Annotated in this window: 51 protein-coding genes, 1 tRNA gene and 1 pseudogene (2 of these 53 only partly in view); 24 read left to right on the top strand and 29 right to left on the bottom strand. The window is 43.9% G+C overall.

Annotation, left to right across the window (positions count from 1 at the left end; all coding sequences use genetic code 11):
• Nucleotides 1-566 carry the start of an efflux RND transporter periplasmic adaptor subunit gene (locus tag L0U88_RS09480; RefSeq protein WP_234865808.1) on the bottom strand. Its footprint begins 685 nt before the window's first position, so only the first 566 of its 1,251 coding nucleotides appear in the window; the start codon lies at nucleotides 564-566; its stop codon lies off the left edge, out of view.
• Between the two features lie 185 nt (nucleotides 567-751).
• On the opposite strand from L0U88_RS09480, the gene L0U88_RS09485 reads away from it, so the two are divergent.
• Nucleotides 752-2,107, top strand: coding sequence for a sigma-54-dependent transcriptional regulator (locus L0U88_RS09485; RefSeq protein ID WP_234865809.1), 1,356 nt, complete (start codon nucleotides 752-754; stop codon nucleotides 2,105-2,107).
• A complete protein-coding gene (locus L0U88_RS09490) occupies nucleotides 2,097-3,440 on the top strand; it encodes a sensor histidine kinase (protein ID WP_234865810.1) in 1,344 nt (447 codons plus the stop codon). The genes L0U88_RS09485 and L0U88_RS09490 overlap by 11 nt, the downstream gene beginning before the upstream one ends.
• On the opposite strand, the gene L0U88_RS09495 is transcribed toward L0U88_RS09490, so the two are convergent.
• The 11 genes from L0U88_RS09495 to L0U88_RS09545 form a co-directional block, all read right to left on the bottom strand.
• Complete coding sequence (locus L0U88_RS09495) at nucleotides 3,441-3,953, bottom strand: hypothetical protein (RefSeq protein ID WP_234865811.1); 513 nt, start codon at nucleotides 3,951-3,953, stop codon at nucleotides 3,441-3,443.
• Between the two features lie 58 nt (nucleotides 3,954-4,011).
• Nucleotides 4,012-4,698, bottom strand: coding sequence for a LytR/AlgR family response regulator transcription factor (locus L0U88_RS09500; RefSeq protein ID WP_234865812.1), 687 nt, complete (start codon nucleotides 4,696-4,698; stop codon nucleotides 4,012-4,014).
• A complete protein-coding gene (locus L0U88_RS09505) occupies nucleotides 4,667-5,737 on the bottom strand; it encodes a sensor histidine kinase (protein WP_234865813.1) in 1,071 nt (356 codons plus the stop codon). The genes L0U88_RS09500 and L0U88_RS09505 overlap by 32 nt, the downstream gene beginning before the upstream one ends.
• A gap of 7 nt (nucleotides 5,738-5,744) precedes the next feature.
• Nucleotides 5,745-6,518 carry an ABC transporter permease gene (locus L0U88_RS09510; RefSeq protein ID WP_234865814.1) on the bottom strand — a complete coding sequence of 258 codons (774 nt, stop codon included), beginning with the start codon at nucleotides 6,516-6,518 and terminating at the stop codon, nucleotides 5,745-5,747.
• A 1-nt stretch (nucleotide 6,519) separates the two neighbouring features.
• Nucleotides 6,520-7,428: an ABC transporter ATP-binding protein gene (locus L0U88_RS09515; protein ID WP_234865815.1), complete on the bottom strand. Its 909-nt coding sequence runs from the start codon at nucleotides 7,426-7,428 to the stop codon at nucleotides 6,520-6,522.
• Nucleotides 7,429-7,549: 121 nt separating this feature from the next.
• Complete coding sequence (locus tag L0U88_RS09520; protein WP_234865816.1) at nucleotides 7,550-8,419, bottom strand: pirin family protein; 870 nt, start codon at nucleotides 8,417-8,419, stop codon at nucleotides 7,550-7,552.
• Nucleotides 8,420-8,496: 77 nt separating this feature from the next.
• Nucleotides 8,497-9,642 carry an acetyltransferase domain-containing protein gene (locus L0U88_RS09525; protein ID WP_234865817.1) on the bottom strand — a complete coding sequence of 382 codons (1,146 nt, stop codon included), beginning with the start codon at nucleotides 9,640-9,642 and terminating at the stop codon, nucleotides 8,497-8,499.
• Between the two features lie 15 nt (nucleotides 9,643-9,657).
• On the bottom strand, nucleotides 9,658-11,172 hold the full coding sequence (locus L0U88_RS09530; protein ID WP_234865818.1) for an ATP-binding cassette domain-containing protein: 1,515 nt from the start codon (nucleotides 11,170-11,172) through the stop codon (nucleotides 9,658-9,660).
• Between the two features lie 6 nt (nucleotides 11,173-11,178).
• Nucleotides 11,179-15,243, bottom strand: coding sequence for a PAS domain-containing protein (locus tag L0U88_RS09535; protein WP_234865819.1), 4,065 nt, complete (start codon nucleotides 15,241-15,243; stop codon nucleotides 11,179-11,181).
• Between the two features lie 69 nt (nucleotides 15,244-15,312).
• Nucleotides 15,313-17,013 carry a hypothetical protein gene (locus tag L0U88_RS09540; protein ID WP_234865820.1) on the bottom strand — a complete coding sequence of 567 codons (1,701 nt, stop codon included), beginning with the start codon at nucleotides 17,011-17,013 and terminating at the stop codon, nucleotides 15,313-15,315.
• Nucleotides 17,014-17,159: 146 nt separating this feature from the next.
• Entirely contained in the window at nucleotides 17,160-19,529 is a 2,370-nt protein-coding gene (locus L0U88_RS09545) for a PDZ domain-containing protein (RefSeq protein WP_234865821.1), read from the bottom strand.
• 72 nt (nucleotides 19,530-19,601) lie between these two features.
• Here L0U88_RS09545 and L0U88_RS09550 point away from each other — a divergent pair, with 72 nt between their 5' ends.
• Together L0U88_RS09550 and L0U88_RS09555 are read left to right on the top strand one after the other, a co-directional pair.
• On the top strand, nucleotides 19,602-20,348 hold the full coding sequence (locus L0U88_RS09550; RefSeq protein WP_234865822.1) for an MBL fold metallo-hydrolase: 747 nt from the start codon (nucleotides 19,602-19,604) through the stop codon (nucleotides 20,346-20,348).
• Between the two features lie 137 nt (nucleotides 20,349-20,485).
• Nucleotides 20,486-21,127 (top strand): DUF6565 domain-containing protein, encoded by a 642-nt coding sequence (locus L0U88_RS09555; RefSeq protein ID WP_234865823.1) that lies wholly within the window; start codon nucleotides 20,486-20,488, stop codon nucleotides 21,125-21,127.
• Nucleotides 21,128-21,194: 67 nt separating this feature from the next.
• Here L0U88_RS09555 and L0U88_RS09560 read toward each other — a convergent pair whose 3' ends face one another.
• Entirely contained in the window at nucleotides 21,195-21,971 is a 777-nt protein-coding gene (locus L0U88_RS09560; RefSeq protein WP_234865824.1) for a (Fe-S)-binding protein, read from the bottom strand.
• Between the two features lie 97 nt (nucleotides 21,972-22,068).
• Between L0U88_RS09560 and L0U88_RS09565 the strand changes: the two genes are divergently transcribed.
• From L0U88_RS09565 to L0U88_RS09610, 10 genes are all read left to right on the top strand, one after another.
• Entirely contained in the window at nucleotides 22,069-22,764 is a 696-nt protein-coding gene (locus L0U88_RS09565) for a Crp/Fnr family transcriptional regulator (RefSeq protein ID WP_234865825.1), read from the top strand.
• A 51-nt stretch (nucleotides 22,765-22,815) separates the two neighbouring features.
• The gene (locus tag L0U88_RS09570) at nucleotides 22,816-23,268 is read left to right on the top strand and encodes a YHS domain-containing (seleno)protein (RefSeq protein WP_234865826.1); all 453 of its coding nucleotides are present in this window, start codon (nucleotides 22,816-22,818) and stop codon (nucleotides 23,266-23,268) included.
• An 18-nt stretch (nucleotides 23,269-23,286) separates the two neighbouring features.
• On the top strand, nucleotides 23,287-23,679 hold the full coding sequence (locus L0U88_RS09575) for a DoxX family membrane protein (RefSeq protein ID WP_234865827.1): 393 nt from the start codon (nucleotides 23,287-23,289) through the stop codon (nucleotides 23,677-23,679).
• Nucleotides 23,676-24,092 (top strand): DM13 domain-containing protein, encoded by a 417-nt coding sequence (locus L0U88_RS09580; RefSeq protein ID WP_234865828.1) that lies wholly within the window; start codon nucleotides 23,676-23,678, stop codon nucleotides 24,090-24,092. Before L0U88_RS09575 ends, L0U88_RS09580 begins: the two co-directional genes overlap by 4 nt.
• Nucleotides 24,093-24,121: 29 nt before the next feature.
• Nucleotides 24,122-24,832, top strand: a complete 711-nt coding sequence (locus tag L0U88_RS09585; RefSeq protein ID WP_234865829.1) for a hypothetical protein — start codon at nucleotides 24,122-24,124, stop codon at nucleotides 24,830-24,832.
• Nucleotides 24,833-24,837: 5 nt separating this feature from the next.
• Nucleotides 24,838-25,371, top strand: a complete 534-nt coding sequence (locus L0U88_RS09590) for a YceI family protein (RefSeq protein ID WP_234865830.1) — start codon at nucleotides 24,838-24,840, stop codon at nucleotides 25,369-25,371.
• Between the two features lie 64 nt (nucleotides 25,372-25,435).
• Nucleotides 25,436-25,936 (top strand): DinB family protein, encoded by a 501-nt coding sequence (locus L0U88_RS09595; protein WP_234865831.1) that lies wholly within the window; start codon nucleotides 25,436-25,438, stop codon nucleotides 25,934-25,936.
• Entirely contained in the window at nucleotides 25,933-26,655 is a 723-nt protein-coding gene (locus tag L0U88_RS09600; protein WP_234865832.1) for an NRDE family protein, read from the top strand. Before L0U88_RS09595 ends, L0U88_RS09600 begins: the two co-directional genes overlap by 4 nt.
• Entirely contained in the window at nucleotides 26,652-27,716 is a 1,065-nt protein-coding gene (locus tag L0U88_RS09605) for an ATP-grasp domain-containing protein (protein ID WP_234865833.1), read from the top strand. The genes L0U88_RS09600 and L0U88_RS09605 overlap by 4 nt, the downstream gene beginning before the upstream one ends.
• An 11-nt stretch (nucleotides 27,717-27,727) precedes the next feature.
• Entirely contained in the window at nucleotides 27,728-28,483 is a 756-nt protein-coding gene (locus L0U88_RS09610) for a LysE family translocator (RefSeq protein ID WP_234865834.1), read from the top strand.
• A 4-nt stretch (nucleotides 28,484-28,487) separates the two neighbouring features.
• Here L0U88_RS09610 and L0U88_RS09615 read toward each other — a convergent pair.
• The 4 genes and pseudogenes from L0U88_RS09615 to L0U88_RS09630 all read right to left on the bottom strand — a co-directional run.
• Nucleotides 28,488-28,892, bottom strand: a pseudogene (locus tag L0U88_RS09615) (GNAT family N-acetyltransferase); the annotation flags it as partial.
• Between the two features lie 3 nt (nucleotides 28,893-28,895).
• A complete protein-coding gene (locus tag L0U88_RS09620) occupies nucleotides 28,896-31,538 on the bottom strand; it encodes a TonB-dependent receptor (RefSeq protein ID WP_234865835.1) in 2,643 nt (880 codons plus the stop codon).
• 156 nt (nucleotides 31,539-31,694) lie between these two features.
• Complete coding sequence (locus tag L0U88_RS09625; protein WP_234865836.1) at nucleotides 31,695-32,303, bottom strand: DUF445 domain-containing protein; 609 nt, start codon at nucleotides 32,301-32,303, stop codon at nucleotides 31,695-31,697.
• A 43-nt stretch (nucleotides 32,304-32,346) separates the two neighbouring features.
• Nucleotides 32,347-32,420: transfer RNA gene (locus tag L0U88_RS09630), tRNA-His, on the bottom strand.
• Nucleotides 32,421-32,607: 187 nt separating this feature from the next.
• Between L0U88_RS09630 and L0U88_RS09635 the strand changes: the two genes are divergently transcribed.
• The gene (locus L0U88_RS09635; protein WP_234865837.1) at nucleotides 32,608-34,773 is read left to right on the top strand and encodes a carboxy terminal-processing peptidase; all 2,166 of its coding nucleotides are present in this window, start codon (nucleotides 32,608-32,610) and stop codon (nucleotides 34,771-34,773) included.
• Nucleotides 34,774-34,873: 100 nt separating this feature from the next.
• Here the strand turns inward: L0U88_RS09635 and L0U88_RS09640 are convergent, their stop codons facing one another.
• The 6 genes from L0U88_RS09640 to ppk1 form a co-directional block, all read right to left on the bottom strand.
• On the bottom strand, nucleotides 34,874-35,374 hold the full coding sequence (locus L0U88_RS09640; protein WP_234865838.1) for a DinB family protein: 501 nt from the start codon (nucleotides 35,372-35,374) through the stop codon (nucleotides 34,874-34,876).
• A 57-nt stretch (nucleotides 35,375-35,431) separates the two neighbouring features.
• The gene (locus L0U88_RS09645) at nucleotides 35,432-37,141 is read right to left on the bottom strand and encodes a S8 family peptidase (RefSeq protein WP_234865839.1); all 1,710 of its coding nucleotides are present in this window, start codon (nucleotides 37,139-37,141) and stop codon (nucleotides 35,432-35,434) included.
• 95 nt (nucleotides 37,142-37,236) lie between these two features.
• Nucleotides 37,237-38,760 (bottom strand): L-piperidine-6-carboxylate dehydrogenase, encoded by a 1,524-nt coding sequence (gene amaB / locus L0U88_RS09650; RefSeq protein WP_234865840.1) that lies wholly within the window; start codon nucleotides 38,758-38,760, stop codon nucleotides 37,237-37,239.
• Nucleotides 38,761-38,815: 55 nt separating this feature from the next.
• Complete coding sequence (gene panB, locus L0U88_RS09655; protein ID WP_234865841.1) at nucleotides 38,816-39,631, bottom strand: 3-methyl-2-oxobutanoate hydroxymethyltransferase; 816 nt, start codon at nucleotides 39,629-39,631, stop codon at nucleotides 38,816-38,818.
• Nucleotides 39,632-39,710: 79 nt separating this feature from the next.
• The gene (locus L0U88_RS09660; RefSeq protein WP_234865842.1) at nucleotides 39,711-40,598 is read right to left on the bottom strand and encodes a Ppx/GppA phosphatase family protein; all 888 of its coding nucleotides are present in this window, start codon (nucleotides 40,596-40,598) and stop codon (nucleotides 39,711-39,713) included.
• Between the two features lie 22 nt (nucleotides 40,599-40,620).
• Nucleotides 40,621-42,759, bottom strand: a complete 2,139-nt coding sequence (gene ppk1 / locus L0U88_RS09665; protein ID WP_234865843.1) for a polyphosphate kinase 1 — start codon at nucleotides 42,757-42,759, stop codon at nucleotides 40,621-40,623.
• Between the two features lie 204 nt (nucleotides 42,760-42,963).
• Here ppk1 and rpmB point away from each other — a divergent pair, with 204 nt between their 5' ends.
• The 6 genes from rpmB to L0U88_RS09695 all read left to right on the top strand — a co-directional run bounded on the left by rpmB (nucleotide 42,964) and on the right by L0U88_RS09695 (nucleotide 46,640).
• The gene (rpmB, locus tag L0U88_RS09670) at nucleotides 42,964-43,200 is read left to right on the top strand and encodes a 50S ribosomal protein L28 (RefSeq protein ID WP_234865844.1); all 237 of its coding nucleotides are present in this window, start codon (nucleotides 42,964-42,966) and stop codon (nucleotides 43,198-43,200) included.
• Between the two features lie 48 nt (nucleotides 43,201-43,248).
• Nucleotides 43,249-43,431, top strand: coding sequence for a 50S ribosomal protein L33 (gene rpmG, locus L0U88_RS09675; protein ID WP_039132552.1), 183 nt, complete (start codon nucleotides 43,249-43,251; stop codon nucleotides 43,429-43,431).
• A 42-nt stretch (nucleotides 43,432-43,473) separates the two neighbouring features.
• A complete protein-coding gene (locus tag L0U88_RS09680; protein ID WP_234865845.1) occupies nucleotides 43,474-43,647 on the top strand; it encodes a DUF4295 family protein in 174 nt (57 codons plus the stop codon).
• Between the two features lie 176 nt (nucleotides 43,648-43,823).
• The gene (ftsY, locus tag L0U88_RS09685) at nucleotides 43,824-44,786 is read left to right on the top strand and encodes a signal recognition particle-docking protein FtsY (protein WP_234865846.1); all 963 of its coding nucleotides are present in this window, start codon (nucleotides 43,824-43,826) and stop codon (nucleotides 44,784-44,786) included.
• A gap of 117 nt (nucleotides 44,787-44,903) precedes the next feature.
• Nucleotides 44,904-46,220 carry a 30S ribosomal protein S12 methylthiotransferase RimO gene (rimO, locus tag L0U88_RS09690; RefSeq protein WP_234865847.1) on the top strand — a complete coding sequence of 439 codons (1,317 nt, stop codon included), beginning with the start codon at nucleotides 44,904-44,906 and terminating at the stop codon, nucleotides 46,218-46,220.
• 15 nt (nucleotides 46,221-46,235) lie between these two features.
• Complete coding sequence (locus L0U88_RS09695; protein WP_234865848.1) at nucleotides 46,236-46,640, top strand: c-type cytochrome; 405 nt, start codon at nucleotides 46,236-46,238, stop codon at nucleotides 46,638-46,640.
• A gap of 16 nt (nucleotides 46,641-46,656) precedes the next feature.
• Here L0U88_RS09695 and L0U88_RS09700 read toward each other — a convergent pair whose 3' ends face one another.
• Nucleotides 46,657-48,837 (bottom strand): molybdopterin cofactor-binding domain-containing protein, encoded by a 2,181-nt coding sequence (locus L0U88_RS09700; protein WP_234865849.1) that lies wholly within the window; start codon nucleotides 48,835-48,837, stop codon nucleotides 46,657-46,659.
• Between the two features lie 61 nt (nucleotides 48,838-48,898).
• Complete coding sequence (locus tag L0U88_RS09705; protein WP_234865850.1) at nucleotides 48,899-49,567, bottom strand: DNA alkylation repair protein; 669 nt, start codon at nucleotides 49,565-49,567, stop codon at nucleotides 48,899-48,901.
• Nucleotides 49,568-49,646: 79 nt separating this feature from the next.
• Between L0U88_RS09705 and L0U88_RS09710 the strand changes: the two genes are divergently transcribed.
• Nucleotides 49,647-51,059, top strand: coding sequence for a glycoside hydrolase family 140 protein (locus L0U88_RS09710; protein WP_234865851.1), 1,413 nt, complete (start codon nucleotides 49,647-49,649; stop codon nucleotides 51,057-51,059).
• Here the strand turns inward: L0U88_RS09710 and L0U88_RS09715 are convergent.
• A complete protein-coding gene (locus L0U88_RS09715) occupies nucleotides 51,049-52,308 on the bottom strand; it encodes a sterol desaturase family protein (protein WP_234865852.1) in 1,260 nt (419 codons plus the stop codon). The two genes, L0U88_RS09710 and L0U88_RS09715, sit on opposite strands and share 11 nt — an antisense overlap.
• 60 nt (nucleotides 52,309-52,368) lie before the next feature.
• Here L0U88_RS09715 and L0U88_RS09720 point away from each other — a divergent pair, with 60 nt between their 5' ends.
• Together L0U88_RS09720 and bshC are read left to right on the top strand one after the other, a co-directional pair.
• The gene (locus L0U88_RS09720; RefSeq protein ID WP_234865853.1) at nucleotides 52,369-53,616 is read left to right on the top strand and encodes an NAD(P)/FAD-dependent oxidoreductase; all 1,248 of its coding nucleotides are present in this window, start codon (nucleotides 52,369-52,371) and stop codon (nucleotides 53,614-53,616) included.
• Between the two features lie 63 nt (nucleotides 53,617-53,679).
• Nucleotides 53,680-55,338, top strand: coding sequence for a bacillithiol biosynthesis cysteine-adding enzyme BshC (gene bshC, locus L0U88_RS09725; protein WP_234865854.1), 1,659 nt, complete (start codon nucleotides 53,680-53,682; stop codon nucleotides 55,336-55,338).
• A 68-nt stretch (nucleotides 55,339-55,406) separates the two neighbouring features.
• Here bshC and purE read toward each other — a convergent pair whose 3' ends face one another.
• The 3 genes in view from purE to L0U88_RS09740 are tightly spaced (at most 41 nt apart) and all read right to left on the bottom strand, a layout consistent with a single transcriptional unit that may run on beyond the window.
• The gene (gene purE, locus L0U88_RS09730; protein WP_234865855.1) at nucleotides 55,407-55,934 is read right to left on the bottom strand and encodes a 5-(carboxyamino)imidazole ribonucleotide mutase; all 528 of its coding nucleotides are present in this window, start codon (nucleotides 55,932-55,934) and stop codon (nucleotides 55,407-55,409) included.
• A 41-nt stretch (nucleotides 55,935-55,975) separates the two neighbouring features.
• Nucleotides 55,976-57,292, bottom strand: coding sequence for a TolC family protein (locus L0U88_RS09735; RefSeq protein ID WP_234865856.1), 1,317 nt, complete (start codon nucleotides 57,290-57,292; stop codon nucleotides 55,976-55,978).
• Nucleotides 57,293-57,308: 16 nt separating this feature from the next.
• On the bottom strand, nucleotides 57,309-57,671 hold the final stretch of the coding sequence (locus tag L0U88_RS09740) for an efflux RND transporter permease subunit (protein ID WP_234865857.1). 2,730 nt of this gene lie beyond the right edge of the window; the window shows 363 of its 3,093 coding nt (coding positions 2,731-3,093); the start codon falls outside the window, past its right edge; its stop codon occupies nucleotides 57,309-57,311.

Genomic DNA, 57,671 nt, shown 5'->3' on the forward strand with positions numbered 1-57,671 from the left:
CTGCGCACCTGGTATTCATAGAGATTTTTGCTCGACTGGTATTCTTGTTTACCGATGGCTTTCTGATTAAAGAGGCGCTCATTAACTCTGTATAAACGCTCCGCCTCTTTCAGTGCATTGTCAACTTCTGCCATCTGATTGAGACGAGTAATGGTATTTTGATCGGCATTGTTTTTTGAAATCTGCATTTGCGTTAATACATTGAATACCTGGGTCTCCTGGTTGGATAAACTCAATTCAAGATCCGTATTGCTCAGCCGGAGAATGGGTTGCCCCTTCGTCATCATCGCACCATCTTCCACATATTTTTCTTCGACCCGGCCACCTTCAGTAGCATCCAGATAGATAGTTGTTACGGGTAATACAATACCATTTACGGGAATATTTTCCTGGAAAACACCTTTGGTGATTTCACTGATGGTAATACGTGCCGGGTCCACATTCAGGCGACTTGCACCCTGGGTGAAATAATAGCTGCCAGCAAGCAGGGCTACCAACGCAACCACACCGCCGATTGTTACCAGCTTTTGGGATGACCATTTCTTTTTTTCGATGACTCTGTCCACGTTCTGAAATTTTTCTTGTTAGGCTCATACAGGTAGTCTAAACCCTGTGCCAAAATGTAAATCATTGATTATCAAAAAATAGTAAACCTATCCTGATCAGGTGGTGTTCGCTTTTGATACAATTACTGTCCGCAATTGAGATATACGTACAGCAGAAATAAATCCTATACTTGTGTCTCTGAATTATGACACTGAAAAACGCATCCATACTGGTAATCGACGATGATACGGATGTACTCACAGCAGTACGTCTGTTACTAAAATCTGAAGTCAAAGAGGTAGTAACGGAGAAAAATCCGCAGGAAATCAATCACCTGGTGCCTGGCAACCGCTTTGATGTCATTTTGTTGGATATGAATTTCAACAGTTCCCTGCATACTGGAAATGAGGGACTCTTCTGGTTGCGTCGTATCAAGGAATTGAAAAGTGATGCAGGAGTAATCATGATAACAGCTTATGGTGATGTAGATCTCGCGGTGCGGTCACTTAAGGAAGGTGCATCCGATTTTGTAGTGAAACCCTGGCACAACGACCGGCTGATCGCTACAATAAAAGAAGTATTAAAAAAGCGGGCGGGAAAAAATGCAGGAGAGCCTGCAGAAGCAAAAACGCTTATTGGATCTGAGCTGTTGGGAGAATCGGAGCAGATGGAAGCGATATTCTACAAAATTGAAAAGATTGCACCCACAGATGCGAATATCCTGGTGCTCGGTGAAAACGGCACCGGAAAGGACCTGATAGCAAGAGCCATTCACCAACATTCCTTACGTGCAGCCGGACCCTTTGTTAAAGTGGATGTTGGAGCGCTCACTGAATCCCTGTTTGAAAGTGAATTATTCGGGCATGTAAAAGGAGCGTTTACAGATGCCCGTGAGGACCGGATGGGGCGATTTGAAGCAGCCAACGGAGGTACAATTTTCCTTGATGAAATTGGAAATATCAGTTTACAGCAACAGGCCAAGTTACTCTCTGTTTTGCAGAACCGAACCGTGACCCGCCTTGGATCCAATAAGGCAACACCAATAGATGTAAGATTGGTTTGTGCCACCAATCTTCCGATTCAGGAACTCGCCAATGAAAACCGGTTCCGGAAGGATCTGATCTACCGCATCAACACCGTCGAAATTATTGTACCACCCCTTCGTAAAAGAGGCAAGGATATTTTATTGCTGGCTGATCATTTTAATGAATTATATAGTCAGAAATACATGAAGCCGCAATTGCCCTTTGATAAATCAGCCCGTGAAAAACTGCTGAGTTATCCGTTTCCGGGTAATGTGCGGGAATTGCAGTATACGATTGAGAGAGCAGTGATCATGGCCGAGGGGGATGAACTGAAGGCAGCAGATCTGTTGTTCTCACCGATTGAATTTGCTGCGGAAGAGGGGGAAGAACCCAAAGAAACCAATTTAAGTACGGTGGAGAAAAATACCATTTTGAAAGTAATCGAAAAACACAACGGAAATATAACCAAGGCTGCTAAAGAATTGGGCTTAACCAGGACCGCATTATACCGTCGACTCAGTAAATATGATATCTGAATTCTGGGAAAATAATAAACTCTTTATCAAGATAGCACTGCTATTTGCTGTGTTGTGCCTGCTTTCCTGGTTGCTGGTGGCTGGGCATTTTCGTTTTCTAATACTGGTAATTCCTGTGGCTGCCTACCTGGTGTATGATTTATACCGCTACCAGAAAAAAGCGGAAGTAGAATTGAAGCAGTTTGTAGAAAGTGTGCATTACCGTGACTTTACACGGTATTTTGACGTGAAACATGCTCCAACTGAATTGCAACCCTTGCGGCAGGGATTTAATGAAATCAACACTGCTTTTAAGGTAATCAGTAAAGAAAAGGAAACCCAATACCAGTATTTGCAGCGAATCCTTGAATTGGTGGATACCGGTATACTTTCTTACGAATTGGCGACCGGTAATGTAGTATGGATGAATGAAGCATTGAAACGAATGTTGCAAATCCCTTACCTGAAATCACTTGATTCGCTTAGCAGGAGAGACTCCGAGTTGGGAGAAGTGGTAAAAAATATCAAACCCGGAGAGGGGAAAATTGCGACCGCGCACAGGGAAAAAGATGCGTTTAAAATCCTGGTCAGCTGTTCGGCTTTTCAAACGGAATCACAAACGTACAAACTGATTGCTTTTCAGAATGTCAGTGAAGCGTTGGATGAAACGGAGAGCAAAGCCTGGCAACGCTTGCTGAGTGTAATGACTCATGAGATCATGAATTCGGTTGCACCGATTTCCTCTCTTGCAGATACATTGAAAAAAAGTTTGCAGAAAGCATCAACTGAGAAATCCGGTAATGGCGGGTATGAGGATCTTGAGTTGGGTATTGAAACCATCAAGCGCAGAAGTGAGGGCCTCTTGCGCTTTGCTGAAACCTATCGTAACCTGAATAAGATCACTAAACTGAACCTTCAGAAAGTACAGGTGCTGGATCTCTTTGTAAACCTCCAACAGCTGATGCAGCCAAAGCTGGAGCAGTTGCACATTGAGCTGGAGATCATATTAAAAGAACCGGGTATCACCATTGAAGCAGATACTAACCTGGTGGATCAGGTCCTCATCAATCTGCTGGTAAATGCAATGGATGCCGTTCGCGATCGTGAGCAACCTAGAATTATCCTATCAGCCAGTAAGGGCCCCAATAACCGGACCCTGCTCAAAGTGGCAGATAATGGCACAGGTATGCCAGCTGAAATCATGGATAAAATATTCATCCCCTTTTTTAGCACGAAAAAAAGTGGTAGCGGGATCGGCCTGAGTTTATGCAAGCAGATCATGATGTTGCACAAAGGCAATATCAGCGTACAAAGTGTGGAAGGCGAAGGAACAGCCTTTATCCTTCAGTTTTGATCAGGCAGATTGCAGAGGCAGTTTAGACTTCAGCCAGCTTTCTTTCACCGGAATAATCCAGTTGTTTTCCAGCTCAGCTTTGGTACCTGCCAGATTATTGAAATAAAGGGTATCCCCGGTTACAAAACCGCCTTGGATCGCTGGAGCCAGTTGTGCCATTGGAATCAGTTGAACTTTATCCTTTACGACAAAAGCAAGCAACTGCCGGTCGAACAGGCTTACGCCAAAGCGTTCTTCAATTGCCTTGATCAGGCGAACCGAGCTGTCAGTTGAACAGCCACTCACTCCAGTTTGGGTTTCATCTGCCATTAACACAATGAACTGACCGAAGAAGAGGGTGGCAAACCCCTTAACTGGCGCGCCATGAGCTTGCCACTGATCGGTGAATGCGGTTAATATCTTTTCAACTTCAAGGGCTTCCATCATACCGAAAAGGCGGTTACTCTGATATATCCACACTCGGGAGCCGGAGTCAAAATTGGCCGGCAGTAAATTTTTGTATTCAAGGTTCATACTGCAAAGTTAGGGACTTGGCCAGAAACAGCAGGGCGGTTCGGTGCTGGTTCGAATATTATCCTTTCAATAATTTGAAAAAAGCTGCACGGTAGGTATCCGATACAGGGATGGAAACAGTTCCAATGCGGATACCATCTTTATCAATGGACTCAATTTTGCTAAGGGAAACCATGTAGGATTTATGTACTCTGCAGATAGAGGTGCCGGCAAGATCTTCTTCCAGTTCACGGAAGGTTTGGAGTGTCATGATTTTGCGGTTGTTGGCCAAATGTAGTTTCCGGTAGTCGCGCATACCTTCGATATACAGGAGTTCATCCAGGTTGATTTTTTCAATCTGATGAGCCGATTTTATAAACAGCCATTTTTTTTCCTGAACAGAAGGTTTGTGCAGATTATTCTTTGCTTTTTCCACTGCCTGGGAAAAGCGCTCAAAGCTATACGGTTTCAGGAGGTAATCAGTAACCTGGAGATCATAACCTTTAAGCGCATAATCTGAGTAGGCGGTAATCAGGATCACTTCAAATCTTTTGCCCGTAGTTTCAAGTAGCTGGATGCCTGAAAGTTCTCCCAGGTTGATATCCAGAAAAACAATATCAATGGAATTTGTTTGCAGGTAAACCAATGCAGCTGCGCCATCTGAGAATTTCTCCCGGATGCTAAGCCAGGGGAAACGTGCAATATAGGTACAGAGCCTGTCCATTGCCAGGGGCTCATCTTCCACTACGATACATTCCAGGTTCATGATCAAATATAAGCAGGTCTACAGAATAGGTTTGATTCTGGTTGGTGATGTTTAACTCATAATTTCCAGGATAGAGCAGTTCCAGTCTTTTGCGTAGTAATTCATTCCCAAGTCCTGAATGATCACCTGGCGTGTTGTCTTTTCGATATTTATTACTGCAGAAAAAATGAATTTGTTTGTCGTCTATATCAATGTTGATAATGATAGGGCTAGTTGCTTTTAATTGTTCACCGTGTTTGAATGCATTTTCTATATAGGATATAAAAAGAACGGGTGCAATGGTTCGGTTGGCAGGGTTTCCTGTAACCTTGTATTGAATAAAATCCGGATTGGCCGTTCGGATTCGTTGCAAATCCAGGTATTGTTCAATGTAGCTGATTTCTTTTTCAAGGGGTATCCACTCCGGCTGCGCTTCATAGAGCAGGAAGCGGAGCAGTCCGGATAATTTATTCAGATAGACAGAGGCTCGTGGGGCATCAGTTTCAATCAGTACATCAATATTATTGATAGTATTGAACAGGAAATGCGGATTGAGTTGGGATTTTATTAAGGCGAGTTCGGTTTGCATGTTTTTCTTTTCCAGGTCCGCTTTGATTTTGATTTCACCATACCAGGTAATGAAACCCCGAAGAATCAATCCGATTACACCGTGAATAATGGCAAGAAGGGAGAGCATTCCCCAAATAATCAGCCATTTATCGAACCTTTCAGTTACTTTCCAGGGGAACCCTGGTAAATACAGCAACAGAATGGGAATAACTCCGCTGACAAGAGCAGCAGCGAGGATTCCAACAAAAAAAGGTACTAATCTTTGTTGCGTTAACCACCGGGGAAATAAAATTGCATAACAGCTGTAAAAACAGATGACGCCTGGAAGGATGGTCATTAGGAGCAACGGACTTTCAAATGCAATGATTTTAAAAGTGGATGAAATTGCCTGTTTGGAACTGGCACTGAGGATGATCAGGAAACTGCTGATCAGTAACAGATACAATATCCAGTATCCTGCATGCAGCAGAATTTTAATGGATCGTTTCATGCAGTGCTTAGGTTTTATCTGCCTTGGTAAGATAAATTATATAACTGATACCTGTAAATAGCAGGCAATATATTGCAGGGAGCCAATGAAAATTAAACTGTGTTGCTCCGATGGTGGATTTGCCGGAAAACTCATAACTGCTGTAGATATAGGGGAGTATATAGCCGTACTTCCAGTTCATGCCTATCATGGAAGCAACATAGAGACCAAACCCGGCTCCGATGGGTATCAGAAAATTCCGGAATTGCAGACTCAGCAGGAACTGAAATGCAACTATCGGTAGCATATCCAGGAAAAATTTAGCATTCCCAAGCAACATTCCTTTGAAAGGGAAGGGGGCTTTTGGAAAGAATACATCCTGATAAAAAACAGCTGGCAAGGTAATCATGCCAAAGGTCGCCAGGTTGAATAAAACAAATCCAAGTAACAGGAGGCTAAGTATCACCGTTAGTTTACTTAAGAAGATAATGCTGTAGGGCAGGGGCGCTGTATGTAGTTGTTTCCAGGTGTTATTCCGGACTTCCACCTGTGCCACAAGGCTGGTAACCAGTATGACGCCCATGGGCAGGAGCAGGTTTCCCATATAGTTCCAGGCTCTTGAGTAGAATTTCGTCCATACAATGGGAGCTGCATTTTCAGCCGGAATGAGTTCATGGTTATAAAATCGGCCTATCAGTAATATGACAGGAATAAGGAGTCCGCCGGTGATGACCAACCACCAGGCGGCGGATCTTTTTGTTTTCATCCATTCAGCCTGAAGGCTTGCCGTCAAAAGTTTCATATTAATTCTGATTGATAAGGTTCATGAAGGTTTGTTCAAGACTGGTTTCTGGTGCGTGTACCTGGAAGAGATCAATTCCTTCTTTCATAAGTTCCCGGTTGATCCGGGCAATTTCCTCACGGGGTAACAAAGGCAGAATCAGAGTGTCCTGGTCCATATCCACCACAATGTTGCGTTGTCTGAGAAAGGTTTGAGCCGCAAGGTTGTCACTGGTCTTATAAAACAGGCTGCAGGCGGCTTGTTGTTGCTGCATGAGTTGGGAAAAAGTTCCTTGAAAAACCAGGCTTCCATTATTAATGATACCGGTATGAGTTGCCAGTTTTTCAATTTCCGACAACAGGTGACTGGAAATAAGGATCGTAATACCCATATTTCGGTTGATAGACCGAAGCAGTTCCCGCATTTCGATAATGCCAGAAGGATCCAGACCATTGGTGGGCTCGTCAAGAATCAATAACCGTGGATTGTGCAGCAAGGCAACGGCGATGGCTAATCGCTGGTTCATGCCAAGCGAGAAAGAAGAACAGCGTTTATTCCCTGTATGTGAAAGCCCGGTAAGTTCCAGTACGTATGAAATCCGATTGGGATTACATTGATAAATCCGTTGATATAACAACAGGTTTTCCCGGGCTGTGAGATGCAGGTAGAGCGAAGGAGATTCAATAAGGGAACCGGTTTGTTGCAGAATGGACAGGCGGTCAAAGTCAAGATCTTTACCAAAGATCCTGACCCTGCCCTTCTGCTTGCGTAGCAGACCCAACACCAGTTTGAGGGTAGTGGTTTTGCCTGCACCGTTAGGTCCGAGGAATCCATATATGGAACCCTCGGGTACCTGTAATTGGATATTATTTAATACTGTTTCCTCTTTTCGGAACTGATAGGAGAGTCCTTCTGTTTCCAGCAGATACATAGTAAAAGGTTGAATGGTTAATGGTATCTGCTGTAAAACTAGGCATGCGTGTTCGCCTTCTGGTAACCAATCTGTAAATGCCTATTTACTTTCTGCAAAAGGGCAAAAAGGTTCTGCAAGTTTAGTCCAGGGTTCCGAATTTTCCAGCCCTGAACTCTTCCATTGCTTCCATTAATTCAGCCTGGGTATTCATAACAAACGGACCATAACTGGCGATGGGTTCATCAATTGGTTCACCACTCATAACCAGGAGCACTGCATCTTTAGAAGCATGTATGGTAATGTCAGTTCCCTCCTGACCAAATAATGCCATATGATGTTCAGGGACAGTGGTGCCGTTTACTGCTACCTGGCCATGAAGAATAAGAATGGCGGTAGTATGACTTTCATCGATGGATGTCCTTAAATCAGCCCCCTTTTTTAAGCGGATATCCCACAAATTGACTGGCGTGTAGGTGTTTGCCGGACCTTTAATTCCGTTATAATTGCCTGCTATAACCCTGACAACACCCAGGTCTTCCGATAAAGTAACCTCTCTGATCAATTCATTTGTTAATGCCTGATAATGAGGTGCTTCCGTTTTGAAACGGGCTGGAAGGTTCACCCATAACTGGATCATTTCAAACTTGCCCCCCTTACTGCTGAATTCCCGCTCATGGTATTCCTTGTGTAGAATACCCGATCCGGCTGTCATCCATTGTACTTCACCCGGATAAATGATGCCATGATTACCTGCACTGTCGTGGTGTTCGACCGCACCCTGGTAAGCAATCGTAACTGTTTCAAATCCTTTGTGCGGGTGCACATCCACACCACGCAGGTGTTGGGATGGGGGGAATTCAAATTCCGCCGCAAAATCAAGCATCAAAAAAGGGCTGATCCTTCTTTGGGATATAGGTCCACCGGGGAAATAATGATAAACACGAAAACCGTCTCCAACCATGCCCGGGTGCACTGGTCTGGATATAATTTTTTCAATTGCTTTTTCCATGATAGATTGATTTATGCAAATATAATGTTTAAACATTGAAAATGCTGTTAAGGGATGTTTAATACACTCAAAAAGAGCTACAAGTACTTCGCCAGGAAACTATCCGGGTTGTTCTGTTTAAACTGTCGGTAACGTACGCAGGCTGGGTAGAGGATTAACACTGCGCATATCCATACCAGGTAGACTACTCCTAGCGAATAACCATTGGGTTGTTGTAAAGGGCGACCAAATCCAAAGCCTCCGAAATTTAATTGATCCAGGGTATATCCGTCAATAAATAATGTAATGATCAATGCTCCATGGATGAGATACCAATGAATGATATAATAGAATAACGGCACAGAACCATATACTTCCAGCAGGTTGTTGATGGGTTGAGGTAAGGTTTGTTTTTTCAGGATAGCATAAAGAAGCAGGGCCATACCCAGCATAAAAATGGTGAATAAAAGAGATGGGGGATATTTCTCTACGCGGATAAAGGATAATCCAGTCAGAATGTTGTTTTTCTGTATTGCCCAGCCATTTGGATCACCAAATCCGGAAAAGGCGCGAAGCAAGATCCCGCCTGCCAGCAGGATTAATCCAAGTCTCGCAAACCAGGCAGCATTTTTAGTGCCCTGTTTAAAATAGGGGCCCATCCCAAACCCAATCAGCATGATGGCAAGCCAGGGTAAAGGTGGGTAAGCAACAATAAGGGTATGCGCTGGCCCCAGTTGCTGAACTACCAGGGTAGATAAAGCCGGTACATTGATAAATTGATTAACCGTGATGAGTAGCAGGCCTGTCAGCATGAGCAATCGGGGTGCGATTTGCTGAAGAAAAGCCATCGCTATAAAACCGGTTCCAATGGCTCCGATTACCTGGAACAATATTGAATTGAAGTGTACATTAAACCAGATACCGAAATTTACTACCGTAAGCTCCAGGAGTACCAGCCAACAACCACGTTTCAGCAGTTTGCTTTGAAGTGCAGCAGCGTTCTGTATTTTGTCCTGTTGAAGGTAGATGGAGACTCCAGAAAGAAAAACAAAGGTCGGGGCACAAAGATGTGTAATCCATCGGGTAAAAAACAGGAGAGGGGTTGTTGTATCCAGGTTGAGCGGATCTTCCGTCAGTGATCCTTCATGAAACAGATCCCTGGTATGATCCAGTGCCATAATAATCATGACCAGCCCCCTCAATTGGTCTATGGAATGAATCCTTTTAAGAGATAAGGCCGCCATGGTTGCATGGTTTATTTAGGTATCCTGAAAGGTAACCATTTTGCCATTCTCCAGTACCAGCTGCCTGTTTACGGATGCGGGAATTTCATCAGCGTAATGACTTACATAGATCAGACTGATATGCGTTTGACGACATAGTTCATCGATCAGGTGTTTAATTTGTTCGGTTTGGTTAGGATCAAGTCCCTGGCAGGGTTCGTCGAGGATCAGGAGCGGCGGATACTTAACCAGAGCCCTTGCTATCAGCGTTAGTCGCTGTACACTGGTTGCTACCTGTTGCAATCTGTTCATTGCATAATCACCAATACCCAGTGCATTCATAACCGCAAGGATTAAGCTTTCATTTTCCATTACAGGAGTCCGGTATAATCCGATAGTATCGTATAATCCAGATTCAACTGCCTGAGCAACCGTGGTTTCTTGTGGGAAGTATTGAAACAATTCAGGAGAAACAAATCCAATCTTTTTTTTGATTTCCCAGATGGATTCACCTGATCCTCTTTTCCTTCCAAACAATTTAATGTTGTTCGCATATGCCTGGGGGTTATCACCTGTAATCAGGCTGATCAGGGTAGATTTTCCGGCTCCATTATGGCCACTGATGGACCAACGCTCGCCTTTGGCGATTTTCCAGTTAATGTTATCCAGGATGATACGGTTTCCGTATTGAACACGTCCGCTTTGAATCTCAACGATTTCATCAAATTCAGCAAAACGGCCCAATTTCAACCAGCTATCAAGTAGCATCTTGTGACTGCTTTCCGTTTGCTTTTTTTCCATCACCTGACGGTATTGTTCCCTTGTGGAAATGGTCTGGATTCGTCCATTCTTTAATTGCGCGATATGTGTTATCGAAGCGGGTAGTTCATGGTGTGATAGACTCATAACAACATGGATTCCGGATGCAATGATGCGGGCAAGCAATTGTTCAAATCCTATTCTTGTAAGCCTGTCAAGTCCGGCTGTAGGATTATCCAGCAATAACAAAGCAGGGTTCTTTAATAATGCCAGACCAATTAATAACCTTCTGGTTTCGCCATTTGACAACAGGATTACCTGTTTGTCGAGCAATTTTTCAAGCCTGCAAACAGCTATTACATTTTCTACCGTCCACCCAAACCAGGCCGGCTGGCTGCCTTCCTGGTTCAGCATCTCAGATACGGTCGGTGCATCTTCTGCATCACAGGAGTTGTATCGTTGCTGATAATAAAAAGTATTGGTATGGGAAAGGTTGGTAAACCGATGCCTCGCATCAATAAAGGATACCAGGTTTCGCCAGGAAAACAAAGGGTCCTTAGGTATATTTCCGGACTTTTTGAGTGACTCAAAAAATGCGGCCTCCCATTTTCCCCCGGTAATGGGTAAATGGCCGGCAAGTGCTTTTAGTAAGCTGGTTTTTCCTGACCCGCTATCGCCAGTTAGCGCCCAGGTTTCTCCCTGCCGTATCGTAAAATCCAGTTCCTGGAACAGTCGTTTGTTCTGGTATTGTATGCAGCCTTTTTCAATTTTGAACAGTACAGTTGTTTCCATTTTAGCTCAGGCTTGGAGTGGTGGGGTTTTAGGCAATGTAAAATAAAAAGTGCTGCCTTCTCCTGGCGTTGATTCTACCCAAATGGCTCCTCCCAGGTTTTCTACAATTTTTTTAACTACAGCCAGTCCAATTCCTGTTCCTCCATAGTCTTCCCTTTTGTGCAAACGTTGAAAAATGATAAAGATCCGTTCGTGATATTCCTGAGCAATTCCGATACCATTGTCTTCAATGGCAATTTTCCATTCAGTTTCTTCATCAGTTGCCCAAATGCGAATTGTTGGCGGCAAATCAGGTTTGCTGTATTTAACTGCATTCGTAATAAGATTTTGAAATACCTGCCGGAGGGGAGAGTGGTAACTGGAGATAACCGGCAGGTCGTTCAATATCACTTTTGCCTTTTTTTCTTCCAGTAAATTCCTGTTCAGGGTGATGGTTTCTTCCACCAGTCGGTTCAGGTTTAATGCAGTTGATTTTTCTTTCTGCTTTCCTATTCTTGAAAAATCAAGCAGATCCAGGATGATTTGCCGCATTCGTTTCGCACCATCTGTTGCATAGTAAATATATTGATGTGCTTTCTCATCGAGGTATCCATGATATTTTTTCTCCAATTGCGTTAGAAATCCGGTTACCATTCGAAGTGGTTCCTGCAGATCATGGGACGCAACATAGGCAAACTGTTCAAGTTCCTGGTTGGATATGGCCAGTTCCTTTACTTTTTTCTCCAACTCCTGGTTTAGCTCTTCCAAAGAGCTTTCATACTCTTTGCGATGCGAGATATCAGACATAGCACCCAGGGCACGAAGAACCTGTCCTTTTTCATTTCTGAGAAAGATGGCTTTATCAGATACGAATGCATATTCTCCGGTTGATTTTAAGAACCGATATTCTTCATCCCAGGTTTCTGAAGCAATACTTCCACTCATATAACCCTGAATTTTTGCAACAACCTGTTCCCTGTCGTCAGGATGAATCAGGCTTATCAGGAGTGGAAAATTTGGTTTGATTTCATGGGGATTGTAGCCAAATAAGGAATAAAATCCCTGGCCCCAGAATAATTTATCTTTTTCTACATCATAATCCCAGATGGCATCATTGGTTGCCCGGGTGATTATTTCAAATCGTTCATTGGATTGCTGAATTTGGGCTTCAGCTATTTTTCGATTGGTAATGTCACGGATAAAAACTGAATTACCGTTACCTGCAGGATAAATTTCAATATCAAACCACTGGTTAGTTGACTCTTTATGAATTTCTATGGACTTTTTTTCCCGGCTGTAAAAAGTGTGAAGCAGTATATCTGACTCGGGTATCTGCAAGGCTTCAGCCAGCACGCTTGCTGCTGTTCTTTTTTCAACCTGCTGTCTTGGAAGGTTGAAAATTGTTTCCGCCTGTTTATTCCAATAGGTAATTTTTCCTTCCTGGCTAATGGCACAAAATCCGTCACCAATACTTTCTAAAATCGTATTCCTTTCAAACAGCGCATGCTCCAGTTGTAGCTGATTGTTTTTGCGCTGAATGGCTGCTGCCAGATTAACCGTAACATTGGTAAGAAAACTGATTTCAGATTCTTCCCAAAATCGTTCTTCCCTGCAGGCATCGAAACCAATCAGACCCACACATTGATTCTCTACCATTACCGGTAATGCCAGGCAGGATTTGATCTGCTGATTTTCCAGGATCCAATAAAGATCTGCATCCTTCACTTTTGCTGTAACCAGTTGCACAGGAGAACCGTTCAATAATGGATCAAAAAAACCTGGATAATTCTGAACTGGTACTTGTTGAAGGTATGGATTGTCAATTTCTTTTGATATATCATCCCTGGTCCATTCGTAACGCTGACTTGAAAGTATGGTACCAGTTTGTGTATCCTGGTGCAATTCAAAATAATACACCCTGTCAACTTCCGCTGTTTGTCCGGTTATTTCAAAGATTCCCGGTAGTATGGTTGTCCAGTCTTCAACCTGCAAAAAGCCACTGATTATTATCGATAAGGTGTCCAGTAACCGGTTCTTTCTTGAAAGTTCCAGTTCATTTGTCTTTTGATGATGAATGTCCTGAATACTTCCATATACCTTGTTGCATTGATTGTCAATCCATTCAGCTTGTCCAATTATCCGAACCCATTTTTTATTACCTGTATAGGTTGTTACAGGAAGTTCAAGATCAAACTCAAGTGCATCCAGCATTAATTTATCTACAGCCTGCCTGAGTTGTTCTTTTGATGGACCTACTGCCAAATTCAGGAAGTCTTGCCAGCTGGGAGAAAGTAAGGGTCCGGTTTCCAGAATTTGCCGGGCTATTTCAGAGCAGGTAAATGCAGGCTTATCAATATGGCTAAAATTGAGTTCCCAGCCCCCAACAAGTGCCAGTTTGGAAGCATTATCCAGCAATTTCTGCAATTCTTTAGTTTCTGTGGTATCGCGCATTAGGCCAACCATTCTCACAGGTTTGCCATTCGCGTCTCTTAAAATATGGCCAATTTCTTCCACACTGGCATACATCCCTTCTTTTCTGCGAAATCGGTAACTGTATTCCCACCTTTCCATTTGAGGGTCTGCCAAAAACAGCGCAAGGCTCTCGGATACCTGTTGAACTTCATCCGGATGAATCCGTTCCATCCATCTGTCCATTTGAATTGGCTTGTTAACCTGTTCTGTATACCCAAATAAACGACCGTACCCCTCACCGAATACCAGGTGATCCTTTTCAATATCCCAATCATAAATCGCGTCTTTGGTACCACGATTGATCAGTTCAAAACGATCATTGCTGATCTTTAGATTTTCAAGGTTGTCAAATTTGGTAATCACCAGCGATAACAAGCGCTGTGATCTTTCAATGGCAAACTCTTCAAATGCGTTTGGCCACCGGGGAGTTGAGAAATAAAGAGCGAGTGTGGCAACTACTTCCCCCTGATCATTTAGCAAGGGATGCGACCAGCAGGCTGCAAATCCAAATTTTTCAGGCAAGGTAATGTGGGTTGCCCATCGTTCATCATCAAATACATTTCCTGCGATTACTTTTTCTTTAAGATAGGCAGCAGTGCCACAGGAGCCTTGGTTGATTCCGATTTTTATCCCATTAATAGCTTTACAATAGGCTGAAGGAAGTGAAGGAGCTGCCAATACATACATAGCGCCATTCTGAATTTTCATAACCGATGCCTTCATATCCGGAAATAGTTTTTCCAGATCCAGGAGGTAAGCTTCAATAATATTAAATAGCCGGGTGTCCTGGTGAATGGCGGCTTCCAGTAATTTTTTTTCAATTTTATCCAGATCGCCGTAAAAATAACTTGAAGAAACATCCAGCATAAGGCCGGTTAGTTTTACTGGTTTGCCTTCCTTGGACATTACTTTTACGCGGTCATGAATCCATACGTAAGAGCCTGATCGGGTTCGAAAACGATAATCGAAAATATGGTTGTTTAGCGCAGCAGTTTCACTATGGCAAAATCGAATGGCTGCATCCCGGTCTTCTGGGTGTATGTGGTTACTCCAGAAATTCGGATCCGCCAACCACTCTTCAGGAGAATATCCGGTTATTTCTTCAACTTGGGGAGAAATATAGGTAAAACGAAAATCTGTTGCATCTGTTGCCCAAAAAATACCATCCGCATTTTCCAGCAAGAGGTGACTGGTATGGCGGGCTTCTTCCAGTTGTTGCCTTATTTCAACAAACTCAGTTATATCATGAAAAACACCTATTAACTTGATTGGCTTTCCCAATTCATCTCTGATGATGGATGCTTTGGATTGCACCAGTATGGCCTGGCCGCAGCTGTTAATAAGCCTTTTGGTTATGTTGTATTCCAGATTTTTCTGAAGCACATCCTGCATGTGCTGTATAGCTCGTTTGCGGTCATCGGGATGAATGGTATTGGTTCCAACTTCAAAATCAACAGCGAAGCATTGCGGCTCATAGCCCAACATTCTAAACACACCGTCAGACCAATATATCGCATTCTGTTGCAGATCAAAGATCCAGGTGCCTGCTTTAATCAGCGTTTCTACATGATGCAATTGGGTTAGTTCAGTAGAAATTGGATTGTTTAAAATACTTGACATATCCTGCATGAAAGGGTTTAGGAATTGGACTAAGTAAATGTACAAATTCTAAACCCAAATAAGGATGTCTTATTGCAGAACCAGGGGAACTATTTTTTTACCAGCTTTCAGATAATAAATTCCAGCTGTTTGACCATCAAGTGAAACGCTGGATCGACCTGCTGGCACGGTTTTCGTCAAAATCAAAGCACCTCCGCTGGTAAAGAGTTGAATGGTGGTCGGCATGCTTACTTCCAACTGAAGCTGGCCCCCAATAACCGGATTGGATAGAACCCTGACCAGAACAGCTGCCTCCTGATTATACTGCACCTTTATGACTTTACTGGTTGTTTGGCGACCGTTCAGATCACGTTGAACAATCCGGTAAAAATTGCTGCCCTGTACTGGTTGTTGATCGTTCCAGGTATACTGTCTTACTCCCTGCGCAGAACCCGCTGCAGACAACTGTCCAATAGTTTGCCATTGTTGTGAATTGGAGCTTCTTTCAATTACAAAATCAAAGGTTTGTTGTTCCTGGCTGGTGCTCCAGTTCAACTGAATGGAACTGCTTTTAAGCTGGCCGCTAAAACTTACCCAGTTTAATGGTAACAGCGTGCTGTAAATCAGGGGGTCTGAAATTGCCGGACTCAGACTGGAGGAACTGAAACGCAGGGTATGCGTGTTGTTTCCATTTAATGAAAGGTCATGGAAGAAGGCAATGCCATTTGCATCCGTATACTGCGTAAGGGTTCCTGCGACCTGTCCGTTTCCGGATTCAACAGTCACTGTTATGGCCACATTGGGTTGAAGAATCGGTTGATTAAAACTATTCAGTAGTCGCACCTGGAATGCAGGATTCAGTACCTGGTTTGTTTGATAAATAGTTGGCTGTGCAGATATGCCCAGCCGCGTTGGCAAGTTTACCGATGGTTCATTAAATGCAACAAATGCAGGATCTGATTGCCCGGATGTTGTATATACCAGCTGTGTTACCTGCGTATAGTTGCTGGTTGTAATACCGAGTTGTGAAAGATCCAGTGCCAGCATCACGATAGGCCGGATTGTATTGATAAAACTGGTGGTGGTTTGTGTACTGTTGATATTATAGAAATCTGCCCGCCAATTGGCAAGTCGCGGGAACATGGCAGAGCTTGATAGGTTAAAAGTAAATTCGGTTCCAACCGTTGCACCGCTGCTGTTTATGAATTTCAACCGGTCGCCGACTGAACTTGGATCAGCTATCTGAACAAATAATACATCGGGAATACCATCTCCGATTGCACTTGCTGATATACCGCTGGAACCTAAATTAAATTGCAAAACAGAACCTGCCGGAATATTGGCTAGGCCGGTACCTACATTCAGACCATTAATGCCATCTGTCAGAAAAGAGGCCAGTGTGCTGGCACTCGCCGGACTGCCCTGAAAGGGTTGGCTGGAACTGTTATTTACACCGTTGTGCACGCCATCATATAATTGTCCTAGTCCTACAAAATAGCTACTGCCCCCACTGACAGGAACATTGTTAAGCGGGATAGCGCGAAATGTTTGAGGTACAAAACTTACACCATTGGCAGTAAGTTTCGAATCATCCACACCGGTTGAATAAGTAGTGCCATTATAGGTAAAGCCAAGCAGATTATGACTGTTATCAGGCAATACCGTATTGATTTTATTTGATTGCGATGAAAAAAAACCGTTGTAATCGGTTATAATCCTGGTTACCCTGGCCTGGCTAAAAACTACCAGTTGCAATAGGAGAATCCAGCAAATAAGTATAAGTTTTTTCACAGCGGGTACGGTTTTCTAAGTAGAAATTTGTAATTGCACTACAAAATTGCACTTATTCCTTCCGCTGTCTAAACTTATTCGACGGTAGGCTACATATTTTCTTTAAATGGAATTAAGTATATTCTTTAGAGTAGAAATACGAACTATTATTTCAGTTGAACCCTTCTTTGCAGGATCTGCTGATGGTGCAGTAACTTCAATTCAACCTGGCCCTGCCAGCTGTTTTGCTGCATGGCTGTAAAAAGGTCTGTCAGGTTATTAACAGCTTGGCCATTAATGGCCAGGATAATATCTCCGGCTTCCAGTTTGTTGCTGGCTGCCTGGCTTCCTTTGGGAACCTCAACCAATAAAACGCCATTTCGGTCGGTGGCACCAGAGGCGGACTGTTCTCCAAGCGTTTCTATGTTTTTCACGCTGGCTCCAAGCCAGGTCATTATATCAGTGGAAGTTTCCTTTTGTAAAAACAAAACTGGCAACACAGGTGGCTGAAGTGCCATCCTTTTCAGCTCTGCGGAACGAACACCGAATTGATTCTGATCAATTGATTGAATACCCAATGCGAAAACAGGTGAGTTTGGCAGTAGTCCGTAATTTCCTTCCTGAGGTTTAATGAATAAGGGATCACCGCTCATGCTGTTAGCATCTGTATGCAGTTTGCGTGCTTCCTGCAATCCCTGGGGATGGATGAAAAAATTGGAATCAACTTTCAACCCCCAGTTGCGAACACGAATGGGCGCATAAGCGGTTGTTACAATATTGCGGGTAAATACATCCTTGCTGCTGGCATACCAGACGTGAGGATGAAAGGTATTATTGATAATAAAGTTATTACTCACTACGCGATCAAATCCTTCGCGCAATTTCAGACCACCATTGAGGCAAATATTATTATAGATCCGGTAGCGACTGCTACCATCATCCAGGTCTATGTCCCATCCATGAGCACAATGAAATCGGTTATTACTGATGGTTATCGGTTTAATTATGTCTAGATAGGGAAGCTGCGGATGTTTTTCAACCAGGCTGTCAACTGCTTCAATGGAAGGAAGCCAGTAACGGTCTCTTCCCCAGGAGTTGAAAGCTCCATGATCTCCTGTTTCCTGTACGGTATTGAATACATCATTTTGACTGATGATATGTCCGCCCCAGCAACCATCCCCAATATTAATGCCTGCCCTTGGTACGTTATAAATGGTATTTGATTGCACCCATATATCCATTGACATACTGATCTGAACTCCTGCCACCTGTTTCTCGATGGTCCCGATATCATGAATCAGGTTGTCTTCAACCTTGCATTCGGCCGGGTAATGCACCGACTTTGGCCCTGGAGTAAGATCCATTTCCTCCAGCGTTTGAGTTTGTTCATACCTGAACAGTGGTGAACGCACTGCGCCGGGATCTCCGACAAATGCAATTCCATTTCCACCGATAGAATGGATGTGATTCGATAGGGCCTGCCCCCTGCGGTTGTATCTGCTGAAAAAAATTGCATGTCCTCCCAACTCAGTGAACTCATTGCGTTCAATCCGGATATCTTCCGTGCCTTCTATATATAGGGCAGCACCCCGGTTGATCGTCCAGTCACTTCTCAGCAACGGCTCTCGGTTATGCATAAACGTACGGTTGGTGCCTGTAAGTGTTAAACCGCTTATAGTCAGATTTTTTACAGGCTTTTGAGCAGTTCCTTCAATATGAAACAACTCATCCAGTTGGGAAATTGAAAAACGGGTGCTTGATAGGTTCACGCCAATCGGTGGAATGATATAAAGAAAACCAGATTTTGAATCGTAATACCATTCGCCAGGGGCATCGAGTTCTTCCCAAATATTTTCCACAAACCGGTGTTGCCGATGCATGGGGGATGGGCGGTTGTTTTGCCAACCTCCCTCCATTTTCAAACTGTCTTTTCCTGTTTTGCCAAGTATCCTGAAATGAAGGTCACCCCACTCAGCCTGGTGAAGGGCATGTATGTATCCGCCTGCCGGATTTGTCCAGGTTTTGATCCGCTCAGGTTGCAACGCGTCTGCCGATGTTCCTTTAAAAAAGCGGGCGCTGGAGTCCAGGTTTGGAAATCTTGCCATGGGCAGTGAGCGGCCTTCGCAAAACAACTGGTCCACTTTTTTAGATTTCCCGATGAAGGTTTTCCATTTTCCCTGACTTTCCGGAGTCCAGTTACCGGAAAGAGGAGCTGCGCCACTAATTACTACTTTTTCGTTTTCGGCTGACATGATTTTTACTACATGCTCTTTTAAAACAGCAGGGGTAATCCGTATCGTCTTTGGCAGGAAATACGTTCCTTCCCGTAAAATCAGGTGAACAGGTCCGGAGGGGGCGGAAGAAATCCTGGAAATGGCAGCAGCGAGGTTTTTCAACGGTTTTTCCTTTGTGCCGCTATTGCGGTCACTACCATTAGGAGCAATATAAATGCTTGTTTGAGCCCAGACCGAAAAGTTCAGAAGCGCCAGACAGTAGGCGGTGGTTAAAAAGGGGACTATTTTTTCTTTTACCTTCATAAGGATAACAAAATAATGAACAGTTCATCAGTTGATTTGTAAAAGGAGAAAAATCGATAATTATTTGCATTTATGAAACAAGTCTGCCTGCTTTTGATGCTCCTGATTTTGGCCATATCCGGCCGCGCTCAAACGGATGCCATTACTACCAGTAAAGGAATACTTGAAATCCATCCGGTTTACCATGGATCTTTCTGGATGAACTGGAACAATGTGAATATCGCTGTTGATCCTTATGGCGGGGCAGAGCGCTACAAAGAAATGGGTAAAGCCAACCTGGTATTAATCACGGATATACACGGAGATCACCTGGATAGCAGCACACTGGTTAAACTGGACCTGGTGAATACCGTACTTGTAGCTCCCAAAGCGGTTAAAGAACGATTGATAAAATTTCTTCCTCAGGATCAGAAAATACTGGAGTTAGCTAATGGTGATTCATTGGAATGGAATGGCATTCGGGTTCATGCGATACCAATGTATAATCTGCCGGATACGGCCGGGTCCAGGCATCCCAAGGGTAGGGGAAATGGCTATGTACTTACTATGGGCGGAAAGAGAATTTATATTTCCGGTGATACCGAAGACGTTCCCGAAATGCGGAACCTGAAAAGAATAGATATTGCCTTCTTATGCATGAACAAACCCTATACAATGGATATTCAGCAGGCTGCAAGTGCCGCTTTAGCATTCCAACCGGCTATTGTATATCCTTTTCATTTCCGCCAGCCCGGAGGATTCAGTGATGTAAAAGAGTTTGCCCGACTGGTGAAGGAAAGCAATACTGCCATTGAAGTAAGGTTAAGGTCCTGGTACTAAACAACTACAATTACTGGGGAAAGGATATCCAAATGGGTATTCCTTTCCCCATTTCGTTTTGTAAAGGGCATTGGTACTGTTACATACAGGCATGGCATAATCGTTGAATAGGTGTTCGTGAACCTAAATACAACATTATGAAATCAAGACAGTATTTAATCATGATTGGAATAGCAGCCTCTTCGCTGGTTGCCTGCGAGAATAACAGTGCAAAAGATGAACAGCTTGCTGATGATATTGACAATTATGTAGATTCAGTGACTACCAATGTGTCAAACTATACAAAAGAAACATGGGACGATATCAGCGCCACATATGCTGCAAAAAAAGCGGAGTTGAAAGCGGAGGGCCGTGAATTGTCTGCTGAAGTAAAAGAAGAATTGGACGAAGCTGAACAAAAATTTGCGTCTCTCAGAACCAAGTTTGAGTCGAATATAAAAGCCATAGAATCAAAGCAGGCCATGCGGGATGAGCTTTTCGGTGCAGGTAAAGTTGGCAATGATCTGTCATTTGCCTGGGTAACAGCTGCCAATGCAAAAGAAGTGTATGTGAACTTTGTAAATACCGTTGAAAGAAATAAGGATCGTTATACACGTGAAGACTGGGACGAAATAAAAGTACTTTACGAAGCGCTTGACAATCGCAAAAATGAAATTGAAAAGGATCTTGCAGGTGCTGATAACCGTGAGATTGCCAAACAAAAAGTAAGATTTGTAGGAATTAAGGCTGTCAATCGCCTCACCGCAAAAGTGGATGAAAATACAGACTCCAAAAAATAAGTAAGTAAATAAAAGCTTAGCAGGACGGTTGGTTTAGCCCCTTATCTCTCGGGATAAGGGGCTTTTTTTATATACTGGATGCAATTAATTCGGCTATATCCAATACCTGCATGCTGTCTTCCTTCTCTTTGTTTTTAATACCATCTGTCATCATGGTATTGCAAAATGGACATGCTGAAGCTACCACTGTAGCACCGGTTTCTATGGCTTCTGCAGTTCGTTCCCAGTTTACCCGGGTTGTTCCTTTCTCTTCTTCCTTGAACATCTGTGCACCACCTGCCCCACAACAGAGTCCGTTACTGCGGCATCGTTTCATCTCCACCAATTCTGCATCCAGGGCTTCCAATACCTTACGGGGCGCTTCATAAATATTATTGGCTCTTCCCAGGTAACAGCTATCATGGAAAGTGATTTTTTTCCCTTTGTAACTACCGCCATCCGTTACCCGCACTTTCCCTGCATCAATCAGTTCCTGGAGATAAGTGGCATGGTGTACTACTTCATAGTTGCCACCCAGCTCGGGGTATTCATTTTTGAGTGTGTTGAAGCAATGCGGACAGGTGGTGACAATTTTCTTAATACCATATCCATTCAGGATCTGGATATTCTGGTAGGCCATCATCTGAAACATAAATTCATTTCCAGCTCTGCGGACAGGGTCACCGGTACACATTTCTTCCTTTCCCAATATGGCAAAACGAACGCCCACCGTGTTTAATATATGAACAAAGGCTTTGGTGATTTTTTGAGCACGCTGATCAAAACTTCCTGCACAGCCTACCCAGAATAAGATTTCCGGTTGCTCGCCGCTCGCCATCAATTCTGCCATTGTTGGTACCTGCATAGTAGTCGCAATTTTTTGTAAATCTAGAGGAAATGAACGAAATCTCCCTGCAACTGTAGAGCAGAATTTAGGTAAATTGCCGTAAACTGTTCAATGAATGGGTGCAACGGATCAGCTGCTGCTAATACGTAATTACAACCTTTGGTCTGATTTATCAGATGAAGAATATGAGGAGTTAAATCTTATTCATCATTTTAAGGAGGCAAAACGAAACGAATACCTCTATTTTGAATCTCATCACCACAACAAAATTTATTTTTTGAAAGACGGTTTTATTAGAATTGGGTATATAGATGAACATGGGAGGGAGGTTGTAAAAGAAATCATTCGAAAAGGTGAGGTATTTGGGCAAATTACATTGGAACCATACAATCTTAACGGCGAGTTTGCCCAGGCCTATAAGGGTGATGTTAGTTTGTGTGCTTTTAATATTGATGATTTTGAAAAGTTATTGAACCGCAAACCCCGTATTGCACTACGCTACAGCAAACTTGTAGGTCAGCAAATGAGACGGGTGGAAAGCAGATTGATCAGTCTGCTGCATAAAGACGTAAAAACAAGGCTTGCCGGTTTTTTTCTGCTGATACTGGATAAGGAAAACCTTCAGGGGAATACAGCCAGCATCCCCAATTTTTTGCGCCATGAAGATATTGCCCAGTTAATAGGGGCTTCCCGCCAAACCGTAAGCACGACCATCTCAGAACTCGAAACAGCCGGACTGGTGACATTTTCACGCAGCCTTATTTTTCTTTCGAATGTTAAGGCACTGCAAAAGCTGGCATCTGTCGGCTAGCTGACATGAAATCGATCATAAGCTTGCTAGTTTTAGGTATAAACTAAAGCTATGAGGTCAATCTTTGTTATGGTACTGGTTTTGATATTCAACCAGTTTGCAAGTGCTCAGTCTGCAACTATTCATTGGAACCTGGAAAAAGGAATCGCCTTGCAAGGGTACGATGCAGTTGCCTATCATACACAAAAAAAAGCTGTCAAGGGTAAACAAACCTTTTCCTTGTCGCATGGCGGTGCTCTCTGGTATTTTGCAAGTGCAGCCAACCGCGATCTCTTTCTCAAATCGCCGGCAACCTATGAACCGGCTTATGGTGGCTGGTGTGCCTTTGCTATGGGCGATTATGGAAAAAAAGTAGAAGTTGACCCCGAAACCTTTAAACTGATTGATGGCAAACTCTACCTCTTTTACAATAAATATTTCAATAATACCCTGACCAGCTGGAATAAAAATGAAGCTGCTTTGAAAAAACAGGGGGACAGTAACTGGGCAAAGCTCATTCAATAAGTTCAACATTACAAAATCATGAAAAAGAACTGGATACAATGGAGCTGCCGAATTATTGCAGCCCTTCTTTTAGTACAAACGCTTTTCTTCAAATTTACTGCACATCCTGAATCAGTTTTGTTATTTACTACACTTGGAATCGAACCCTGGGGGCGTATTTTAACCGGTATATTGGAGCTGATAACCTCGATTCTCTTACTCTGGCCACCCTTTACACGTTATGGTGCCCTTATGGGAGCAGGTACAATGGCAGGAGCAATCTTTTCCCATCTCACAATCCTTGGTATTGTATTTAACGGAGATATTCTGCTATTCGTTTATGCATGCCTGGTATTTGGTTGTTGTTTTGTTTTGCTATGGTTGGAAAGGGAGAAACTTTATTCTTTACTATCAAAATTTAAAAAGTCATGAAATCAAAACTGCTTTGGGTATTATTTACTCTTTTGTTCATTTCCTGTTCAAAGGAAAAAGAAACGGCCACTGATATATCGAATGATATCATTCCGGCAAACAGCGTTGAATTATATGATGGCGATTTTGTAAGTGCTGCACATCCCACTAGTGGAAAAGCCAGGATAGTTTCTGCGGAAGGCAAATGGTATTTGGTGTTAGAAAATTTTTCAACAGATCGCGGACCTGACTTGAAACTGTATTTGTCAAGTAATCGGGGTGCTGCTCAGTTTGTGAACCTGGGAAATTTAAAATCTACGAATGGTCAGCAGGTTTATGCTATTTCAGGTATGCCTGATCCGAAAGAATATCCTTATGTGCTGATTTGGTGTCAGCAGTTTTCCGTTCTGTTTGGAGTCGCCAGACTTTCTTAACTAATTATATCAATTTTTAAACCTCAGGTATGAAACATGTTCTAACCATTTTATTGGTTTTTATGATAGGCACGGTTCAAGCTCAGAACCGACTCAGACCTACTGTTGATCTTACACTTGCTGCGGGAAGTTCACAGGCAACTTTCAGTTTGGTTGGATGGCATCAATGGCAGCTGGGTAGAAAACAGCGACTCTCCATTGGAGTAGGACCCAGAATAACTTCCTACGTTGGAAATAAAAAGGATTTCTGGACGGCACCGGCAAGTATTGCACGTGGCAGTTCTACTCCTTTTCTTGTTGTACTCTCATCCCAGGAAACACAAAATTGGGATACACTGAATGTGCAGCGCCCGTTTGTTTTTTCCATGAATGCAGCCGTTCAGGTAGCACACCAGATTGGCAAACGGTTTCGGGCTGGTTTCAATATCGACCTGGTCGGCTTTTCCGTTGGAAGAACTTCAGCAGCAGTATTTACATCGGATGGAAGACAAGAGACAACGGAAGCAAAGCCCGTACCATTTAACCTCCTGCTAACAGGAGACCTTGACCAGGGTTCCCTTAATTCAGAATTCTTCGTACAATACAGGTTGAAAGAAAAATGGAGTCTTCGGGCTGTTTACCAGTTTTATTTTGTTGAATATAAAACCAATACCAGCATACAGCAACTACCCGAACCCAATGACCGGTTCAGGAACAAAGCGAATCTGCTGGGTATCGGACTCAGTTATTCCTTAAATTAGAGTATATGGTAAGGATTCTGTTTGTTTTTTGTATGCTGGTACCGTATTTCCTGGTGGCGCAGGCACTACATCCTGTAGATACCCCCGGTGCTGTCAGTTTTATCATAAACAACTTTGGGTCGGGGGTAGATGGCAGTTTCAAAGGGCTTAAAGGCGAAATCAGGTTTGATCCCACAAAGCTCACAGAGTCGAATATGAATGTTACGGTTGACGCTGTTACCATTGAAACAGGCATCAATATGCGAAACCGGCACCTCCGGGGTGAAAAGTATTTTTATGTAGACAAATTCCCTGTTATTTCTATTTTGGGCACTCAGCTTAAATCCGCCGGTAAACCGGATACGTATAATATGACAGCCAGGGTAACAATCAAAGGTGTCAGCAAAACATTCTCTTTGACCTTTACTGCCAAACCCCAAAAAAATGGCTTCTTTTTTGAAGGGAGTTTTACCCTGAACCGTAGGGATTTTAACATTGGTTCCGGTAGTATTTCCCTTGCAGATGAGGTGACTGTTCGGCTGAAAGTACTGGCCCAATAATAATTCATTCGAAAAATTATGGAAATCATAAAAAGACTAAATTCGAAACCAAGATTTTAAATTCATGCATTTACAGTTAGCTGTTCAGAATGCATTTGGTCAGATGACAGATGTTATGGATCAACTGACCGATGCCCAATACACCCAACCCTGTGTAAACTTATCAGGTGCTACCATCGGTCAGCATACCCGCCATATTATTGAAATGTATCAATGTTTATTGGTTGGACTGCAGGACGGAGTGGTGAATTATGAGGCCCGGCAAAGGGATATCCGGATCGAATCGGATAAGGAATTCGCTGCCCAATTACTCTCAACTATTGAAAAAAAGATTGATCAGCCCAACCAATCCCTTTACCTCTGTGCCGGGTTTGATACCGATACCAGGGAACAGGTGCAACTCGATACCAATTTTTACCGGGAAATTGCATATAACCTCGAACATACCATCCATCATATGGCGCTTATTAAAGTTGGACTGCTGGAGATTTCTGGAATTACTATTCCAGAGGGCTTTGGCGTTGCATCTTCCACCATCAAGTACAGACGTTCATGTGCACTGTGAGTTTTATTCCCGTACCCGGAGGCGCCCTGATCTGTTCCAACAGGGATGAAAAAATACAGAGAGCCCGTGCCATTCCTCCCAAATGGTACCAGGTAAATGGAAGTTCACTCTTATTTCCAAAGGATCCCGATGCACAAGGTTCCTGGATTGCTATGAAACCCAATGGCCAGATGGCTGTTTTGCTAAACGGCGGTTGGGTCAAACATGAACCTGCTTATCCGTACAGAAAAAGCCGGGGTCTGGTATTCCTCGAAATCTGTTCAGCCGATCAGTTGCTGGATGGTTTCGACGCTGTTCAACTGGACAAAATCGAGCCATTTACCGTGATTGTTTTTCAGGATGGTATTCTCCAGGAAAATCGCTGGGATGGTGTTCAGAAGTATAGCCGGCAATTACCTGCTTCGGATCCCCATATCTGGTCCTCCGTTACCTTGTACGACCCTTCCACAATTGAAAGAAGGAAATCCTGGTTTACTGGCTGGCTTAGTGAAAATCCTGAACCCAACGCCAGTTCTATTCAACGTTTTCACGAATTCGGCGGTGAGGGAGACCAGGAAAATGACCTGCTCATGAACCGACGCAATGAAATGCTGACGGTCAGTATCACCTGCATGGAATGGAACCGGGATACTGCCTGTATGTATTATACAGATCTGCAAAGCCGGGAACAATTTGAATGTCGTTTGGATGCTTTTTCACTTTCTGAACTCTCTTCATGAATTTACTGCAAAAGGTACTCCACCACCCCTTTTTTATACGGCTGTTTAATTGGGAATACTGGTCATTTGGAACAGTATACACACCTGTAATACCTATCTGGCTCTGGTACTGCCTCCGTGCCCGCTCTTTCTTCTTCTTCTCTGCTTCCAATCCCTCCATTGAAAACGGGGGATTCCTGATGGAATCGAAAAAGAAAATCTATGATCTGATTCCGGAAGCCTACTACCCAAAGACAATTTATGTTGAACTACCTGCAGATCCCCAAAATGTGGTGAACCAGGTCAAAAACAAAGGACTACAGTATCCTCTTATAGCCAAACCGGATATTGGTGCCCGTGGAATGGGAGTGCGGAAATTAAATCAACCAGAAGACTTACAACGATACTGCCTTGAATCACCCCTGGCTTTCCTGGTGCAGGAATATGCCGATCTGCCCCTGGAAGCCGGCATCTTTTATTGCCGGCTGCCAGGTGAAAAGAAGGGGCGTATCACCGGCATTGTTACCAAAGAATTTTTAACAGTTTACGGCGATGGCCGGCATACCATCCGGGAACTCTGCCAGCAGGACAAACGTTTTATTCTGCAACTTACCGCTCTGGAGAAAATGCATGGAGACAAGCTGAACGAAGTATTGCCGAGCGGGATAGCAAAAGAATTGGTTCCCTATGGAAATCATGCCAGAGGGGCCAAATTTATTGATGATTCACACCGGGCTTCACCTGCGCTGGAAATGCAAATAGACAAGATTCTGCAGCAGGTAACCGGTTTTTATTACGGACGAATGGATATACGGTTTCGTTCATGGGAAGAATTGGAGCAAGGCCTTCATTTTTCCATCATTGAATTAAATGGTGCCGGTTCGGAACCCACACATATGTACGATCCAAGGCATTCCATATTTTTTGCCTGGAAGGAGATCATCCGGCATTGGGACTGGTGTTATCGCATCAGTAAAATCAATCACCGGAAAGGAATACCCTACATGAGTTTCCGGGATGGACGAAAAATGTTTCGGGAAAATGCTCAATTTGAAAAGACGATTGCGCAACTTTATATCTAGCCGACTTTTTCATGAGTGCATTATTTCTACTCTTTGGTGCCGGACTGCTGATCAGTTTTCTCGGAAGTCTTCCGCTGGGAACACTGAACATAACCGCCATGCAGATTGCGATCCAGGAAAATACGCGTCGTGCTATGTCCTATGCGGTTGGGGTGGCGATCGTTGAACTGATGTATGTTCGGCTTTCATTAAAAGGAATCGACTGGATACTGGCCAATCAAAGGATTTTTTATTATATGGAATGGGCAACAGTGGTGCTGTTTTTAATTCTTGGACTAAGCAGTCTGGTGGCCGCCAGGAAAAAAACAGGAACCGCAAAACCCATTCAGCTCAACAACAGGATGCATCGTTTCTGGCTGGGTGTTTCCATGAGTGCCATTAATCCGGTTCAGATTCCTTTCTGGTTCTTATGGAGCAGTTATTTGTTCAGTACAAAACTCCTGCAGTCAGATTCGCTGCATTTCAATGTATATACCATTGGCATTGCAGTGGGAACAGTAAGCGGACTGCTGCTTTTTATTTTCGGAGGCAGGTGGCTGGTGAACAGGATTAATGCTTCCCAGCGAATTATCAATTTACTGGTAGCCGCCATTTTTTTGCTGTCAGCAATTATTCAGTTGTTCCGGGTGCTGAATAAGCCTATGCAGGAACGGCTGCAACCAACTGCTTTCTCAGCACCAGCCCGGTTGGACTCGATTGCCGAAACACCAGTTGTTCTTCCCCCATTTTCGTATATCCATGCCTGTAGTAAAACTCCTGTGCTCTGACATTGGGAATATAAACGTGCAACCAGATATGCCTGAAGCCACGCTTACTGCTTTCTTCTTCAGCCATTTTCAGCATGGCAGAACCCCAGCCTCCTGAACGATGCGCTGCGTCGAGGTAAAAACGTGCCAGTTCAATTCCCGTCAAATCTGGTTTTGACAGTGCCAGTGTCGGACTACCCATGCGCAGGCATCCAACTACTTTATCCTGATGAACCAATACCAGATAAAACCGATCCGATTTTTCAAGGTCTGCTTCAATGGCTGTAGCTGAATAGTGTAACTCACAAAACAGGACCAGGTCTTCGGGTACAAATCCGCTCTCATGTACCCTGGCAAAACCGGAACTGCATAATGCAGCAATGGCCCCTGCATCAGGGGCCATTGCGTATCGAATTTCATATTGATCCATACATCAGAATTGAACCCCTTCACTCATATTTTGCATGTTCTGCATATCTCCTTTAATGTTCTTACGCTTAAAGAGTGAGGTGTCAAATTTACCAAATCTCCAGCTGAAATTAAGACGCAGGATCTGCGGATCGCGCAATCTCCAGGTATTTTGTTCAAAGCTGGGAGAGGAGCTAAACTGATCATAGCGGTTGGTGCGGAAGATATCGTTGATGGCCAGGGTCAGGTTCGCTCTTCTTTCTTTCAGGAATTCATACCGAAGAGCAGCTTCCACTTCATAACGCGGACGAATAAAGCCCTGTGCTGTGGTTTGCGGTCCGCCAAACATAAAGCCACCACCGCCACCACCACCAGGAGGAAGAATGGTTTTGGAAGTATAACTTCCGCTTAATTGCAGCGTAAGCTGTTTTGCCAGTTTGATATTATTATTGATTTTGACAAAATAAGATGTTATCGCTTCCTGGTTTGGAATTCCCGGCTGATTGGCATTGATCTTTGATTGGTAAAGGTTGAAGTTGGAGATCAGTTCCCACCACTTTGTCAGTTTATTTCGTCCAATCAGTTCAATACCCCCAATCTGGCTGTTATCCGCATTGATATAGCTGATCACCAGTTCCTCGTTTTTATTGAAAGGATTGATAAGCTCAACCTGGTTGCGGGTGATAAGATTTGTTGTGTACTTATAATAGGCACTCGCAATAAATGAATTACCATTTCCATATTTTTTCTGGTAGCTCAGTTCAAAAGATGCGGTAAACTCCGGCCGCAGGTTTGGATTACCACGGGTGAGGTTCAACGTATCTGAATAATCCGTAAAAGGAAAGAGCTGGAAGAAATTCGGACGGTTGATCCGGCGTGTAATATTGAAAGCCAGCTCATCATCATCAGTTAGCTGATAAGTCAGGAAGGCACTCGGGAAAAGACTAAGCGGAAAACTGTTGCCGTAGGTCAGGAGTGTATCCTTGCTTCCGGGAGGAGGGGTGGTAGTCAGCACCTCTCCATCGTAGTCAGAACTTTCTGCCCGCAATCCTAACTGGTAGCCAAGTTTTTTCCATTTGTTTGTATAGGTAACATAACCGGCATAGACGCGATCTGTATAATCAAATTGAGAAGAAAGAGAAGGAATAAAAACAGCATTTCCATTCCCATCCACCAGGCTGATATTATTCACGCTTTCCTGGCTCCGGACATTCAGACGTAAGCCTGTTTCCAGCTTTGCATTACCATTTAAAGGATTCACGAAATCAGTCTGGAATGTGATATTGGAACTGCTGCCATTACCGGTATTCAACTGACCGAACCGGCGTATAATGGAACCATTGGGAGCAGTTAATACATCGTTACTAATCGTGGTATTGTTATCGTTTTTGCTGCGGTTATAGTTGATATCAGCAGTGAATTCGCGACCAGGTTTGGTGAAGAGACGTTTGTAATAAACCGAAGATCCGAGATTCCGGAAAGAACGTTCTCCATCTGATATACGACGACTGAAGCTGGATTGTGTATCTCCCGGAAACAGACTGTCTGTCTGGATGTTACTTTCATTATCAAAGTTGAAACTTCCCCGAACCGCATTCACGGAGAACCCAACAGTATTTCGGTTATTCATGAAATAGTCAAGTCCCGCCCTTCCAAACATGAACTGACCTGTGTTTACATTATAGTCATCCTGATCGAGGACTGTTACAGGGTCTTTAATAAATGTTGTACGCGAGGTATTACCTTCTGATATAGACTTCCTGGTGCGGATATTACCACTGGCAAACATATTCACCTTACCCTGTTTAACATTGATGTCAGCGCCACCATTGGGTTGCCAGCGGCTGTCAATACCTGCCCTGATACTTCCGTTATAACCTGCTTTCCTGTTTTTCTTCAAAACAATATTCAGGATTCCGGCAGTACCTCCGGAGGCATCAAATTTGGCAGAAGGGTTAGTGATAAGTTCCACACTTTCGATGGCATCGGCCGGAATTTGATCGAGTGTTAGTGTTGTAGGGCGGCCATCCACAAAGATCTGTGGAGCAGCATTCCGGAGAGTTACACTGCCATCAATATCGACCTGCAGGGAAGGAATATTGCGCATGATATCTTCCGCGGTATTGCCGGTAGAAACCAGGTTTTTATCTACGTTGTACACTTTCCTGTCGATACCCATCGACATCAATGGTTTGGCCGCCGTCACAGTAACGGATTCCAGCATTTTCGGATCGGCTTCCAATTTGATATTGCCGAGGTCTTTATCAACGCCGGCAAGTGCTTTTTGCATATCGCCACCTGCCATGTTTAATTCAAAGCCAACTTTTTGTTCAATTTCTTTAAACCCGATTGCAGAAATGACTAGTTTGTAAGATGCTGCTACAGGAAGCCCCTCAAAGCTGAATTCACCTCTTCGGTCGGTAAGCATTCCCGCGATGATGGTATCTTTTCTCTTTTTGGTTGCGGCATCAAATTTGTTCTGAATCAGTTGAACGGAAGCTGCGTCAACCCCTTTATTGGTTGCGGCATCAATAATCCTTCCGTAAAATCGGCCGATATTCATGTTGCCACCGCCTGGCCGGCCTCCGGGAGCACCCACCCCGGCAGGTATTTGTGCAAAGCTGAAGGTTCCGATAAAAATGGTCAATAAGACCAATACATGTTTCATTCTTCTGTTTTTTCTCTGAGTGTGTGCAAAATTGGGCAAATATGGATGCCTAAACGTTGCGATTGGGATGAATGGTATATGACAATTGAACGGCTACTAAGTTTAACAGTTTGGGACGGGTGGACTTTTTTTGGTATGAGCGGTAACAAATATGGATCAGGAACCTGCCAAAAATGTGATGGCGATCTGTACCAGCCCGATCAAGAAGCCTAAAATCGCTCCAATTATCTCTACAAAACGGAATTCTCTTGCCATTATCTGGTAAAGGATCTGTTCCAGCTTATCGGAAGAAAAGGCCCTGACTTTTTCTACCACGATCTTTTCAAGGTCCAGTTGATCTTTTAGTGTTCCCATATATTTTTCCATGATTACCGGGAATAACAAGCGGAGTTCTTCCAGGAAAACGGCTTTTAACTGGGCGATGGTTTTATCTCCTATGAACATACTGATCATTGGCATGGTTTCCTTCAGTTTTACCCGAAGAAAATGATCTATGTGTTCTTCAATATAGGGGGAAAGACGGTCAAGGTTTTCCGGGCTGGTAAGTTTGTTGGAAATGTCAGAAAAAGATAACAATTCCTGGCTGACCAGTTTCCCCAGTTTTTCTGCAAACTGCTGTTGACGTTTGGGAAAAATCCCCTGGAAAGTGATACCCAGGAAATTCCGGGGCTCGCGGGGATGAAACAACATCTTGATGGCAATCCAGTTGGTAAACCATCCGATAAATGCGGAAATCAGCGGTAGTAATAAAAGCCAGGGCGACATAATTACAGAATTAAAAATCCCCCACAACAGTGGGGGATGGGAGGGAGGCTGATGGGTCTCGAACCCACGACCCTCAGAACCACAATCTGATGCTCTAACCAACTGAGCTACAGCCTCCATGCGGGTTATCGCAATGCTTTTTTCAAAGCGGGCACAAAAATAAGTAAAAAATTGAATCCTGATACAGGAGCTAAAAAAAATGTCAGAAACCACTCATCATAATCCATTGTTAATTGGTGCTGTTGGCAACAAGCCTGGTTGTTTTATCGTTATTTTTGGAATAATGCAAAATCTGGTGAAAATTATGTTTAGTAAAAGAAGCCTGCCCGTGTTGTTGGTACTGTTGTGTTGTGCCCTGTTCATCGGTTTCCGTTCAATGGGAACCAACCATGCTGATCCACCTGGTAAATATGAAAAAATCCTTCACAATGTTGCAGATATTCTGCAACAGGTTCATTATAACCCGAAGAAGATAAACGATGAGTTTTCAAAAGAAATTTTTTCCAAGTACCTGGAAACGGTGGATGTAGAAAAGAATGTCTTTTTGCAGAGCGATATCCAGGCACTGAAAAAATATGAACTGAAAATTGATGAGGAGTTGCTGGGTGGTACTGTAGAATTTGTACCTGCTCTATCTGAGATATATAAAAAACGGGTACTGGAAGCTGAACAACTTACCAAAGAGATTCTTGCTAAACCTTTCGAATTCCAGACGGATGAAACGATCATTCGCGACAGTGAAAAACTGGAGTTTCCCAAAAACCTGGATGAGAAAAAAGACCGTTGGAGAAAACGCCTCAAATACATGACCCTTGAGCGTTTTGCCGATATGCAGGAGAACCAGGAAAAGAACAAGGGCAAGGAAGGCTTTAAAGCACAAACAGCCGCTGAAATGGAAGCCAGTGCACGCGAAGGTGTAGCAAAAGTTGTTGGTAGAATGTTTGACAGGCTCAAACTTAAATACAATGACGACGAACGTTTCAACCAGTTCGTAAATGTGATCACCAGCACCATGGATCCGCATACCACATTCTTTCCTCCCCGCGACAAGCGTTATTTTGATGAACAAATGAGCGGGCGGTTTTTTGGTATCGGAGCTTCTCTGACATCACAGGAGGGAAATATCAAAATTGCCTCCGTAATTACCGGGTCACCAGCCTGGAAGACAAATGAAGTAACCGTGGGTGATGTAGTGCTGAAAGTGGCCCAGGGTGCGAACGAACCGGTTGACCTTACAGGATTTGATGTTGAGGACGCCGTTAAAATTATCCGGGGCAGCAAAGGAACCGAAGTTCGACTTACACTACGCAAAGCTGATGGCTCTGTAAAGGTGGTTTCCATCATACGGGATGAAATTGTTCAGGACGAAAGCTTTGCAAGAAGTGCAGTAGTGGGCAATGGTAAGAGTAAAATTGGATACATTATGCTTCCGGAATTCTACGCCGATTTTGAAAATCCGCGTGGGGCTCGCAGTGCAGTGGATGTAGCTAAGGAAGTGATCAAACTGAAAGAACAGAAAGTTGACGGAATTATCATAGATCTCAGGAATAATGGTGGAGGATCTTTATATGATGTGGTTCAAATGGCCGGACTATTTATCGAAGACGGCCCCATAGTACAAGTCAAAGACCGTGACGGGAAGCCGAGCATTTTAAAGGATCGTGACAAGAGTGTATTGTATGATGGTCCGCTTGCCGTAATGGTAAATGAATTCAGTGCATCCGCTTCTGAGATCTTTGCAGCCGCCATACAGGACTATAAAAGAGGGATTGTGATAGGCAGTACCTCAACCTATGGTAAGGGAACTGTGCAGCGCAATATCGGATTGGATAAGGAAACCGGAATGTTCAGCTCCAACAGTGAACTGGGTACCATTAAATTAACCCTGCAAAAATTCTATCGCATTAATGGAGGCTCAACGCAGCTGAAAGGCGTGGCTTCAGATATTGTTGTACCCGATGTACTGGAAAAAAGTAAGGTCCGTGAAAAAGACGAGCCTACTGCACTAGGATGGGATGAAATCGCGAAAGCGCAATACAATACCTGGAAGTCGCCATATGATCTTAACCAGGTTGTGCGTAACAGCCAGGAACGTGTTAATCAGAATCCGGCATTCAACCTGATCAAAACAAATACAGATTGGCTGGCTGAACAAAACGATCGCGTTTATTCCCTGAATCTGCAGAAGTTCAAAGAGGAAAAGAAAAAAGTAAACTCAACAGTAAAGCAAATTGAGGCCCTGTACAAATTGAGTCAGGAGCTGGAAGTGGAAAGTATTCCAGGTGATGAAGAAAAGTTTGCAACAGATCCGGACAAATTGACTCGCTATAAAGCATGGAAGAAAAATCTCCGCAATGATATTTATCTGGATGAAACGATCAATGCGGTAAACGACATGATTTACCAGCAGAACCTGGCAATTAAAAAAAGTGCTGACAGCAAACTGGAGAAATCGAAGCAGGAAAATTAATGAAGTGAGAAGTCAGACGTGAGACGTGAGAAGTCCTAGATGTCTTTTTCACCTTTCACTTCTCACCTTTCACAAAAAAGCCGGCATTAGCCGGCTTTTTTTATAGATACCTTTCCTGTAAAATAGTAAGGTGGTGTTTTACATGTCCGGCCATGATGAAACAAATCGCAACAGCTGTTATCGGGTTGTTGGATGCATTTCCTTCGGCATTCAGTTGTTCATCTGTGAAAGATTTGATCATCCGCAGGTTGCTTTTCCTGAGCTGGCGCAGTTCCTTGAGCATGTCTTCCCAACTGCGGGTGGAAACAATTGCATTAGCGGCATACAGATTTTCGTCAAAGCCAGGGAGGGGAGTGGTATCCAGGCGGGCAATTCGTAATGCACGGTAAGCAAAAATCCGTTCCGCATCGATCAGGTGCTGCACTACCTGTTTAATGGTCCACTTTCCTTCGGCATACGCATAATCCAGCTTTTCTTCCGGGATGGTTTCCAGGAATTCCAGCATCTCCTCGGTATTTTCTTTTAAGGTTTTCCGAAGATTATCCGATTTTACCAATTGTACGTAATTCTCAAAATAAGGAGCGTAAATCAGGTTGTACATAACAGTTGTTTTGGGTTCATTTCACCCGACCGATAACACCGGTCGGGTAAAATGAAATTATCCTTTTTTGTCTTTTTTCAGGGTTGATTTGGGAGCTGGTTTGCTCTTTTTCTCTGCTTCCAACGTAGCTGCAACTTTGGCTGCTTCAAATGCATTCAATAATCCACCGGTTTTGCTGATTTCAGCGAGTTCCACTTCTTCATCAGAGCCAGGAATCTTAACCGTCATATCCGGACCAACAGCTGATTTTTCAATCGCTTCTTTAATCTGCTGGGGTGTTAATGTTGGATAATAACTCATCAGGAAAGCGGCAACACCGGCAACAACAGGGGAAGCCATACTGGTGCCCTGGGCATTACCGTATGTATTACCACCCGGTATGGTAGAATAAATTTTGGTACCAGGCGCAAAAACATCCACTTCTGATTTTCCATAGTTGGAGAAAGATGCAGTCAGGCTCCTGAAACCGGGCTCTGCAAGCGGGTCAGAACTTGCACCCACAGTAATCCAGTTGGAAGCTCTGTATTTGTTCTTCAGGAAAACGGGATTTGGAAAATTGTCAACGGAATCAATATTAGAGGCGTCGTTACCTGCTGCATGTACCAGTAACACTCCTTTGGTTTCTGCATATTTAACGGCATCATCCACCCAGTTTTTCTCTGGGGAGAAGCTTTTACCAAAGCTCATATTGATCACTTTTGCTCCGTTGTCTACCGCATAGCGGATGGCCAGTGCGATATCTTTATCATGCTCATCGCCATCGGGTACAGCACGAATCGCCATAATGCGAACATTGTCGGCCACACCATCCATTCCCACTCCATTTTTACGCTTTGCGGCAATAATACCTGCCACGTGGGTGCCGTGGAAGGGTGTATTTGCCATTACATCGTTGTTTCCATAAAAACGGTCGTTGATATCATTGTAATTGTCTCCAACAATTGCCCCGCGGTAGTCTTCCGGTGCTTTTTCAGCCGCTTCTTTTTTTCTTTCTTCTCCGCTTACGAAATCTGCGAAGCCTTCCAGGAACTCACCATTACCGGTTTCCATCATATTGAAGGCTTTCAGTATATAGAGCATGCCGGCTTTCGCTTTCTGAGCTTCGGGGGTAGAAGGGGCAAATTTTTCAAGTTCTTTTCCGGTATAGGAAGAAGTATCCATAGCTACGCGTAGCAGACTATCATTTTTCTGGCTGCTCTCCAAAGCTCGCTTCAGGAAAATCAGATCTGCACCACCACCGCCTGCATCGCCTTCTACTTTATCCTTCGCTTTTTTCCACATTTCATAGGTAGCTTTCTCGTCTGCAGACAGATTGCCGGGATTGAAATCCGCAGCTCCATATTTTGCTTTATACTTGTGATACACACGCGCACCTTCATAGCTGTCCTGCTTCACATTACGGCCATCTTTGCCTCCGATAAAATTCCAGCCATAGATATCATCTATGTATCCATTCTGATCATCATCAATTCCATTTCCGGGAATCTCTTTCGGATTTCTCCAGAGAACAGGCTTTAGGTCTTCATGCAGTGTATCAATTCCACTGTCAATTACAGCAACCACAACGGTTTTACTGGGACGGTTCTTCACAAATTCATAGGCCTGATCCAGGCTAATACCATAAAATCCGTCCTTGGCACGGTCAGCCAGGTGCCAACCTTTGGGAAGTTCCTTGTTCACATTTGATGTTGTTCCCTGTGCGGATGCGTTTCCGAGGCTAAGGATCGCCAGGGCCGCGGTGGCTGGCAAGATTCGTAGAAAATTCATGCAGAGCTTATTTTGTTTCTGATACAAAATGACGCAAAAAGGCGGTATTTAGTTTGCCGCTTGCGTAAATTTTGCATCCTGTTAAATGGATATTGTTAAAGATCAAATTTAATACCTTGAGCCAGAGGCAGTTTGGTGGTATAATTGATAGTGTTGGTCTGCCTGCGCATATAGGCTTTCCAGGCATCGGAACCACTTTCACGTCCGCCGCCGGTTTCTTTTTCTCCTCCAAATGCGCCGCCGATTTCAGCCCCGCTGGTACCAATATTAACGTTGGCGATGCCACAATCACTTCCTGCCGCACTTAGGAATTGTTCCGCTTCCCGAAGGTTGAGGGTCATAATTGCTGAGGATAAACCCTGAGGAACCCCATTTTGAAGCGCGATAGCTTCATCGATGGTTTTGTATTTCAGCAGGTATAAAATGGGGGCAAAGGTCTCGTGCTGTACAATCTGGTAATGATTTTCAGCCTCGGCGATACAGGGCTTTACATAACAACCACTTTCATAACCTTCTCCTTCCAGTATGCCTCCTTCTACTACAAAGTTGCCACCTTCTTTTTTACAGGCCTCAATGGAGTTGAGGTACTGTTGTACGGCATCTTTATCAATCAGCGGACCAACATGATTTTGCTGGTCGAGCGGGTTACCAATGCGTAACTGTTTGTACGCATTAACCAATTTGTTCTTGAACGTTTCATACACCGATTCATGAATTATCAATCTACGGGTAGTAGTACAACGTTGTCCGGCTGTACCTACAGCCCCGAACACTGCACCAATAAGAGACATATCCAGGTCTGCGTCCTGGGTAATGATGATTGCATTATTGCCACCCAGTTCCAATATACTTTTACCCAATCTTGCGCCTACTGCTGCTCCAACGGCTTTACCCATGCGGGTGGATCCGGTGGCAGATATCAGCGGGATGCGGGTATCATGGCTCAACCATTCACCCAAATCACGACCGCCATTCACGATGCAGCTGACACCTTCCGGTACATTGTTCTTTTTGAAAACTTCATTGATGATATTCTGGCATGCAATGGAGCAAAGCGGCGTTTTTTCAGATGCTTTCCAGATGCAGACATCACCGCAAACCCATGCCAGCGCTGCGTTCCAGCTCCATACTGCTACCGGGAAATTAAAAGCGGAAATAATTCCAACAATACCCAGGGGATGCCATTGTTCATACATACGGTGACCCGGTCTTTCACTGTGCATGGTCAGGCCATACAACTGGCGAGATAAGCCTACTGCAAAATCGCAGATATCGATCATTTCCTGCACCTCACCATATCCTTCCTGCAGGCTTTTTCCCATTTCGTAGGATACCAGTTTGCCCAAGTTTTCCTTTTGCGCACGAAGAGCTTCACCCACCTGCCGAACAATTTCCCCTCTGCGAGGAGCCGGCCACTGTCTCCATTCCAGGAAAGCAGCACCTGCCTGCTTAAGAATGGCCTCATAGGCAGCTTTATCGGTTGTCTGTACAGAACCTATCAATTTACCGTCAACGGGAGAATAAGACGAGATGGATGGGCCGGTTGATTCAAGCCAGTTTGATCCGGTAGAACTGCCAATATTTTGAGCATCTACCCCAAGTGTGCGTAAAAATTCCATTGCAAGCTGTTTTAGCCGGCAAAGGTACAGTTTTCCCAATCAGTATGAGGATACCTCAGTATTGTTCCTGTTCATTAGGGAAATCACCGCTGCGAACATCTTTCACATAATGTCCAACTGCTCCGAGGATCTGATCGTGCAGGTTCAAATATTTCCGTAGGAAGCGAGGATTAAAATCATTGTTGATGCCCAGCATGTCATGCATTACCAGTACCTGTCCATCGCACTGGTTGCCTGCTCCGATACCGATAGTTGGTATGGTAAGTGATTCGCTCACTTCTTTCGCCAGGGTGGCTGGAATTTTTTCAAGTACAATGGCAAAACAGCCGGCTTCCTGCAATAGCAAAGCATCCTTTTTCAGTTTTTCTGCTTCGGCTTCTTCTTTAGCTCTAACAGTATAAGTGCCAAATTTGTAAATGGATTGCGGTGTTAGTCCAAGATGCCCCATCACTGGTATGCCTGCATGCACAATCCTCCGGATACTCTCTGCCACTTCCTCACCACCCTCCAGTTTAATGGAATGTCCGCCGGTTTCTTTCATGATCCGGATGGCACTTGCCAGTGCAATATCAGAATTCGACTGATAAGAACCGAATGGAAGATCCACCACCACCAGCGCTCGGTTTACCCCTCGTACCACACATTGTGCATGATAGATCATATGTTCCAGTGTGATGGGAACGGTTGTATCATGGCCAGCCATTACGTTACTGGCAGAATCACCCACCAATAATACATCTACACCCGCTTCATCAAAAATCCGGGCAAAAGAATAATCATAAGCCGTAAGCATGGCTATCTTTTCCCCCGCAGATTTCATTTTCAGCAGGGTATTGGTAGTAACCTTTTTAACTTCTTTATGAACCGACATGAAATACTGTTATATAAATTGAATATTGATAGTGCTCTCACTTCTCACTTCTCACTTCTCACTTCTGACGTTTCACCTTTCACTTTTCCCCTTTCACTTCTTCATAAAGTATATGCACCAATCCATCCGCCAAACCAATTTTGGGAACAAAAATTTCCTTTGCATCGGCCCATCGCATCACATTAATGTAGATGCTAAGGGCAGGAACAATAACATCCGCACGGTCCTCCCGCAAATTGTAGAGCCGCATCCGTTGTGATACGGTGAAACTGCTAAGTTCACGATGATAATCTTTGAGAAGTTCCAGGGGAAGTGATTTGCCATCTTTCTTCTTGGACATAGAGAATATTTTGTTGATATTCCCCCCGGATCCTATACAAGTAACAGATTTTGCGCCTTTGGTGAATTGCCGGATCGTTTCCTTCATGTCATCCCAATGTGCTTCAGTTACCTGGTTTTTCAGGATACGGATCGTACCTATGTTGAAAGATTTTTTGTAAGCAAGTTTACCTTCGTTGAAAAAGGTTAATTCTGTACTGCCTCCACCCACATCAATGTAGAGATAGGATTGATCTTTATCCATATTCTCGGCAATGTGATTTTCATAAATAAAGGAGGCTTCCTGGTCGCCGGAAATGATATCAATCTGAATGCCCGTTTCTTTTTTTATATGATCGATAATTGCCGGACCATTGCTTGCATCCCGCATCGCAGAAGTAGCACAGGCTTTATAATGCTCAACACCATAAACATCAATCAGTGCCCTGTAGGCCCGAATGGTTTTTATAATATGTTCCTCCTTTTGCGGAGAGATCGTCTGATTTTCAAACACATCAAACCCTAACCGGAGCGGAACCCTGACCAGGTTTAACTTATTAAAACGTTCATTGCCCTGGTCGTCTGTGATTACCTCTGTTATCAGTAAACGTGCGGCATTACTTCCAATATCGATAGCGGCTAATTTCAAGGCTGCTGATTTTCAGAAATACTTATGTTTCGGTTGCTTCCATTGCAGGCAGCTGGTTGAGGCTGTCTGTGATCTGCTGGCGGCTTCGCTTGGATTGAAGGTAGTTGTATTGTTCCACTTGGGACCTTACTTTTTTCCCTTTGTTCCTAACATATTGGTTCTGTAGATGATTGTCCAGAACTCTCGCTTTCACGTTATCATTCAGTTGAATTTCCAACATGTTCTTCAACACTTTTTGAATATCCGGATCAAAAATCGGACAAGTGATTTCAACCCTATGATCCAGGTTGCGAACCATCCAGTCGGCCGAAGATATATAAACTTTCTCTTTGCCTCCGTTGTGAAACCAAAACACTCTTGCATGCTCCAGGTATTCATCCACGATGCTAATCGCCTGTACCGTTTTTTTGTATTTCTTGCTCTCTGAATACATACAGAAAATTCCTCTTACAATTAAGCGTACAGGTACACCTGTCCGCGCTGCTTCGTATAATTTTTCAATCAACAGCTCGTCAGAAAGCGAATTCATTTTCAGGGTGATGCCGCTTGGCTTTTTTTTCCTCGCTGCCCTTATTTCATGATTGATGAGTTTAATCAGTTCTCTTCTAAGTGTACCGGGGCAAGGAATAAGTGATTTACAGCCTTTAAGAATGTCAGGTGAAGTGCGATGTTTCTCGAGGTATAAAAACACACGGTTGATATCCGCCATAATACCCCGGTGAGCTGTCAGCAGGCAATGATCTCCATAGATAGTAGCCGTACTTTCATTCATGTTGCCGGTACTTACAAATCCGTATTGTATAGTCCGGTTATTGATTCGTTTGCGGATGATGCAACATTTCGCATGTACTTTCATGTTAGGAATGCCGATCAGTACCCGAACACCTTCCTCTTCCAGTTTTTCCTTCCATTCAAGGTTGGCTTCTTCTTCAAATCTTGCCCGGAGTTCCATCATCACGGTTACTTCTTTTCCGTTTCGGACAGCATTGATCAGGGCATTGATAATTTTGGAATTGGAAGCCAGTCGATATGCGGTGATCTTGATCGACACCACATCTTTATCAATAGCGGCTTCTCGTAAAAGATCGATCACCGGGTTAAAGGAATGGTAGGGGAAATGCAGCATAATGTCCTGCTCCAATACGATGTCTGTTACCCGGGAAGTACCTGCCAGCAAAGGATGCTGAAAGGGTTTTTTCCGTTGTGATTTTTTGCTGAAGACATTTGGAAAATCCATGAAATGACGGAAGTTGTGAATGCGCCCGCCCGGTATCAGGTTGTCTTTACTGGTCAGGTTCATTTTGCGCATCAGAAATTCAAGTAATGCGGCATCCATCTCTTTTTCATACACGAAGCGTACCGGTTTTCCTCTCCGGCGGTTCTTGACGCCTTTTTCAATTTTCTGAATCAGGGTAGTGGATACATCATTGTCAATGTCAATTTCTGCATCCCTGGTCATTTTAAAGATCCAGGATTCAAATTTTTCATAGCCAAAATAAGAGAAGATAGAAGGCAGATTAAAACGGATGATATCTTCCAGCAGGATGATGTGTTTTTCACCATCAGGGGAGGGAAGCTGGATAAAGCGACCGACAGCTTTTGTAGGTATTTCTATCAATGCATATTTGCGTGCAAAATCTGCAGATTTCCGGCTCATCAGTACAGCGAGAAACAGGGATTTATCGCGTAAGTAAGGAAAATTCGGAACCTGATCAATCATAAGAGGAATGGTATTTACCCTCACTTCTTCTTCAAAAAACTGTTTGACAAACAGCTTTTGTTCACGATTGAGCTGTTTTTCTGTGATCAGGAATATTTTTTCCTTTCTCAGATCGGCCTGTATCATTCCCCAGATCCGGTTGAACTCATGTTGCTGCTGCAGTACCCGAATCATGATCTCTTCCAGGATTTTTTCCGGTGAGATTTCCAGGTGCATATTCAGTTTGGCCTTTTTAGTATTACCCAGCTCAATCATTCGTTTCAGGGTGGCTACACGAACCCGGAAAAATTCATCCATATTGTTGGAGAAAATACCCAGGAACTTAATGCGCTCCCGCAGTGGATTGGTCGGATCTGCTGCTTCCTGCAAAACCCTGGCATTAAACGCAAGCCAGCTAATATCCCGGGGTATCGTCTTTCTTTTTCCATCCATATCTGTCATAATCAGCCATTTATATCCAAAATTCCGGATCTGGCAGATGTACCCAAATTAAGGAATTGTTAGCGAACCAATCTTCGATTAGAGTGATTACCTAAAGGTTACCTCATAGTTACCTCATCCTAACCTGGCTTTTTATTTTTTTAGTTTTAGTTTTGATTTTATTAAGATTTACTCCTACCTTTGCCGTCCTAAATTTTGACAGTCATGGCTAGAGTATGTCAGGTTACGGGTAAGACTCCGATCACTGGTCATCGGGTTTCTCACTCAAATATTAAGACAAAGCGCAGATTTTTACCAAATTTGCTGACAAAGCGGTTTTATATCGCTGAAGAAGACAAGTGGATTACATTGAAACTGTCTGCTGAAGGACTGCGGACCATCAATAAAAATGGTCTGTATGCAGTAGTAAAGGAATTGAGAGCAAAAGGAGTTAAAATCTAAAAGAAATTAATTGCCGCTTCGGTGGCGATCCTTATAAAACGCATTACAATGGCAAAGAAAGGTAACCGAGTTCAGGTGATTATGGAATGTACCGAGCATAAGACCAGTGGTCAGCCTGGTACCAGCCGTTATATCACTACCAAGAACAAGAAGAACACTCCTGAGCGTCTGGAGTTGAAGAAGTACAATCCCATTCTGAAGAAAGTGACTGTACACAAAGAAATCAAATAAGACGCGTAAACCTGATTTACAAATTTTCTAATTTATTATACCATGGCAAAAGCAGCAAAAACCGCGATCAAGACCAAAGACCAGAAGGCAGCAGCTGAAGCTAAGAACTGGACCAAAGTGATCAAGGCTGTTCGTAGTCCCAAGACCGGTGCCTATACGTTCAAAGAGGCAATCGTTCACAAGGACAAAATCAAAGAATTCCTGGGCGAAAAATAATTCCGGGTACTTAATTACCTGATGAGCTGTTCTGATATTCGGAACAGCTTTTTCTGTTTTATCCAATTCCGGTTCAGAAGGGAATCCTGAAAAACCAGCTGGGAATCTTACCTTTGGCATCCCATTCAGGGAAGACATTTGCCAATTTTTACAACTACCATTTTACAATACCGCATATGGGTTTTTTTGATAAATTATTCGGAAAGAAAGAAAAGGAGTCGTTGGACCAGGGGCTGCAGAAAACCAAGGAAAGTTTTTTAAGCAAGATCACCAAAGCGGTAGCTGGAAAAAGTTCAGTGGATGACGAAGTGCTGGATAGCCTGGAAGAAGCACTGGTTACAGCTGATGTGGGAATAGAAACCACCGTTCAGATTATTGAGCGAATCGAAAAAAGAGTTTCCCGCGATAAATACCTCAATACCTCAGAACTCAACAATATTCTACAGGATGAAATCCGTGGCGTATTAGTGGACGCACCGGAAAGTAATACCTACTCCTTCCAATCGGACCTTCCCAACAAACCTTATGTAATCCTGGTCGTTGGCGTGAATGGAGTAGGTAAAACCACTACTATTGGAAAGCTGGCTTATAATTTCAAGAAAGCAGGAAAATCGGTATTACTGGGTGCTGCTGATACCTTCCGTGCTGCTGCGGTTGACCAGTTAACAATCTGGAGTGATAGGGTAGGAGTTCCAATTGTAAAACAGGATATGGGGTCTGATCCGGCTGCCGTTGCATTTGATACAGTTCAAAGTGGTGTTGCACGCGGTACGGATGTTATTATTATTGATACAGCGGGTCGCCTTCATAACAAGGCTCACCTGATGGATGAGCTGGGTAAAATCCGGCGGGTAATCCAGAAAGTAATCCCAAATGCTCCTCATGAAGTGCTGCTTGTTTTAGATGGTTCAACCGGACAAAACGCCCTTGAACAGGCAAAGCATTTTACAGCCACTACAGAAGTTAGTGCACTTGCCATTACCAAACTGGATGGAACAGCAAAAGGAGGTGTAGTGCTGGCCATTGCCAACCAGTTCAAAATACCCGTGAAGTTTATTGGAGTAGGTGAAAAAATGGAAGACCTCCTGGTTTTCGATAAGCACGAATTTGTGGATAGCCTCTTCAGCCTTCAGTCCTGAACCCTGCCTGTTTTGCCGCTAAAACAAAAAAATTTTCCAAACTGTTTTGCAGCCTGGGAACTGCCCCTTTCCCCAGCGAGGGGAAAAGCGTAACTTTGCGCCTTATTAAAATTGCACATGAAAGCCAGAACGCTGAAGAAGGACAAAGTGAATATCATTACCCTGGGGTGTAGTAAAAATATGGTGGACAGTGAGGTGCTCAGCGGTCAGTTGCTCGCCAATGATATCCAGGTAGTGCATGAAAATGCAAAACTGGATCATAACATCGTTGTGGTTAATACCTGTGGTTTCATTGATAAGGCCAAGGAAGAATCCATCAATACCATACTAGATCAGGTTTCCCTTAAACAGAAAGGTAAACTGGATAAAGTATATGTTACCGGCTGTCTTAGTCAGCGGTATCGGGACGATTTGGAAAAAGAAATCCCTGAAGTGGATGCCTGGTTCGGCACTATGGAACTGCCGCTGATTTTAAAAGAGCTGGAAGCAGATTACAAGGCTGAGTTGCTGGGAGAGCGTATGCTGGCTACGCCAAAACATTATGCCTATCTGAAAATTTCGGAAGGCTGCAATCGCACCTGCTCTTTTTGTGCCATTCCCCTGATGCGGGGTGGCCACGTTAGCCGGCCGATAGAAGAACTTGTAAAAGAAGCGGAGTCCCTTGTTAAAAAAGGCGTGAAGGAAATCATGCTGATTGCGCAGGAACTCACCTATTACGGCCTTGATCTGTATAAAAAAAGACAATTGCCGGAATTGCTTCATCAATTGGCTGCCGTGCCTGGTATCGAATGGATCCGACTGCATTATGCCTACCCATCCAAGTTTCCAATGGAAATCCTGGATGCCATCAAAGCCCATCCTACTATCTGTAATTACCTGGATATGCCCCTGCAGCACGCTTCCAACAATATGTTAAAAGCCATGAAGCGGCAGATTACAAGAGAGGAGATGGAGACACTCATAGCTGCTATACGTGAACAGGTGCCAGGAATCTGTATCCGAACCACCCTGATCACCGGATTTCCTGGAGAAACCCGGGAGGATGTGGAAGAACTGAAAGACTTTTTAAAGCGGATGCGGTTCGACAGAGTGGGTATCTTTACCTATTCACACGAAGAAAATACAACAGCTCACGACCTGGAAGACAATATCCCGGCGGAAGAGAAAGAAGCGCGTGCGCAGGAAATTATGGAAGTTCAGCAGGAAATCAGCCTGGAAAAAAACCAGGAAAAACTGGGCCAGATTTTTAAGGTAATAGTTGATAAAAAAGAGGCAGGTCGTTATCTTGGAAGAACGGAATTTGACAGTGTGGAAGTAGATAACGAAGTGGTGATTAATACCAGTGAAAAACTGGTGCCCGGACAATTCGTTCAGGTAAAAATTACAAAAGCCTATGATTATGACCTTGAAGGCGAACTGATTAATATAATATAGCATAACCAAACGCACATGAAAAAAATTGCTGTTGCATCCGTACTTACGATTAGTGTAATAATGTTCTCGGCCTTTGTACAGAATCCGAAAGAGGCCAGTATAAAACGTGGTAAAGAAGTTTATGACAACAATTGTATGAGTTGTCACCAGGAAAACGGGGAAGGTATTGAAGGAAGTTTTCCTCCACTTGCCAAATCTGATTATTTCCAGAAGGATCCAAAAAAGATTATTACAGTTATTCTGAAAGGCCTTAATGAAGAAATAAAGGTGAATGGCAAAACCTATAACATGATGATGCCCGAGCAATCTTATCTTTCAGATGAAGAGATTGCCGATGTAACCAACTATGTGGCCAACAGCTGGGGTAATAAATCCAAAGCGGTTTTCACTCCCGCCCAGGTAAAAGCGGCACGCAATTAAATCAATCTGCCGTTGCTTATGCTTCCGGCAGATTGGTCAGCGAAAAAGGAAGTTTTCGAATACGCTTTCCCGTTAAGTCATAAATCGCATTACACAAAGCAGGTGCCAGAGGAGGAAGACTCGGTTCTCCAACGCCACCTGCTTTTTCGTCGTTTTCCATGATGATCACTTCAATTTCAGGCGTATCCTGTATTCTTGATAAGCGATATTGATGGAAATTGGTTTCTATTGCCTTGCCATCTCTGAAATTAGTGGCGTGAATGGTTGCTGCACCCAGGGCCATGATTACACTCCCTTCCACCTGCTGTTCAATAATGGTTGGGTTTACATACCAGCCGCAGTCAATTACAACAGTTACTTTGTTTACCTTCACACCATTCTCGCCGTTTTTGGATACCTGTACTACTTCTCCAATGATGGAACCAAAACACTCGGCAAATGCAACACCATATCCCTTTCCCCGTTTATCCCAATTCGTTACCTCCTTCAACTTGTCAATCAGTTTATGGTAGCGGTCATGGTTATCCCAAATATGTGCTTTCCTGAATGCCAGCGGATCCTTCCCGGCCGCTACTGCCATCTCATCCCAAAAACTTTCAAATGCAAAAGCATTGGTGGATGAATAAACAGATCTCCACCACATCACAGGTACAGGCGATTCTGTTGGAATATCAGCAAAGCGATAATTCGGTATGCTTTCAAAATAAGGCTCCAGCCAACCTTCTGTAGTACTGCGATTGTAATCCATTTTATCCGGGTTGGGTGACCATTGATGATCCATATTCTGACCGGACAATTTGATCTCCAGCGCATTGATCCTGTCACCCTGTAAAACTGCCTTGCATCCATAAACACCACCTGGACGGAAAGGTCCCTGGGTCATATCATCTTCCCTTGTCCAAACCACCTGAACCGGTGCATTGATCGCTTTGGAAATATATACTGCTTCTGCCGGGTAATCGGTAAATGCTTTTCTTCCAAATCCACCACCCAGGAAAGTCATATTTACTTCCACTTTTTCTATTGGCAGTTTATACCGCGTTGATAAATCCGATTGAATCCAATCAGGTCCCTGGATGGGCCCCCAAACCCGTATGCTATCCGAAGTATAATGAGCCGTGCAATTCAATGGTTCCATTGCACTATGACTTTCATAGGGCGTTTCATAAATGAGGTCCAGTTTTTTCTCTGCCTTATCAAAAAACCGAACCGGATCTCCCAGCGCTTTTTGGGGAAGTCCGGGTTTGGCCAGGTCCTCCTTCATCCGCTGGTAGAGAGACTCTGTACTTACCCGTTCAATTCCGGTATCTTCCCATTCAATTTCCAGCATTTTTTTTGCTTTCAATGCAGCCCAAGTATTGTCCGCAATTACTGCTACACCTTCACGGGTTCCTGAAAAAACAGGCATTTCCACTTTGATTACATCAATCACTCCTTTAACCGCACGGGCTTTTTTGTCATTGAAGGATTTGACTTTACCATGGAAACGAGGGCTGCGCTCCACTGCAGCATATTTCATTCCGGGTAAACTGACATCAATTCCAAAAACTGCCTTACCGGTTATTTTATCTGGGTTATCTAGTCTGCTAACCGGCTTGCCAATATATCTGTAATCTTTTCTTGCTTTTAATTTTACGGATGCAGGTGGAGTTAAGCCCGATGCTTTTTCCACCAATTCGCCGTAACCCAGTTTTTTTCCACTGGGACGATGAATTACCTGACCTTCCGATGCATAACATGCCTCAGGATCCACCTGCCAGGTTTGGGCCGCTGCGGTAATTAACATTTCCCTGGCTGCTGCACCCGTATTCAGGAGTGCTTTAAAAGATCCCCTTACGGTTGAGCTACCTCCCGTTATCTGGCTGCCGTATTTGGAGGGGTGGCCTTTTGCGAATTCAACTTTTACTTTAGATAAATCAACTTCCAGTTCTTCCGCCACAATTTGCGGAATGCTCTGGTAGGCGCCCTGACCCATCTCGGCACGGTGACTAAAAATCGTTACAAGGCCTGTTTTGTCGATTCGTATCCACGCTGTTAGATCAATTCCCGCGCTCGCTGCTTCTGCTGTGCTCATAATGGTTGGTTTTCCGTTGGCAAGTGCCGGCACGAAAAAACCGATTGTCAATGCAGCTCCGGTCAAACCGGAAAGCCGAAGAAAATTTCTTCTGCTGAGTGAAGAAGAAGTCTGGTCGCTCATATTCAGTCGATTTAAATTGGTGGTGAAAAGTTACAGAATCTACCAATTTGTTCCATACCGTTTATCCAGCATGTTTTAAGGCTTCCCGTTTAGCGAGGCCGTTAATGCCAGCTGATTCAACAAAAGCTTCCACTTTCCCTGGCGCAACTCGGTGATACTGCCGGAGCGACCAGCCGATGGCTTTTTGAATAAAAAACTCCTTTTTTCCTTTCAATTCATGGATAGCCCAAAAAAGAAAATCAGGATCGGTTTTTTCTTTATAAAACAATTGAAACAGAAGGGTTGTCCGGTTTTTCCATATATTTTCTGATGCAACCCATTTTTTCATGATGCTTCGATCGGTTTTATGCTGCAAACAGCCACCGATCAATTTGGCTGCTATAAAATCAACCGTATCCCACCAGGATTTTTCCGTTACCAGAGAAAGGAAAAACTTTTCAGCTGCAGGATTCCATTTTTTACGTTCTGCATAGAGCAATTCCATCGCCACATATTGATATTCACGCTCCGGTAATTCCCATAGTTCAGCAGCATACTGCAGGATTTCAGCCATGTCCAGTTTTTTTGCCGCCTTAATAAACGGTTTTGATAACTCTTTCCGTATCGGTTGGTTTATTCCCAGGTATATAAATTTGCCCTTCATATAGCGGGACATCTGCTCCGCTTTTTCAGGATCACGATGAAATTCCATGGCCTCCTGTAATTCTCTTACTGTCCTACTGGTTTTCATTTATTTCTTTGGAAAAGATTACAATTAAGATAGTAATTCTGTCGTTGTATATGTATTTTACCGCGATAAACTCCGGTTGATGAATAAAATCCAATACCCGATACTGCTTTTAGTGGCAGTGCTGTTGTCAATTCCCTGCTTCTCTCAGCATCAATGGAAGCATGGCAGATTGAGAGTGAGTGCAGACGCACATTACCTTGAAACTACTAACGGTCGCCCTTTTTTCTGGCTGGGTGATACCGGATGGGAATTGTTTCACAGACTCAGTTTTGAAGAGATCGTTCAATACCTGAACGACCGCCATAAGAAGGGCTTTAATGTAATCCAGGCCGTTGTCCTGGCAGAACACGACGGACTTACGAAGGCAAACCGCTATTCGGCACTTCCGCTTTTTCAGAACGATCCACTCAAGCCCAATCCCAAATATTTCCAGCTGATTGATACTACCATCCGTATGGCAGCTGAAATTGATATGTTTGTTGCTCTCCTGCCCACCTGGGGCGATAAGGTATCCAAGGAATGGGGAAAAGGCCCGGTTATCTTCAACGAACGAAATGCCTATCTATATGGCAAATGGCTTGGCAACCGGTACAGAAATGATGAAAACATTATCTGGATGTTAGGAGGTGATCGCCTTCCGGTAAAGGATTCCAATGACTTCAGACCCATCTGGAGAGCTATGGCCCGGGGGATCCAGGAAGCTACTGACTACAAAGCTTTTATTACCTATCATATTTCCGGTGGAGAATCCACTTCCAAATACCTGCATAAAGAAACCTGGCTGAATATGAACACTGTTCAAAGCGGTCATGGTAGCGGCCATGATGTGCCCGTGTGGAAATGGATTGAGCGCGATTTCAACCTGCCGTCTCCCAAACCTACAATGGATGCAGAACCTAATTACGAAGATCACCCGGTGGATCCCTGGCCAAAATGGGATGAAAAAAAGGGTTATTTCACGGAGTATGATGTTCGGAAGCAAAGCTATCGTTCGGTTTTTGCCGGCGGATGTGGTGTTACGTATGGCCATCATGGTGTATGGCAGTTCTACAGCGAACGCGAAGAGCCCATCACGTATGCTGACTGGAGCTGGACGGCCGGAATGGATCGCCCCGGTGCCTACCAGGTAGGTTATCTGCGCAAGATCATTGAATCACGTCCCTACCTCGGCAGGGTATATGACCCTAAGATGATTGTAGAGGGACAAAGCATGAAGAATTCCGAATTCATTACCGCTTTTCGCGGCAAGGACAATGATTTCGCTATGATCTATATGCCGGTGGGCAAGACCATCAAAGTGGATACCCGTTTCATGAAAAGCTCTGATATCAAGATCTGGTTTGTGGATCCAAGGATCGGGCATGTAGTTCGAGGTATCTCTACCTACCGCAAAGACGTGCTTGAAATCAAGCCGCCTACCCTCGGAGTCGGTCAGGATTGGGTTATTGTTTTGGATAACCCCGATTCACAGTACCGTCCGCCTATGGAGTAAGTGATGGACGTGATTGCTGCCTTACAAAATAATAAACTACCAGCGTTGAGCCGATAAAATAACTGGCCAGGAAAACCGGAAGGAAAGTTCCGAGTGAACTCAATCCAAACCAATCGCGCTGGTAATAAAGAATGGATAAGCCCAGCAGGTTTTTCGCAATTTCCCAGTAAAGCGCATCACGGTGGTTGTCCATCAGCTCGGTGTATGCGTAGACCATCAGGAAAACAAACAAACCGTAGAGAAATATTCCGGGGGAACCTATCTGTGCTATATAACCGAAAAGATAACTGATCAGCAACAGGCAGATCAAGATCTGAAATAAGCTCCACCACCGTACAGTGGCAGGAACTGTCGGTTCATATTTTTCAAAATGATAAGGATCTTCAATTTTAAAAACCGGGTATTTTTCTTCTACATCTTTTGGTCGCCAGCCTGTTGGCATCAGCCAAATGCGGAATTTATCTTTCCAGCTTTGAGCCCTCCAGGCATCCTGGATCAGCAGCCATAAATGCATGAAATTGATTTTTACGGGGTTCCAGGTTCTCACTGGTCGGGTAATACCGTATACAGCAGGAACCGAATCCAGTTCTTCCTGGTAGGTACCAAAGAGCTTGTCCCAGAATATGAAGATCTGTCCGTAATTCTTATCCAGGTATTCGGGATTCAATGCATGATGCACGCGATGGTGGGAAGGAGTTACAATAATTTTTTCCAGCCATCCCATTTTATTGATATGCTGGGTATGATACCAGAATTGCGCAAATAAATGAAGTGGAGCAACTACTGCTACAACCTGTTCCGGTACTCCAAAAAGAGCGGCTGGCAACAGGAAAATAGTAAACAGTTTTACAATAGAGGAAATACTTTGCCGAAGTGCACAAGCCAGGTTGAAATCTTCACTACTGTGATGAATGATATGATTGTTCCAGAAAAAATTATACTCATGTGCGATGCGGTGCGTCCAGTATCCGGCAAAGTCGAGTGCAATAAAAGCAATTACATAGGTAGGCCATCCATCCGGAACTTTTACAATCGCAAGATGATCTGCCAGCCATCCATAACTGATGATAGCAATACTTAATCCTAATACATCTTTGGTAACATTGGTGATGCCTGAACTCAGGCTTGAGATCATGTCCATCGTACGGACGGTTTCTTTACCCTTTCTCCATCCGTACCATTTTTCAAAAAGAACAAGCAGCAAAAAGACCGGCATAGCAATCAGCAATATCCTTCCGTAAGTTTCCATGTGCAGGAATCGTTTCTACTAATTTAGGCAATTCTGTACATTCGTTGCATTTATCAAACTATGAAAGCAATCATCATTGGGGGTGGGATAGTGGGACTTAGTTCAGCTCTGTACCTGCGTCGTTCTGGTTGGGAGGTTACAGTTATTGACCGGAACGACTTGAGCGATAATTGCAGCTATGGCAATGCGGGATATGTATGTCCTTCGCATTTTGTACCCCTGGCAACTCCAGGCATCATCAAACAGGGGTTTAAATGGATGTGGAACAGTAAAAGTCCGTTTTATGTTCAGCCCCGGCTTAGTAAATCACTGATCGACTGGGGCTTGCTGTTCATGAAATCTGCCACTCCGGAGAAAGTGAAAGCGGCGGCCATTCCCCTTCGGGATATCGGTCTGCTAAGCCAGCAGGCGTATCTTTCCTGGCAGTCAATTCCGGGGATTGAAATGGCCTACGAGCACAAGGGGTTGATGGAATATTTCCAGACTCCTGAGAAAGAGGAACACGCGCATCATTTTTGCGAGGATGCCCTGAAACTGGGATTGGAAGCAGAGCTGCTCAGTTATGAGCAGGTACAGGCCCTGGAACCACAAACCCGGCTCAATATAAAAGGAGCACTCTGGTTCAAATGTGATGCTCATGTGTACCCTAACAAAGTTATGATCAGCTTGCGCCAACACCTGTTTGCAAATGGCGTGGTGTTTCGTTCGAATGAAGAAGTAACTGGATTTGATAAAAAAGCAGGAACAATTACGCATGTTCGAACTACCAAAGGGGTATACGAATCAGATAAAATAATACTGGCAGCTGGAAGTTGGAGTCGTGAATTGGCGGCGCAACTGGATACCCGCCTTCCCATGGTTGGTGGAAGAGGTTACTCTGTTACACTGGAAGATTCACCCAATAAACTCAATCATCCTGCCGTATTGATGGAAGGCAGGGTAGCGCTAACGCCCATGGATGGGAATAAAATCCGGTTTGGGGGCACTATGGAAATAACATCCCTGAATAAACCACCCCGGTTAAGCAGGGTAGAAGGTATTTTAAATGCCGTTCAGCGATATTTCCCCGATTTTCAATTACCCAGGGCAGATGAGGCAAATGTTTGGTATGGGTTCCGCCCCTGTTCAGCGGATGGTCTGCCTTATATAGGGAGAAGTTCCAGGTATAAAAACCTGTTATTCGCCACAGGGCATTCAATGGTTGGCATGAGCCTGGGAGCCGGTACTGGACAATTAATCAGTGAACTGGCGAATGAAGAGAAACCCTCCATGGATTTGCGGCCATTTGATCCGGAACGGTTTAACTAGGTTTGGTTCATCGAATCCTAATAAGGATTTATAACTTTATTGGCAGCAACTTGTTCTATCTGCATGGAACTTCGTGCTTCTTTTACATCTGATTATATTAACATGACCCATACAACCAGTCTGTCTTCTGTTAGTAGTCTGCCTTATGCAGCTACCGGATTTTATAACGATATCGTACTGGATTATATAAGCGGAGATGAAAAACTTCGTCCTTTTTATCAGCATGCCGTTTCCTGGGCGGGCATGGAAGCTGCAATGAATGCACGTGAGCTTGCTCCGGTGAACCGGAAGGTATTGGTGGAAGCATTGGAACAACAATACAAAGCGGCCGGACTGAATGGTGAGGCAGCAGTTGATAAGGCAATCCAATTGTTGGCAGAGCCAACTACCTATACAGTGTGTACGGCACATCAGCCCAATATTTTTACGGGATATTTATATTTCATATATAAAATTCTGCATGCGATCAGGCTTGCTGAAAGTTTGAGGGAGCGGTATCCAACGTCCTCTTTTGTACCGGTTTTTTATATGGGCAGTGAGGATGCCGACCTGGATGAACTGGGAAAAATCAATCTGGGCGGGGAGAAGCTTGTTTGGAATACAAATCAGAAAGGAGCAGTGGGACGGATGCAAACAAAAGGGCTTGAACCTTTACTGCAACGAATTGAGGGCCAACTTTCTGTACTTCCTTACGGCCCGCAATTAGTGGGACTGCTACGAACAGCTTATCTTGGTTCAAAGGATATACAAACCGCCACCTTCCACCTGGTGCATGAATTATTCAGGCAATATGGATTGGTGGTGCTGATCGCTGATCAACCAGATTTAAAAAGAATCATGCAGCCGGTATTTGAAGATGATCTCTTTAATCAAACGGCATCTGCCATAGTAACGGATACGGTTAGTCGCTTATCAACTTCCTATAAAGTACAGGCCAATCCTCGTTCCATTAATTTATTTTATTTGAAAGATGATATCCGAAACCGGATTGAAAGAACGGAGAATGGGTTTGCGGTAGTAGATACCGGAATTGCGTTTACAGAGGAGGAAATGAAAAACGAGTTGGAGCAATTTCCTGAACGGTTCAGTCCGAATGTAATCCTTCGTGGTTTGTACCAGGAAACGATTCTACCCAATATCGCTTTTATAGGGGGTGGGGGAGAATTGGCTTATTGGCTTGAATTGAAAGAGTTGTTTCAGCATTACAAAGTTCCCTATCCTGTTCAGGTGTTACGTAATTCATTTTTACTGATACCGGAAAACCTGGCGGCCAAAATTGATCGCATGGGCTTTACCCTTCCTGATTTTTTTCAGCCAACGGATGAATTGATGAATCAACTGGTGAAACGTGATAGTTCTGTACAGGTGCATTTAAGTTCAGAGTTGCGTGATTCGCAAGCCTTTTATCAGCATCTTCAAAACCTTGCCGGAAAAATAGATACCACCTTGGTGCCCCATGTGCAGGCATTGGAAAAACAAATGCTGCATCGGTTAAAGGAACTGGAGAAAAAAATGCTTCGTGCTGAAAAAAGAAAATTCAGTGATCAGTCGCGCCAGTTACAAGCTATTCGAAACATCCTTTTTCCCAATAATGCATTACAGGAAAGAGTAGAGAATTTTCTGCCTTACTATGCACAGCATGGGCCGGCATTTATTGATAAAATCTATTCTGAAAGCCCGCCATTGGAACAGGCATTTAGAATTGTGAAGTATGAATTGTGAAGTATGAATTAGAGACTAACACGTAATCCTGATTCTCAATTCATACTTCATAATTCTCACTTCTTACTTCATAAATCATACTTGTTGGGGTTTCCGTTTTGCTTTAGTTTTTCCACTTTTACCAATACTTCTGATTCGAGTTGTTGCTTGTAGGCGGTTACTTTATTACCAATAGCGCTGTCAAAAGCACCGATCATGGTAGCGGCGAGAATACCTGCGTTTTTAGCTGCATTAAGGGCGACCGTTGCTACCGGTATACCATTTGGCATTTGAAGTATGGATAAAACGGAATCCCATCCATCGATGGAATTGGATGATTTGATAGGAACACCTATTACCGGAAGGGACGTGATGGATGCTACCATTCCAGGAAGATGAGCTGCGCCACCTGCTCCTGCTATAATAATCTTCAGTCCTCTTTCTCTTGCGGTTTGCGCATAACTCACCATTCTGAGCGGGGTCCTGTGGGCGGAAACCACGGTCAGTTCATAGGCAATCCCAAATTCTGTTAAGATATCTGCTGCAGCCTGCATAATGGGAAGATCAGAATCGGATCCCATTATGATGCCTACCTGTGGATTTGTTGAAGTTGACATATAGAATGGCGGGTATTTGTTTGCGCAAAGAACCGGAATTTCTAGTATTCAGTCACACCTTTTAAGCGCATTAATTCAATTTCAGCGAGTTTGGCATTGAATCGGGCTGCAATCAGCCGGTTATAACCATCAGCCAGGCTGATCTGTGCTTCTCTTAATTCAAGGTAGGTGCTGACTCCCTGTTTGAATCGTTCAAGTGCAATGAATACATTTTCCTTGGCAAGCAGTATGTTGTCCTCTTCAAGAGCCAGGTTCTTCTTTTGTAACTCATAATCGCGAAATGCATTGTTAATCTGCACATCCAGCAGCGTACGGGTATTATCCAGTAACAATTCCTGCTGCATGATACCGATCCTGGCCTGTTGTTGCAGCCGTTTGGCATTTAAGCCATTCAGTATCGGTAAGGTTACACTAAGTCCGTAATTAAAGCCCAGGTTTCGGTTGAAGAGGGGGGTAAAGTTGTTGATAACAGCCTGGTTGGTCAATCGGTTCAGGTTATAAGCCGAATTGAAACTGACAACAGGATATCTGTCTCCAACACGTTCTTTGAACACCAGTTTGGCAATATCAATGTTTTTGCGGGCCAAAAGCAATTGCGGACTCTGATTTTCCAGATCGGTGCGGATTTCATCCAGCGTAAGATCCTGTCTGATAGGGATGGAATCCACTACTTCATAGACCGCGTTCTTGTCAAAGCCAATCAATTGATTAAGCTGTTCCTTTAATTGTTCGATTAGGGTGTTTTGCTGGTATTGCGAGGCGGTAAATGCATTCAGATCGACTTTGGCCTGTAATAATTCTGGCTTTGCTCCTAGTCCGACACTCAATTTTTTATCAGCCAGTTTCACTCTTTCCTCGCTGATACTCTTTTGTTCGAGTATGGCTTTCAATTGTTGCTTTTGGCGAACAATATTATAGTAATTGCTGATCACCGCTGCCGTTGTGTTCACCACCTGGTTGCGTAACGACAGGATGCCCAGTTTTTCAATTTCGGCTACCCGTTCCCGTGTGGCAAACATTTTGAATCCGTCAAACAGGGTGAGGTTCATATTGAGGGATGCCTGCAGGGTACTCGAACGCAATCCGGAAGTGTCTCTTTTGGAACCATTGGCCAGCTCCTGTTTTTGGGCATTGGTATTCCAGATTTTGGTAGCTGTACCATTGAATCTCGGCAAAAAGGCGGCCCATGCATAATCGTTGTCCAATGCAAAGGAACTGGAGTCGTTTTTCGCCAACCGGATATCATAATTATTCCGGAGTGCCAGGTCAACGGCCGCTTCCACTGTCAGCACCTGCTGTGCCATGCTTTGGTTCAGGGAAAGAATTACAAGTAGTATAAGAAGTAGGCTGCGTGTCATAAAACTGTTCGATTGATCAGGCAGATACCGGAACGGTAATTACCTCATCGAGTTCACTATGCGTTTTTTTCTTGGACGATAAATAGGAGTACATGGCAGGAATCACATAAAGGGTAAGGATCAGTGAAAACATGATACCTCCTGTGATTACAATACCTAATGGAATACGGCTGGTGGAAGCGGCTCCCAGGGAAAGTGCCAGGGGTAAAGCTCCCAGTGCCATAGCCAGACTGGTCATCAGAATGGGGCGCAGCCTGCTTACTGCCGCATCAATTACTGCCGGAGATTTTGCCATTCCCTCCATGCGTTTGTGGTTCGCGAATTCCACAATAAGAATACCATTTTTGGTAACCAGTCCGATCAGCATGATCATCCCGAT

Origin of the sequence: Flavihumibacter fluminis, assembly GCF_021491375.1 — a bacterium.
Classification (GTDB): domain Bacteria; phylum Bacteroidota; class Bacteroidia; order Chitinophagales; family Chitinophagaceae; genus Flavihumibacter; species Flavihumibacter fluminis.

Bases quoted from the DNA above. Each gene is read 5' to 3' on its own strand.
- L0U88_RS09485 (WP_234865809.1), top strand. From the start codon at position 752: ATGACACTGAAAAACGCATCCATACTGGTAATCGACGATGATACGGAT.
- L0U88_RS09490 (WP_234865810.1), top strand. From the start codon at position 2,097: ATGATATCTGAATTCTGGGAAAATAATAAACTCTTTATCAAGATAGCA.
- L0U88_RS09495 (WP_234865811.1), bottom strand. From the start codon at position 3,953: ATGAACCTTGAATACAAAAATTTACTGCCGGCCAATTTTGACTCCGGC.
- L0U88_RS09500 (WP_234865812.1), bottom strand. From the start codon at position 4,698: ATGAACCTGGAATGTATCGTAGTGGAAGATGAGCCCCTGGCAATGGAC.
- L0U88_RS09505 (WP_234865813.1), bottom strand. From the start codon at position 5,737: ATGAAACGATCCATTAAAATTCTGCTGCATGCAGGATACTGGATATTG.
- L0U88_RS09510 (WP_234865814.1), bottom strand. From the start codon at position 6,518: ATGAAACTTTTGACGGCAAGCCTTCAGGCTGAATGGATGAAAACAAAA.
- L0U88_RS09515 (WP_234865815.1), bottom strand. From the start codon at position 7,428: ATGTATCTGCTGGAAACAGAAGGACTCTCCTATCAGTTCCGAAAAGAG.
- L0U88_RS09520 (WP_234865816.1), bottom strand. From the start codon at position 8,419: ATGGAAAAAGCAATTGAAAAAATTATATCCAGACCAGTGCACCCGGGC.
- L0U88_RS09525 (WP_234865817.1), bottom strand. From the start codon at position 9,642: ATGGCGGCCTTATCTCTTAAAAGGATTCATTCCATAGACCAATTGAGG.
- L0U88_RS09530 (WP_234865818.1), bottom strand. From the start codon at position 11,172: ATGGAAACAACTGTACTGTTCAAAATTGAAAAAGGCTGCATACAATAC.
- L0U88_RS09535 (WP_234865819.1), bottom strand. From the start codon at position 15,243: ATGTCAAGTATTTTAAACAATCCAATTTCTACTGAACTAACCCAATTG.
- L0U88_RS09545 (WP_234865821.1), bottom strand. From the start codon at position 19,529: ATGAAGGTAAAAGAAAAAATAGTCCCCTTTTTAACCACCGCCTACTGT.
- L0U88_RS09550 (WP_234865822.1), top strand. From the start codon at position 19,602: ATGAAACAAGTCTGCCTGCTTTTGATGCTCCTGATTTTGGCCATATCC.
- L0U88_RS09555 (WP_234865823.1), top strand. From the start codon at position 20,486: ATGAAATCAAGACAGTATTTAATCATGATTGGAATAGCAGCCTCTTCG.
- L0U88_RS09560 (WP_234865824.1), bottom strand. From the start codon at position 21,971: ATGCAGGTACCAACAATGGCAGAATTGATGGCGAGCGGCGAGCAACCG.
- L0U88_RS09565 (WP_234865825.1), top strand. From the start codon at position 22,069: ATGGGTGCAACGGATCAGCTGCTGCTAATACGTAATTACAACCTTTGG.
- L0U88_RS09570 (WP_234865826.1), top strand. From the start codon at position 22,816: ATGAGGTCAATCTTTGTTATGGTACTGGTTTTGATATTCAACCAGTTT.
- L0U88_RS09575 (WP_234865827.1), top strand. From the start codon at position 23,287: ATGAAAAAGAACTGGATACAATGGAGCTGCCGAATTATTGCAGCCCTT.
- L0U88_RS09580 (WP_234865828.1), top strand. From the start codon at position 23,676: ATGAAATCAAAACTGCTTTGGGTATTATTTACTCTTTTGTTCATTTCC.
- L0U88_RS09585 (WP_234865829.1), top strand. From the start codon at position 24,122: ATGAAACATGTTCTAACCATTTTATTGGTTTTTATGATAGGCACGGTT.
- L0U88_RS09590 (WP_234865830.1), top strand. From the start codon at position 24,838: ATGGTAAGGATTCTGTTTGTTTTTTGTATGCTGGTACCGTATTTCCTG.
- L0U88_RS09595 (WP_234865831.1), top strand. From the start codon at position 25,436: ATGCATTTACAGTTAGCTGTTCAGAATGCATTTGGTCAGATGACAGAT.
- L0U88_RS09605 (WP_234865833.1), top strand. From the start codon at position 26,652: ATGAATTTACTGCAAAAGGTACTCCACCACCCCTTTTTTATACGGCTG.
- L0U88_RS09610 (WP_234865834.1), top strand. From the start codon at position 27,728: ATGAGTGCATTATTTCTACTCTTTGGTGCCGGACTGCTGATCAGTTTT.
- L0U88_RS09620 (WP_234865835.1), bottom strand. From the start codon at position 31,538: ATGAAACATGTATTGGTCTTATTGACCATTTTTATCGGAACCTTCAGC.
- L0U88_RS09625 (WP_234865836.1), bottom strand. From the start codon at position 32,303: ATGTCGCCCTGGCTTTTATTACTACCGCTGATTTCCGCATTTATCGGA.
- L0U88_RS09635 (WP_234865837.1), top strand. From the start codon at position 32,608: ATGTTTAGTAAAAGAAGCCTGCCCGTGTTGTTGGTACTGTTGTGTTGT.
- L0U88_RS09640 (WP_234865838.1), bottom strand. From the start codon at position 35,374: ATGTACAACCTGATTTACGCTCCTTATTTTGAGAATTACGTACAATTG.
- L0U88_RS09645 (WP_234865839.1), bottom strand. From the start codon at position 37,141: ATGAATTTTCTACGAATCTTGCCAGCCACCGCGGCCCTGGCGATCCTT.
- amaB (WP_234865840.1), bottom strand. From the start codon at position 38,760: ATGGAATTTTTACGCACACTTGGGGTAGATGCTCAAAATATTGGCAGT.
- panB (WP_234865841.1), bottom strand. From the start codon at position 39,631: ATGTCGGTTCATAAAGAAGTTAAAAAGGTTACTACCAATACCCTGCTG.
- ppk1 (WP_234865843.1), bottom strand. From the start codon at position 42,759: ATGACAGATATGGATGGAAAAAGAAAGACGATACCCCGGGATATTAGC.
- rpmB (WP_234865844.1), top strand. From the start codon at position 42,964: ATGGCTAGAGTATGTCAGGTTACGGGTAAGACTCCGATCACTGGTCAT.
- rpmG (WP_039132552.1), top strand. From the start codon at position 43,249: ATGGCAAAGAAAGGTAACCGAGTTCAGGTGATTATGGAATGTACCGAG.
- L0U88_RS09680 (WP_234865845.1), top strand. From the start codon at position 43,474: ATGGCAAAAGCAGCAAAAACCGCGATCAAGACCAAAGACCAGAAGGCA.
- ftsY (WP_234865846.1), top strand. From the start codon at position 43,824: ATGGGTTTTTTTGATAAATTATTCGGAAAGAAAGAAAAGGAGTCGTTG.
- rimO (WP_234865847.1), top strand. From the start codon at position 44,904: ATGAAAGCCAGAACGCTGAAGAAGGACAAAGTGAATATCATTACCCTG.
- L0U88_RS09695 (WP_234865848.1), top strand. From the start codon at position 46,236: ATGAAAAAAATTGCTGTTGCATCCGTACTTACGATTAGTGTAATAATG.
- L0U88_RS09700 (WP_234865849.1), bottom strand. From the start codon at position 48,837: ATGAGCGACCAGACTTCTTCTTCACTCAGCAGAAGAAATTTTCTTCGG.
- L0U88_RS09705 (WP_234865850.1), bottom strand. From the start codon at position 49,567: ATGAAAACCAGTAGGACAGTAAGAGAATTACAGGAGGCCATGGAATTT.
- L0U88_RS09710 (WP_234865851.1), top strand. From the start codon at position 49,647: ATGAATAAAATCCAATACCCGATACTGCTTTTAGTGGCAGTGCTGTTG.
- L0U88_RS09715 (WP_234865852.1), bottom strand. From the start codon at position 52,308: ATGGAAACTTACGGAAGGATATTGCTGATTGCTATGCCGGTCTTTTTG.
- L0U88_RS09720 (WP_234865853.1), top strand. From the start codon at position 52,369: ATGAAAGCAATCATCATTGGGGGTGGGATAGTGGGACTTAGTTCAGCT.
- bshC (WP_234865854.1), top strand. From the start codon at position 53,680: ATGGAACTTCGTGCTTCTTTTACATCTGATTATATTAACATGACCCAT.
- purE (WP_234865855.1), bottom strand. From the start codon at position 55,934: ATGTCAACTTCAACAAATCCACAGGTAGGCATCATAATGGGATCCGAT.
- L0U88_RS09735 (WP_234865856.1), bottom strand. From the start codon at position 57,292: ATGACACGCAGCCTACTTCTTATACTACTTGTAATTCTTTCCCTGAAC.